This window comes from Embleya sp. NPDC005971 (assembly GCF_040629175.1).
Classification (GTDB): Bacteria; Actinomycetota; Actinomycetes; order Streptomycetales; family Streptomycetaceae; genus Embleya.
The window spans coordinates 1-56,710 of the sequence record NZ_JBEXUX010000001.1; the positions used below are offsets into that span (position 1 = coordinate 1).

General features: G+C 71.5%; 52 protein-coding genes, 1 tRNA gene and 2 riboswitches (1 of these 55 cut by a window edge). Of the genes, 29 read left to right on the plus strand and 24 right to left on the minus strand.

What is annotated here, in order from left to right:
- Positions 1–91: 91 nt before the first annotated feature.
- Positions 92–460, minus strand: coding sequence for a GntR family transcriptional regulator (locus tag ABZ374_RS00005; protein WP_360304360.1), 369 nt, complete (start codon positions 458–460; stop codon positions 92–94).
- Between the two features lie 135 nt (positions 461–595).
- On the opposite strand from ABZ374_RS00005, the gene ABZ374_RS00010 reads away from it, so the two are divergent.
- From ABZ374_RS00010 to ABZ374_RS00030, 5 genes are all read left to right on the plus strand, one after another.
- The gene (locus ABZ374_RS00010; RefSeq protein WP_360304362.1) at positions 596–1,255 is read left to right on the plus strand and encodes a Crp/Fnr family transcriptional regulator; all 660 of its coding nucleotides are present in this window, start codon (positions 596–598) and stop codon (positions 1,253–1,255) included.
- A 97-nt stretch (positions 1,256–1,352) separates the two neighbouring features.
- Positions 1,353–2,183 (plus strand): hypothetical protein, encoded by an 831-nt coding sequence (locus ABZ374_RS00015; protein WP_360304364.1) that lies wholly within the window; start codon positions 1,353–1,355, stop codon positions 2,181–2,183.
- Between the two features lies 1 nt (position 2,184).
- Complete coding sequence (locus ABZ374_RS00020; RefSeq protein WP_360304366.1) at positions 2,185–4,275, plus strand: hypothetical protein; 2,091 nt, start codon at positions 2,185–2,187, stop codon at positions 4,273–4,275.
- Positions 4,272–5,186, plus strand: coding sequence for a hypothetical protein (locus ABZ374_RS00025; protein ID WP_360304368.1), 915 nt, complete (start codon positions 4,272–4,274; stop codon positions 5,184–5,186). The genes ABZ374_RS00020 and ABZ374_RS00025 overlap by 4 nt, the downstream gene beginning before the upstream one ends.
- A gap of 199 nt (positions 5,187–5,385) precedes the next feature.
- Entirely contained in the window at positions 5,386–6,246 is an 861-nt protein-coding gene (locus ABZ374_RS00030) for a MerR family transcriptional regulator (RefSeq protein WP_360304370.1), read from the plus strand.
- 73 nt (positions 6,247–6,319) lie between these two features.
- Here ABZ374_RS00030 and rpmG read toward each other — a convergent pair whose 3' ends face one another.
- Entirely contained in the window at positions 6,320–6,484 is a 165-nt protein-coding gene (rpmG, locus tag ABZ374_RS00035) for a 50S ribosomal protein L33 (protein ID WP_360304372.1), read from the minus strand.
- Positions 6,485–6,624: 140 nt separating this feature from the next.
- Between rpmG and ABZ374_RS00040 the strand changes: the two genes are divergently transcribed.
- Positions 6,625–7,362 (plus strand): Mut7-C RNAse domain-containing protein, encoded by a 738-nt coding sequence (locus ABZ374_RS00040; RefSeq protein ID WP_360304374.1) that lies wholly within the window; start codon positions 6,625–6,627, stop codon positions 7,360–7,362.
- A gap of 189 nt (positions 7,363–7,551) precedes the next feature.
- On the opposite strand, the gene ABZ374_RS00045 is transcribed toward ABZ374_RS00040, so the two are convergent.
- Positions 7,552–8,517 (minus strand): pirin family protein, encoded by a 966-nt coding sequence (locus ABZ374_RS00045; RefSeq protein WP_360304376.1) that lies wholly within the window; start codon positions 8,515–8,517, stop codon positions 7,552–7,554.
- A gap of 163 nt (positions 8,518–8,680) precedes the next feature.
- On the opposite strand from ABZ374_RS00045, the gene ABZ374_RS00050 reads away from it, so the two are divergent.
- On the plus strand, positions 8,681–9,598 hold the full coding sequence (locus tag ABZ374_RS00050) for an LLM class flavin-dependent oxidoreductase (protein ID WP_360304378.1): 918 nt from the start codon (positions 8,681–8,683) through the stop codon (positions 9,596–9,598).
- Between the two features lie 6 nt (positions 9,599–9,604).
- Here ABZ374_RS00050 and ABZ374_RS00055 read toward each other — a convergent pair whose 3' ends face one another.
- The 3 genes from ABZ374_RS00055 to ABZ374_RS00065 all read right to left on the minus strand — a co-directional run bounded on the left by ABZ374_RS00055 (position 9,605) and on the right by ABZ374_RS00065 (position 11,873).
- The gene (locus ABZ374_RS00055; protein ID WP_360304379.1) at positions 9,605–10,165 is read right to left on the minus strand and encodes a hypothetical protein; all 561 of its coding nucleotides are present in this window, start codon (positions 10,163–10,165) and stop codon (positions 9,605–9,607) included.
- 209 nt (positions 10,166–10,374) lie between these two features.
- A complete protein-coding gene (locus ABZ374_RS00060) occupies positions 10,375–10,572 on the minus strand; it encodes a hypothetical protein (protein WP_360304381.1) in 198 nt (65 codons plus the stop codon).
- Between the two features lie 101 nt (positions 10,573–10,673).
- Positions 10,674–11,873: a helix-turn-helix transcriptional regulator gene (locus ABZ374_RS00065; protein ID WP_360304383.1), complete on the minus strand. Its 1,200-nt coding sequence runs from the start codon at positions 11,871–11,873 to the stop codon at positions 10,674–10,676.
- Positions 11,874–12,297: 424 nt separating this feature from the next.
- On the opposite strand from ABZ374_RS00065, the gene ABZ374_RS00070 reads away from it, so the two are divergent.
- The gene (locus ABZ374_RS00070; protein WP_360304385.1) at positions 12,298–12,942 is read left to right on the plus strand and encodes an RICIN domain-containing protein; all 645 of its coding nucleotides are present in this window, start codon (positions 12,298–12,300) and stop codon (positions 12,940–12,942) included.
- A gap of 10 nt (positions 12,943–12,952) precedes the next feature.
- Here ABZ374_RS00070 and ABZ374_RS00075 read toward each other — a convergent pair whose 3' ends face one another.
- The 5 genes from ABZ374_RS00075 to ABZ374_RS00095 all read right to left on the minus strand — a co-directional run bounded on the left by ABZ374_RS00075 (position 12,953) and on the right by ABZ374_RS00095 (position 17,588).
- Entirely contained in the window at positions 12,953–13,300 is a 348-nt protein-coding gene (locus ABZ374_RS00075) for a hypothetical protein (RefSeq protein WP_360304387.1), read from the minus strand.
- A 90-nt stretch (positions 13,301–13,390) separates the two neighbouring features.
- Positions 13,391–14,164 carry an ABC transporter ATP-binding protein gene (locus tag ABZ374_RS00080; protein WP_360304389.1) on the minus strand — a complete coding sequence of 258 codons (774 nt, stop codon included), beginning with the start codon at positions 14,162–14,164 and terminating at the stop codon, positions 13,391–13,393.
- Entirely contained in the window at positions 14,161–15,318 is a 1,158-nt protein-coding gene (locus tag ABZ374_RS00085) for an iron ABC transporter permease (protein WP_360304391.1), read from the minus strand. The genes ABZ374_RS00080 and ABZ374_RS00085 overlap by 4 nt, the downstream gene beginning before the upstream one ends.
- Positions 15,315–16,304, minus strand: a complete 990-nt coding sequence (locus tag ABZ374_RS00090; protein ID WP_360304393.1) for an ABC transporter substrate-binding protein — start codon at positions 16,302–16,304, stop codon at positions 15,315–15,317. The genes ABZ374_RS00085 and ABZ374_RS00090 overlap by 4 nt, the downstream gene beginning before the upstream one ends.
- A 155-nt stretch (positions 16,305–16,459) precedes the next feature.
- Positions 16,460–16,699: riboswitch (cobalamin riboswitch) on the minus strand.
- Between the two features lie 85 nt (positions 16,700–16,784).
- A complete protein-coding gene (locus ABZ374_RS00095) occupies positions 16,785–17,588 on the minus strand; it encodes a DeoR/GlpR family DNA-binding transcription regulator (protein ID WP_360304395.1) in 804 nt (267 codons plus the stop codon).
- A 172-nt stretch (positions 17,589–17,760) separates the two neighbouring features.
- Between ABZ374_RS00095 and galT the strand changes: the two genes are divergently transcribed.
- The 3 genes from galT to galK are packed head-to-tail and all read left to right on the plus strand — an operon-like array spanning position 17,761 to position 20,944.
- Complete coding sequence (gene galT, locus ABZ374_RS00100) at positions 17,761–18,867, plus strand: galactose-1-phosphate uridylyltransferase (protein ID WP_360304397.1); 1,107 nt, start codon at positions 17,761–17,763, stop codon at positions 18,865–18,867.
- 5 nt (positions 18,868–18,872) lie between these two features.
- Complete coding sequence (galE, locus tag ABZ374_RS00105; RefSeq protein WP_360305426.1) at positions 18,873–19,838, plus strand: UDP-glucose 4-epimerase GalE; 966 nt, start codon at positions 18,873–18,875, stop codon at positions 19,836–19,838.
- Positions 19,835–20,944, plus strand: a complete 1,110-nt coding sequence (gene galK / locus ABZ374_RS00110; RefSeq protein ID WP_360304399.1) for a galactokinase — start codon at positions 19,835–19,837, stop codon at positions 20,942–20,944. The genes galE and galK overlap by 4 nt, the downstream gene beginning before the upstream one ends.
- 336 nt (positions 20,945–21,280) lie before the next feature.
- Here galK and ABZ374_RS00115 read toward each other — a convergent pair.
- A tRNA-Arg gene (locus tag ABZ374_RS00115) sits at positions 21,281–21,353 on the minus strand.
- A gap of 161 nt (positions 21,354–21,514) precedes the next feature.
- On the opposite strand from ABZ374_RS00115, the gene ABZ374_RS00120 reads away from it, so the two are divergent.
- The 8 genes from ABZ374_RS00120 (at position 21,515) to ABZ374_RS00155 (ending at position 31,370) form a co-directional block, all read left to right on the plus strand.
- Positions 21,515–22,567, plus strand: a complete 1,053-nt coding sequence (locus ABZ374_RS00120; RefSeq protein ID WP_360304401.1) for a Gfo/Idh/MocA family oxidoreductase — start codon at positions 21,515–21,517, stop codon at positions 22,565–22,567.
- A gap of 56 nt (positions 22,568–22,623) precedes the next feature.
- Positions 22,624–24,009: a GTPase domain-containing protein gene (locus ABZ374_RS00125; protein WP_360304403.1), complete on the plus strand. Its 1,386-nt coding sequence runs from the start codon at positions 22,624–22,626 to the stop codon at positions 24,007–24,009.
- Positions 24,006–25,652, plus strand: coding sequence for a GTPase (locus ABZ374_RS00130; protein WP_360304405.1), 1,647 nt, complete (start codon positions 24,006–24,008; stop codon positions 25,650–25,652). Before ABZ374_RS00125 ends, ABZ374_RS00130 begins: the two co-directional genes overlap by 4 nt.
- 165 nt (positions 25,653–25,817) lie before the next feature.
- On the plus strand, positions 25,818–26,288 hold the full coding sequence (gene ssb / locus ABZ374_RS00135) for a single-stranded DNA-binding protein (protein ID WP_360304407.1): 471 nt from the start codon (positions 25,818–25,820) through the stop codon (positions 26,286–26,288).
- A 542-nt stretch (positions 26,289–26,830) separates the two neighbouring features.
- Positions 26,831–28,249, plus strand: coding sequence for a thioester domain-containing protein (locus tag ABZ374_RS00140; protein WP_360304409.1), 1,419 nt, complete (start codon positions 26,831–26,833; stop codon positions 28,247–28,249).
- Between the two features lie 243 nt (positions 28,250–28,492).
- Positions 28,493–30,157 (plus strand): energy-dependent translational throttle protein EttA, encoded by a 1,665-nt coding sequence (gene ettA / locus ABZ374_RS00145; protein ID WP_360304411.1) that lies wholly within the window; start codon positions 28,493–28,495, stop codon positions 30,155–30,157.
- Positions 30,158–30,288: 131 nt separating this feature from the next.
- Positions 30,289–30,729 carry a thioesterase family protein gene (locus tag ABZ374_RS00150; RefSeq protein ID WP_360304413.1) on the plus strand — a complete coding sequence of 147 codons (441 nt, stop codon included), beginning with the start codon at positions 30,289–30,291 and terminating at the stop codon, positions 30,727–30,729.
- The gene (locus ABZ374_RS00155) at positions 30,726–31,370 is read left to right on the plus strand and encodes a hypothetical protein (RefSeq protein ID WP_360304415.1); all 645 of its coding nucleotides are present in this window, start codon (positions 30,726–30,728) and stop codon (positions 31,368–31,370) included. The genes ABZ374_RS00150 and ABZ374_RS00155 overlap by 4 nt, the downstream gene beginning before the upstream one ends.
- Positions 31,371–31,486: 116 nt before the next feature.
- Here ABZ374_RS00155 and ABZ374_RS00160 read toward each other — a convergent pair whose 3' ends face one another.
- From ABZ374_RS00160 to ABZ374_RS00175, 4 genes are all read right to left on the minus strand, one after another.
- The gene (locus tag ABZ374_RS00160; protein ID WP_360305428.1) at positions 31,487–31,873 is read right to left on the minus strand and encodes a globin; all 387 of its coding nucleotides are present in this window, start codon (positions 31,871–31,873) and stop codon (positions 31,487–31,489) included.
- 89 nt (positions 31,874–31,962) lie between these two features.
- Entirely contained in the window at positions 31,963–33,441 is a 1,479-nt protein-coding gene (locus ABZ374_RS00165) for an SDR family oxidoreductase (RefSeq protein ID WP_360304417.1), read from the minus strand.
- An 86-nt stretch (positions 33,442–33,527) separates the two neighbouring features.
- On the minus strand, positions 33,528–34,562 hold the full coding sequence (locus ABZ374_RS00170) for a mechanosensitive ion channel family protein (protein ID WP_360304419.1): 1,035 nt from the start codon (positions 34,560–34,562) through the stop codon (positions 33,528–33,530).
- A 171-nt stretch (positions 34,563–34,733) separates the two neighbouring features.
- Positions 34,734–36,944 carry a prolyl oligopeptidase family serine peptidase gene (locus tag ABZ374_RS00175; RefSeq protein WP_360304421.1) on the minus strand — a complete coding sequence of 737 codons (2,211 nt, stop codon included), beginning with the start codon at positions 36,942–36,944 and terminating at the stop codon, positions 34,734–34,736.
- A gap of 190 nt (positions 36,945–37,134) precedes the next feature.
- Between ABZ374_RS00175 and ABZ374_RS00180 the strand changes: the two genes are divergently transcribed.
- Positions 37,135–37,677: an HNH endonuclease gene (locus ABZ374_RS00180; protein ID WP_126642612.1), complete on the plus strand. Its 543-nt coding sequence runs from the start codon at positions 37,135–37,137 to the stop codon at positions 37,675–37,677.
- Between the two features lie 146 nt (positions 37,678–37,823).
- A complete protein-coding gene (malQ, locus tag ABZ374_RS00185; protein WP_360304423.1) occupies positions 37,824–39,998 on the plus strand; it encodes a 4-alpha-glucanotransferase in 2,175 nt (724 codons plus the stop codon).
- Between the two features lie 79 nt (positions 39,999–40,077).
- On the opposite strand, the gene ABZ374_RS00190 is transcribed toward malQ, so the two are convergent.
- The 3 genes from ABZ374_RS00190 to pepN (ABZ374_RS00200) all read right to left on the minus strand — a co-directional run bounded on the left by ABZ374_RS00190 (position 40,078) and on the right by pepN (ABZ374_RS00200) (position 45,597).
- Positions 40,078–40,317 carry a hypothetical protein gene (locus ABZ374_RS00190; protein ID WP_360305430.1) on the minus strand — a complete coding sequence of 80 codons (240 nt, stop codon included), beginning with the start codon at positions 40,315–40,317 and terminating at the stop codon, positions 40,078–40,080.
- Positions 40,318–40,419: 102 nt separating this feature from the next.
- Positions 40,420–42,963, minus strand: a complete 2,544-nt coding sequence (pepN, locus tag ABZ374_RS00195) for an aminopeptidase N (RefSeq protein ID WP_360304425.1) — start codon at positions 42,961–42,963, stop codon at positions 40,420–40,422.
- A gap of 90 nt (positions 42,964–43,053) precedes the next feature.
- Positions 43,054–45,597: an aminopeptidase N gene (gene pepN, locus ABZ374_RS00200; RefSeq protein ID WP_360304427.1), complete on the minus strand. Its 2,544-nt coding sequence runs from the start codon at positions 45,595–45,597 to the stop codon at positions 43,054–43,056.
- 351 nt (positions 45,598–45,948) lie between these two features.
- Here pepN (ABZ374_RS00200) and ABZ374_RS00205 point away from each other — a divergent pair, with 351 nt between their 5' ends.
- The 8 genes from ABZ374_RS00205 to ABZ374_RS00240 all read left to right on the plus strand — a co-directional run bounded on the left by ABZ374_RS00205 (position 45,949) and on the right by ABZ374_RS00240 (position 53,093).
- A complete protein-coding gene (locus ABZ374_RS00205) occupies positions 45,949–46,503 on the plus strand; it encodes a disulfide bond formation protein DsbA (protein WP_360305432.1) in 555 nt (184 codons plus the stop codon).
- A gap of 84 nt (positions 46,504–46,587) precedes the next feature.
- Positions 46,588–47,283, plus strand: coding sequence for a hypothetical protein (locus ABZ374_RS00210; RefSeq protein WP_360304429.1), 696 nt, complete (start codon positions 46,588–46,590; stop codon positions 47,281–47,283).
- 189 nt (positions 47,284–47,472) lie between these two features.
- The gene (locus tag ABZ374_RS00215; protein ID WP_360304431.1) at positions 47,473–48,870 is read left to right on the plus strand and encodes an aldehyde dehydrogenase family protein; all 1,398 of its coding nucleotides are present in this window, start codon (positions 47,473–47,475) and stop codon (positions 48,868–48,870) included.
- A 130-nt stretch (positions 48,871–49,000) separates the two neighbouring features.
- A complete protein-coding gene (locus tag ABZ374_RS00220; RefSeq protein WP_360304433.1) occupies positions 49,001–49,597 on the plus strand; it encodes a biotin transporter BioY in 597 nt (198 codons plus the stop codon).
- A gap of 111 nt (positions 49,598–49,708) precedes the next feature.
- Positions 49,709–50,467, plus strand: a complete 759-nt coding sequence (locus ABZ374_RS00225) for a hypothetical protein (protein WP_360304435.1) — start codon at positions 49,709–49,711, stop codon at positions 50,465–50,467.
- Positions 50,468–50,504: 37 nt separating this feature from the next.
- Positions 50,505–50,972, plus strand: coding sequence for a ribose-5-phosphate isomerase (locus tag ABZ374_RS00230; protein ID WP_360304437.1), 468 nt, complete (start codon positions 50,505–50,507; stop codon positions 50,970–50,972).
- Between the two features lie 128 nt (positions 50,973–51,100).
- Positions 51,101–51,928: a DNA-formamidopyrimidine glycosylase family protein gene (locus ABZ374_RS00235; RefSeq protein WP_360304439.1), complete on the plus strand. Its 828-nt coding sequence runs from the start codon at positions 51,101–51,103 to the stop codon at positions 51,926–51,928.
- Between the two features lie 64 nt (positions 51,929–51,992).
- Complete coding sequence (locus ABZ374_RS00240) at positions 51,993–53,093, plus strand: PP2C family protein-serine/threonine phosphatase (protein ID WP_360304441.1); 1,101 nt, start codon at positions 51,993–51,995, stop codon at positions 53,091–53,093.
- Positions 53,094–53,112: 19 nt separating this feature from the next.
- On the opposite strand, the gene ABZ374_RS00245 is transcribed toward ABZ374_RS00240, so the two are convergent.
- From ABZ374_RS00245 to ABZ374_RS00265, 5 genes are all read right to left on the minus strand, one after another.
- Positions 53,113–53,961: an ATP-binding cassette domain-containing protein gene (locus ABZ374_RS00245; RefSeq protein WP_360304443.1), complete on the minus strand. Its 849-nt coding sequence runs from the start codon at positions 53,959–53,961 to the stop codon at positions 53,113–53,115.
- Positions 53,958–54,701 carry a cobalt ECF transporter T component CbiQ gene (gene cbiQ, locus ABZ374_RS00250; protein WP_360304445.1) on the minus strand — a complete coding sequence of 248 codons (744 nt, stop codon included), beginning with the start codon at positions 54,699–54,701 and terminating at the stop codon, positions 53,958–53,960. Before cbiQ ends, ABZ374_RS00245 begins: the two co-directional genes overlap by 4 nt.
- A 4-nt stretch (positions 54,702–54,705) precedes the next feature.
- A complete protein-coding gene (locus ABZ374_RS00255; protein WP_360304447.1) occupies positions 54,706–55,074 on the minus strand; it encodes an energy-coupling factor ABC transporter substrate-binding protein in 369 nt (122 codons plus the stop codon).
- Complete coding sequence (locus ABZ374_RS00260; RefSeq protein WP_360304449.1) at positions 55,071–55,784, minus strand: energy-coupling factor ABC transporter permease; 714 nt, start codon at positions 55,782–55,784, stop codon at positions 55,071–55,073. Before ABZ374_RS00260 ends, ABZ374_RS00255 begins: the two co-directional genes overlap by 4 nt.
- 27 nt (positions 55,785–55,811) lie before the next feature.
- Positions 55,812–56,022, minus strand: a riboswitch (cobalamin riboswitch).
- Positions 56,023–56,208: 186 nt separating this feature from the next.
- Positions 56,209–56,710: the 3' portion of an RDD family protein gene (locus ABZ374_RS00265; protein WP_360304451.1), read on the minus strand. The gene runs 44 nt beyond the window's last position; the window shows 502 of its 546 coding nt (coding positions 45–546); the start codon falls outside the window, past its right edge — the gene reads right to left on this strand; the stop codon is at positions 56,209–56,211.

Below are 56,710 nucleotides of genomic sequence, written 5' to 3' on the forward strand. Positions count from 1 at the left end.
CGCTCCCACTCCGCATCCGTCAGATCACCCCGCCCCATTCCCGGACCAACGACTCGACCGCGAGATAGTCACATGATCGACCGGACGTGTCCTAGTCGTCGTAGACCGCGTCGAACGCGGCGAGCACCGTGGCGATCGCCGCGTCGCGGGTCAGTCCGAGTCGGCGGGCGCGGTGCGCGTAGTCCAGGGCGGCCTCGCTCGCGGCCCGCTGCGCGGTGTCGCCGACGGCGGCCACGAAGCTGCCCGAGCGACCCCGGGTCTCGATCACGCCGTCCGCCTCCAACTCGCGATAGGCGCGGGCGACGGTGTTGGGCGCGAGGCCGAGTTCGCCCGCCAGACCGCGCACGGTGGGCAGCCGAGTGCCGACCGGCAGCGCCCCGCCCCGGGCCTGCTCGGCCACCTGGACCCGAATCTGCTCGAACGGCGCGACGGCGGAGGCCGGATCGATGCTGATCACCATGCCCGCGAGCCTAATGCCGAGGACGCTCTCGACACCGGATCCCGGGATCGCCGGACGGGCGGGACCTGCTCCGGCAGGGTGGGAGGTCGGCGGCGAACGGGGGCCAGGGTGGCAATGCGGACGTACGACGAGCGGTTGAGCGCTGAAGAGGTGGCCGAGTGGCGGCGGACCGGCCGGCCCCGACGGTACGCGGACGGCGATCGGCTGATGCGTGAGGGTGAGCCGGCTGCCGAGGCGCTGCTCCTGACGGCCGGGCGGGTGAAGGTGGTCAGTACGGCGGAGGACGGCCGGGAGGTGGTGCTCGCCTATCGCCACCCCGGCGAAGTGTTCGGCGAGATCGCCGCGCTGGACGGTGGCCCGCATTCGGCCACCGTGATTGCGATCGGTGACGTGCGTGCGTGGTCGTTGACCACGGATCAGTTCCTGCGCTTCCTCAATCGGCAGCCCAAAGTGGCGATCAGCCTGCTGATGGTGATGACCCGACGGCTGCGGCAGGCCGACGCACAGCGGCTGAACTACCGCGCCAGGAGTGTGCTGGAGCGGATGGCCGAGCGCCTGCTCACGCTTTCCGAGCAGTGTGGTGAGGAGGTCGGCGACGGCCGTCGACGGGTGGCGATCCGGGTCACCATGCCCGAACTCGGGGCCTCGGTCGCGGCCGGCCGCGAGTCGGCGGTCAAGTCCTTCGCCCGGCTACGTGAGATGGGCGCGGTCTCCGTCGATACCGCGCGCCGATTCGTCATCGAAGATGCCGAACTATTGGCCCGCCTCGCAGCGGGTCGGGCCGGCGAATCCTGAGCGGAGGGTAAAAGTACGCGGCGCCGCACCCCGGGGCTGCGGCACGGTGGACCCGTCGAACCCAGCGTGGTGACCACGCTCACCGAAGGGGGAATCCGTGTCCGATATGCCGTCGATCCGGGCGTTGTTCGCCGTGGACGCCGAGAAGTTCACGCACAACCAGGACGTGCTGTTGCCGAAGGTACGCGAGGCCATCGGCGCGGTGGTCCCGGAGGCGTTCGCGCAGGCCGGCCTGGACTGGGACAAGCAGGTGGCGCACGTCGACGATACGGGCGACGGTCTGATCCTGACGATGGCCGACGACCGTACACATCAACTGGTCGATGCCGTCTACTGGTTGGACCGTCGACTGCGTACCCGGGCACGCCTGCACGAAGGTCCGCCGCTCCGGATGCGAGCCGCCGTGCACGTGGGCCCGATTCATGTTTCCGACGGCTCGGGGGCGGCCAAGAACGAGCTGTGTCGGCTTCTCGACGACGCGTTCGTGCGCGCCGCGCTGCGGTCCACCAAGGGCCATGTCGCCGCGATCGTCTCGGACATCGTGTACCGCACCGCCGTGTTGGGCGGATATACGGAGGCGGTCGAACCGGGATGGTTTCGTCGGGTCGAGTCGCACGTCAAGGACACCCGGCAACTCGCCTGGGTGCACGCTCCCGCGAACGATCTGCCGCCGACTCTGGACCCGGCGCCGCCGGTCGAACCCGCACGTCCGGGCCCGGCGGGCGACCCCGCACGACGCGTCTCGACCTCGACGCACCCGGAATCCGCAGCAGGCGGGCAGCAGTTCCATATCGGTGGCAATCTGCATGGCAACAACATCGTGGGTGGGACCAACCACGGGGACATGAACTTCGGCACCGACGGCCGGGCCCACTACCCGGACCCGGAGGACGAGCCGCACTTCGGCGGCCCGGCGCGGGGCGTCTGAGGTGACCGTCTCCGACGAGCGGCCGCTCGACCCGGTCGCCTCGGCCGATGCCCATCCCACAGGTGAGGATGTCGAGGAAGTCCCGTCGAGCCGGCGGTCGCTTGATCCGGAACAGCTCGACCAGGCTTGGCAGGACGAGGAGTTCGCGTCGCTGGACGCGGCCACGACGGTGATCGTCAACTTCAATGGCACCACGGGGAACCACGTATTCGGCTCGCGGATGTTCGGGGACATGAACGCCGTGACCGGCCCCGGCACCGGGAACCGGCCTCGCCAGGCGCGGGAGGGCCCGATCTGGAAGGAGGAGAGCGATCTCGTCTGCCGCACGTTCGTGCCGCCGAAGGGATATCTGCGGGCCCGAAGCATGATGGCGCGCCATCTGATCCTGCTGACCGGCGAGGCGGAGTCGGGGAAGCGCACGCTGGCTCTGCATCTGATGCAGGATCAGTACGTCGAAAAGGTGATCGCGCTCGATCCCGAAGAGGACCTGATGACCCGCCGCATCCAGCGCGGCCGGGGCTATGTGATCGACTCGGCCGCTGCGGACCTGCTGGCCGGCTACTCCCGCAATGACCTTGAAATGTTGCGTCGACGCCTGGCCGAGCGTGACAGCGTGCTGGTGGTGACGGCAGTCGCCACCGCACCGCTGCTCGCGCTCTGGGGGCCGTGGCACGTGCCGTGCGAACGGCCGGATCCCCTCCAGGTGTTGCATAGTCATCTCGCCTACCACCTGGGACAGGATTGGGAGCGCCGGCACCTGGATCTGGTGGACGAGGACATCGCCGAACTGGTGCGCGCCGATGGCGGCCGGCCGGATCGGGCGGCCACCATCGCCGGCGACCTGGCCGATCTGGCCGATGGCAGGTTCACCAGGACCGAGGTGCTCAACGCGCTGCGCGACCGCGACCACGCTGCCGTGGACGATTGGTTGCGGGCCAACTCCGCACGCGCGGACTGGGCCCTGATGATTGCTGCGGCGGTCTACGAGGGGCAGGACTACGGCATCGTCACCGAGCGGGCGGCCGCGCTGCGTGAGACGTTGGCCGAGCATCTGCCGACCGCGGGCGGCGAACCGGCCGATGGCTGGCCGCCCCAGGCACGCGCAAGCCGGTTGAAGTCGATCCATGCGACGGCGGTCGCCGCCGATGCGACCCGAGGCGGTGCCCGCTACCGGCTTGACGTGGTCGGCTTCAACCGACCGCACTGGGCGGCATCGGTGCGGGCGCACGTCTGGGACGTGTATCCGGACCTGCGCGACCCGCTCGTGGACTGGCTGGCCACGACCCCGAGGTACCCGCCGGACGTATACCGGGTCGCGGCCCGGGCGGCCGGAGACTTCATTGCCACCGGTCGGGGGCACCGGCCGCTGGCGCCGGTGTTGCGCTGGGCCCGGGAGAACGACGCCAAGCGGGCGATGGTGGTGCCTGCGTTGCAGGCGGCGGCGCAGGATGCGGTCGTAGCCACCCAAGTGCGGCATTTGCTGGCGAGTTGGAGCCGGGACAGCACCCGCTCGGGGCTGCGGCTGATGGCGGCCCTGGCGTATCCGGGGCTGGCGTCGGTGTACCCCGGTCGCACCCTGACAGACCTGCTCCGCCTTGCTCGCACAGGGGACGGCTCGGTTGCGGCGGCGGCCCGGGAGGGGCTTGTGGCGCTGTGCCGGGACGGCATGCGCGCGGAGTCGGTGCTGGAACGAGTGGAGGACTGGGAGGAGAGCGCGGCCGCTGCGGAGGTGGCGGCAGCGCTGGTCGGTGCGGACGGCGACGGCGAACTGCTGACCGACGAGCGGTTCCTTGCCGTGATCCGGCTCGCGGTCCGCGATCGGCACGGATACGCCGTGGTGGCCCGGATGTTCGGCACACTGCTCGGCAACATCCGCGGTGACCGGGAACGCGCCACGACCCTACGGGAGACTTTCGCGCTGCTGTTTCGTCCCGGGCGCGGTTACGGACTGGAACGCCTCGCGTACGACCTGACTCGGTTGGCCTACGAGGGCCTGCCGAACGGCGAGGTGATCGATATCGGGGTCCTCGAACCCGCCATCAACGCGTTCGAGGAGCCGCCGGTACAAACGAGCGGGGGAGCAGCCACATGATCGACAACCGGTTTTCCCTGGTCCGGCCTGCCACCGGCGCGCGTGGCCTGACCTGGCTTCGCCATCGCCTCGGGCTGCGCGCCGATGAGGTACTGGTGGTCCCGTCGAGCGCGAACGCGGTGCCGACCCTTGCGGAGGTGCGCGGGGCAAGCGAGTTGTGGTGGGTGGCCACGCGCGAGTTTGCTGATATCCGCGACTTCGAACTGCGCGCCGGATCGGGCGGGGAGCGCGCGTGTCGCGTGCAGGTACAACTGCACTGGTGGGTGCACGACGCCAGGATGGTCGCGCTGCGCCGCCCGGTCGATGCGGTCTCCTTCGTCGTTCGCGATGTGGAGAATCGCATTCGCAAAGCACTGGCCATGGTGCAAGGCGCCGACGAGGGGCGACTCCAGGACGAACTCGACATTGCGCTGGCTCATCCGGCGGCGCTGGCGGAATACGGGCTCAGCTATCGACCGGTGGGTGCGTTTCTGCGGGCCGAGGAGATTCCGGACGGTGTCCGGGCCGCGCTGGAACAGGCTCGCTGGGCGGTGCCCCTGGAAAAGGAGCAACAGCGGCTCACCCGGGTGCGGCTGGATTTTCACCGCGGGCTGATTCGTGAGGGGCCGGAGGCGTTGGTCGCCTACTGGCTGACCAGATTTCCCGATCAGATCAAGGCGGTCGTGGATCATTTGGAGCACCATGGCGCGGGCGTGGCCGAAAGCACGGATCTCACGTTGAGTACGGAATTGTTGGCCCTGCTCGGCAGTGCCGACGACTTCGAGCGGAATCAGTTGCGGAAGTCGATCGCCGCCGGTCTCGCCGCCTCCGGGCCGCGCGGGGTGGGGGTGTTGCGCACCCTGGGCCTGTGGGACGACCTGGTCGAAGACGGGCCGGACGAGCCGCCGGGCGACGTGGGACCGCGCGGATAACGGCGCGGTCGGCATACGGCCACGGCGGTGAAACCGGTGGCGGTCACTCCGTGTTGCCGGATGTTTCGTCGTTCTTGGTCGGTCCCGGTCCCGGTGGCGGCCGGGGCCCGGCTCCGGTGGAACCCGGATGGTGTTGTTTGCACCTGCCGTAGCGGCATGTGGTGTGGTCGAGGCTCCACGGCACGAAAGGCTCTGTCCGATGTACCCCTCCATCACGCCTCCCCGCCGGGTCAGGATCGGTGACGCGGCCGCGTTCGCCGGGACCACCCCACGTGCCATCCGCCACTACCACGAGATCGGCCTGCTGCCGGAGCCGGAGCGAGGCGGGGACGGCCGCCGCCGCTACGGCTACGACGACATGATCCGCCTGCTGTGGATCCGCAGGATGGCAGCGGTCGGCATCAGCCTGGACGCCATGCGGACCGCGTTCGACGAAGCCCGGGACATCGAGGAGATCCTGAGCAGGCTGGAGGAGACCTTGGCGGCGGAGGAGAGCGAAATCAAACGTCGGCGCGCGGCCGTCCAGCGCCTGCAGGCGCTGGACGGCCCGCTGGGACTGCTCTCCGAACTGGTCACGGACCGGCTCGGCCACCTGCCCCCGGGCGCACTGCGCCCCTCCGACCTGGACACTCTGCTGGTCACGGAACGGGTCTTCGGCCCACTGGGCGCCGCCATCCAAGCCGGCGTGTTCATCGTGCTGGCCACCCACCCCGACCTGAGGACCGAGGACGACCGTCTCGACGCCGCCGAGGCCGCCCTCGACGACGGCGTCGATCCCCACGACCCACGCGTCGAAGAAATCGCCGTACAGCGATGCGCCCAACAAATGGCCCTGGAGCAGGCCATCGAGGCAGCCGGGCTGGATGCAGCCGAGGAGGAGCTCTTCGAGATCTACGACGCCGATCTGAAAGGGCAGGAGGACACAAGGATGAGCCCCCTCGAAGCGATCACCAAAATGCCCTACGACTTCTCTCCGGCCCGGATGCGCTGTATGGAACTCACGGCACGACTCCTCGCCGACGCCCAATCCGCGGAAGAGTTGCCACACCCCGGAATATGACGCAGAGCCGGCGGGCACGGCCGGGGCCGCGCACTTTTCGGTGCGCGGCCCCGGCTCGTCGTTGTCGTCGTGGTCAGCGTTCCTCGCGGAAGAGCACGTGCTTTCCGGCCGTCGGGTCGTACTTGCGCAGGGTCATCCGGTCCGGATCGTTGCGCCGGTTCTTTCTGGTCACATAGGTGAAACCGGTCCCGGCCGTGGACCGAAGCTTCACGATCGGACGAAGCTCGCTGCGAGCCATGCACGCCTCCCGAAGTTTCGAAGTCTGCCCCGATGGCTGCTTCAAGGCGCTCGGATGCCCGGATATTCCACGGCGCCCCCGGCCCGGTCGGGCAAGGAAACTCTCGGCGCCGGTGGGGGCGGCGGTGGGATGCTGGCCGGGTGAATCGATCGGATGTGCTGCTTCAGATCCCCGCCGAGTTGCAACAGTTCCTGCCGCCGAGGCTGCGGGGGATGCCGGTGAGCATTCCCGCCGACGGTGATTCGACGATCGGGCATCTGGTGGAATCGGCGGGACCGCCGCTGCCCGAGGTCGGCGCGCTGCTGGTGGACGGCCGGGAGGTCGGGCCGGGACACCGGCCGGTGGGCGGCGAGGTGGTGGACGTGTTGCCGATTCGGCGTCCGCAGGCCATCCCGGAGTTCGCCGACACGCCGCCGCGCTTCCTGCTCGACGTGCACCTGGGCGCGTTGGCCCGGCGGATGCGCCTGGTCGGGATCGACACCGCGTATCACAACGACTGCGACGACCCGACCCTGGTGATCCAGGCCAACGCCGAACGCCGGGTGTTGCTCACCCAGGACCGCGGCCTGCTTCGGCGCAAGAACCTGTGGTTCGGCGCATACGTCTACGGGATCCGTGCCGACGGCCAACTCGACGACCTGCTCCGCCGGTTCGCGCTGCCGCTCGCGCCTTGGACGCGCTGTACGGCGTGCAACGGCGAGCTGCGCGCGGCGACGCGCGAGGAGGTCGAGTCGGAGATCGAGGCGGGCACGTTGGACAAGGTGGACGCGTTCGCCCGGTGCCGTGCGTGCGACCGGGTCTACTGGCATGGCGCGCACGGCGGCCACCTGGACGAGATCGTGGAGGCGGCCCGACGTACGGTCGCGAGCATCGGCTGACGGCCGCGGTCGGGGCATCGACGCTCGCGCCGGCAGGCGCTGCCACGACGCACGGAACCCGCCGTTCGTCGGCGGGCCGCCGGGTCGGGCGCGGTACGGCGGCATCCGCCGCACCCGACCGCCCGCTCCGGCGGCACACCCGAGGCCGACGGGGTGTTCGCGACGCCGACGGCCCGACCCGGCCCGGGCTCAGCGCACCCGGCCCCGCGCCCGCAGCGGCACCGACGGCAACGCGGGCGCGTCCATGCGCGGAGCGTCGTAGCCGGTCACGGTGCCGAAGTCGGTCGCGTCCACCCACGCCGTGCGCGCGGCCGTGATCTCCTCGCCCGTGCGCGCCACGAAGTTCCACCACATCACGATCTCCTCGGCGAACGGCTCGCCGCCGAGCAACATCAGATCGGCCCCGTTCGCCGACCGGATCGACAACGAGGTCCGCCCACAGCCCAGATACAGCAGCCCGCCGGGAGCCAGTGGCACGCCGTCCACCTCGGCCTCGCCCGACATCGACAGCACCGCGTACTCGAAGTCCGGCTCCAGCGGCGGCCGGGCCTGCGCGCCCGGCGCCAGGGTCAGATCCGCGCCGACGAGCGGGCTGTAGGTGGTGCCCGGCGAGGTGGCCCCGTCCAGCGTGCCCATGATCACGGTCGCGGTCAGGCCGCCGCCGCTGACCACCGGCAGGTCGGCGTGGTGCTCGAAGTGCGGGTCAACGTGCCGATGCGCGTCCGGCAGCGCGACCCACAACTGGGCGCCGTGCAACAACCGGGCGTGCTCGCGCGGCGACTCCTCGGAGTGCGAGATGGCCCGACCCGAGGTCATCAGACCCAGCTCGCCGGGTCGTACGGTGGCGAGGCTGCCCAGGCTGTCGCGGTGCAGCACGCTGCCCTCGCGCAGCCAGCTCACCGTCTGGAGTCCCAGGTGCGGATGCGGCGGCACCTGCATGCCGGGCTCGTCCGCGATGTCGTCCGGCCCGTAGTGGTCCACGAAGCACCACGCGCCGATCATCCGTCGACCCAGGCTCGGCAACAACCGGCGGACCATGGTGCTCTCGCCGAGCCGCACATCGCGCGACTTCAGCAACTCGTGGACGGGTTCGCCGGGCACGTCGGCCCGGCCGCCGCACGTGGTCAGGGCCGGGTGGGTATCGAGGTTGCTCATGGCGCCAACGGTACGCGGGCCGGGAAGGCTCGTATTCGGCCCTGCGCGGCCCCCGGTTCGGGGGTGCGCTCTAGGATCGGCAGGGCTCCGGGGGCGGTGGGCACGGATGATCCCGCGCATGTCGTCGGGGCTTTCACTTTTCCGGCCCGGAGGGAAGACACGCGTGCGGCTCGGCTTCCTCACCCATGTGGCCGGCGCCGGCGACGCCCGTTCGGTCTATCGCCGGACCATCGAACTCGCGGTCGCCGCAGAGGAGTTCGGCTACGACTCGTTCTGGGTCGCGCAGCACCACCTGGGGGCGCAGGGGGCGTTGTCGCCCTCGCCGTTCGTACTGCTCGCCGCGATCGCCGAACGCACCTCCCGGATCCGGCTGGGCACCGGCGTCGTGGTGGGCCCCACGGAGCACCCGATCCGCCTCGCCGAGGACGCCGCCGTACTGGACACGCTCAGCGGCGGCCGGCTCGAACTGGGCCTCGGCGCGGGCGCCGACCCGGCCACCTCGGCCCGGTTCGGGATCGCGCACGAGAGCCGCCACGCGCGCCTGCGGGAGACCGTGGACACCGTGCTCGACCTGTTGGCCGGCGCCGAACTGGTTCCGTCGGCACCCACGCTGCGGGACCGGATCTGGCTCGGGACCGGTAGTTCGGAAGGCATCGCCTGGGCGGTCGAGCGTGGCCTCGGCGTGCTCTCGGGTCGCCGGTCCAGTGGTCCCGCCGGGCCGCTGCCGGGCGACCGCGAGGCGGCGGAACACCTGGCCCGGCACACCCCGGGGCGGGTCGCGCTGTCCCGTCCGGTGTATCCGGGGGAGGCGGGTGCGTTGGCCGAGCGGCTGAATCCGTGGATCACCCGGGGTCGGGCGGCCGGCCGGTTCCCGGTCGATTTCACGCCGGCCGACTACCTGGCAATCGGCAACATGTACACGGGTGACCCGGAATCCGTGGCCCGGTCGCTGCGGGCCGACCCCGGCTACCCGCACGCCACGGATCTGCTGTGCCACACCCAGCCCGCTCGGCTGTCGCCGGCCGAACTGCTGCCCGCGATGCGCCGGACCGCGCACGAGGTTCGACCGTTGTTGGCGTAGTCGGCGTCATGGTTTCGGGTCCCGGAGCGGGCACGCGACCCTGCGGTCGTCCAGGGTCGCGCGGATGCCCTCGCTGTCGAGCCACCGGCCGAGTCGGGTGTGCAGTTCGGCGACCTGGTCGATGGTCAGGCCGACGACCGGTGTCGGGTCCAGGCACAACCTCGGCTCGGGTGGTGCGGTGGTGGGGATCAGGTCGGGGCGGTGACGGGCGAGGTCGGCCAGGAGCACTCGGCGGTGGTGTTCCTCGACGTGGGCGACGAGGGCGGGTTCGCCGCCGATCGGGTCGACCAGGATGCGCAGGAGCAGGCCGGGACCGTCGCGGACGAGGCGGGCTCGGCCCGGTCGCGGCTCGTGGGTGGGTCGCGGGCGGAGCAGGGTCTCGGCGAGTGCGGCCACCTCGGCGTCGGTCAGGTGCACGTCGGCGCGGTCGGGTTGGCCGGCCGGCGGGTACGGCCCGGGGGCGGCGCCGACGGCGAGCCGCCAGGGGCGCGGGTGGTCGACGGGCGCGAGGTGGGCGGTCCACGCGGGCAGGGTGACGGTCGCGCCGACCGCCTCGGCTTCGGTCACGAGGGGCTCCATGGCTGGTACGGGTGATGGACGTCGACGGTGGGCGGATGGTGGCGGGGCGGGTCGGTGCCGCCGTCGGGACGGCGCGGGGGAGAGCTCCTCCGATCCCTGCCGACCCGCCCCGCGTATGGCCCGGCCCGACCGCGATCAACGACCACCGGACCGGGACGATGGCCACCCGACACACACGCCGGGCGGCGGTCGAGGGATCAGGCGTTGCGACGCGTGATCGGGCTGTTGCCGCGCCGGATCAGGTAGGCGCCGAGTTGGCGATACAGGGCGGCGGCCTCGGCCTCGGTGATGTCGGGCAGTTTTTCGCGGCCCGGGATCCGTATCCGCACCGGCTCGCGGCCGTTCCCGCCGGGTCCGACGCGCACGATGTCGTCGAGGGTCGTCTCGTCGCTCATCTCGCTCCCTGTGTCGTGGTCCCACCAGGGTGCCGTGAGCGCGGCTACGGACCGGGTACCCTCCGTACCCGGCCCGTCAATACCGGGCAAATCCGTTGCGGTCAGATCCCGATGCGGCGCGCCATCCGCAACACCGGCTCGCGGGAGGCGAGGAGGTTCCGTCGCTTCGCGGTGGTGACCATGTCGCGGACGAGCGGATGCGCATGGACGTACTCGGGCGCGATTCGATCGGCCTCCAGCAGGGCGCGCATGCTTGCCTCGTCGTCCGAGTCCTGGGCGTGGGCGCGGCCGATGTCGATGTATCGGCGCGCCTTTCGTTCCTTCGGGAGGCGCGCCAGGTCGACGCCTCGGGTCGCCTCCAACGAGGCGCGACCGTCGCCGAGTTCGAGCCGGGCCGAGACACCGAGCAGCGCGACGTTCGCCGGGCCGAAGGCAGTCTCGAAGTCGTTGCGTTCGCCGGTTCGCTCCGCCGCGCGGCGTGCCTCGGCCAAGTGCTGCTCGGCGTCCCGTCGTTCGCACCACTGCGCCGCACCCACGGCCGCGACCAGGTGCAGGGTGCCCCACAGCGACCAGACGGCCATGTCGTCGCCGAGCATGCCGTCGAGTCGATCGAGAGCTGTGCGAATGAGGGCGTCGGCCTCGGACGTGGCACCCGCCGACATGCACACCTCGGCCTGGGTCCACGTTGCGGCGAGCGACAACAACGGGCTTTCGGCATCGATCGCGGCATCGGCCGCCTGCCGGGCCGCGATCGTGGCCAGGTCGATCGCGCCGAGCTTTTTGGCCATCATCGCCGCGTCGGCGAGGCCCGAGGAGAGAAAGCCCGCAGCGGCGAGTCGCTCGTCTCCCGCCAAGCCCGCGACCGCCGTCGAGGCGTCGTCGATCAAGGCCGGGAGGAGCAGGCCCAGTTCGCCGAATCGGGCGTTCGCCCGATAGCGATGTGCGGTCAGGGTGTCCAGGTGGATATCCGCGAGATCCCGGGGTGCGCCGGTCGGTTGCCCGAGTTGATGCCGCAGGAGGGCCCGCCGCAGGGTGGGCACCGCGTCCAGCCCCCGAGGCGCGTCGTCGCGGCGTGCCTCGCGGTGGGGCGTGCCGACGAGGTCCGGCAGGGAGACGCCGAGCAGGTCGGCGATCGTCAGGATCGTGCTGAACCGGTCGAGTTGACGGCGCCCGTCCTCGACGCTGCGCATCCAGTCGGGCGATCTGTCCAGGGCCGTCGCCATCGCGCGACGGTCGATGCCGCGTTCTTTCCGGAGCGCCTTCACGCGCTGCCCGATGCTCAGATCGTGGTCGTCAACCACGGTTCCTCACCTGCCTGCCGGTCGAGCAGGAGCCTTCAAAGGCATGGCCTGCCAGTGGGAAGGTTGCCCTCGTCACGGTACGCCGAGCAGGGACGCGGCAGTGCCGGCAGCGGCGCATCCCGGTGGTCGGCACCGATGTTTTGCCGGCGGTTGGGGCAACGGGTACACCCGGTACCGAGGAGCGGCCACCGACGGCCCGCCGGAGCCGCCCTTTATGCGGATAAACGTGCAGATTTAAGCAGTCAAGGCCAATGCGCCATTCAGAGCACATGTCATTCGTGCCGGCCGGCGGACGCAAAATCATATCCACGGATGTTTTGCGCCATCACAAGATCATCCATTGACCGCACAGTGTACGAACGCTAAGTTGGCGCTGCGTGTCAATAAATAGACGAGCTTTCCCCGAAAGAAAGTGAATTCCGATATGCGAATACGCGTACTCGCCCTCGCTCTGGCGTCCGTCGCCACCAGCCTGGTGTTCGCGGCCGGCTCGTCGTCGGCGGCCACCACCGCCGAGGTGACCAGGCCCGGGCCGATTCCCGGCACGGTCACGGTCGCGGTTTCGGACCCCAACGTTCCGGCGAGGTTCCGCCAGGTCAAGCCGAGCAACGAACTTCGGGTCAACGCGGACAAATGGGTGGTGATGGAGAACCGGAACGCGCCGGGCAAATGCCTGGAGATCCGAGGCGACAGCCTGGAAAATGGCGCCGGAGCCAACCTGTGGGAATGCAACGGGTCCGACACGCAAACATGGGGCTCGAGGCATGTCTTCAACGGGCTGTACGAATTCGGTAATCTGAATTCCAGAAAATGTCTGGAAATTCGAGGCGACAGCACGGCCAACGGCGCCGAAGCCAATCAGTGGACGTGCAACGAGTCCCCCACCCAGTTGTGGATCTGGTACTGGGACAGCGTGACCAACCAAAGCATCTTCGGCAATTCGAACTCGTCCGCCCCGAACTCCAGGTGCCTCGAAGCCCTTTCCTGGGGAACCTCGAACGGCACCCCCGTCGGGCAATGGGCGTGCCACTACGGTGACAACCAGGCCTGGTACGTCTACGACGTCTGATCCACCGCCCTCAGGCCGCCGGACCGTTCTGGCTCAAGGCGAATGCGGTGGCCTGGAGGGCGACGGCGGCCAGGATCAGCGGAAGCGTGACCGCCGCGCGGCGACCACCCGGTCGCACCAGCGCGATCAGGGCCGTCACGAAGCTGACCGCGAACAGGCCGAAGACCCAGGGGAGTCGGTCCTCGTACCAGTCACGGCACGCCTGGTTGGCGCAGGATTCGGTGGCGCCGCCGAATCCGATCAGCACGAACAGGTCGGTCATCGCAAGCACGACGAACGCGAACAGGCCGACGACGAACACCGCCGCACGGGCGAAGCCGTCGCCGTTGCCGGCCGGGCCGGGAGGCGTGTAGGTCATGCGGGTCACGCTAGGCGGCGGGTCCGACGCGGGCATCCGTACAAGTACTCACTTGCGCATCCCACCGGCCGCCGCCCGGCGTTCGCACCGCTACAACACCACCACCAACGGCGTCCCGGTCCGCGGATGCGTCCGGATCTCCGTCTCGATGCGATAGACCCGCTCGATCGTCGGCGCCGTCAACACCTCCGCCGGCGTGCCGCTCGCCACCGGTCGGCCGTCGGCCAGCAGGCAGACCCGATCGCAGAACATCGCCGCCAGGTTGAGGTCGTGCAGCGCCACCAGCACGCTCACGCCCAGTCGACGGACCAACCGCAACAACCCGAGCTGGTGGTGGATGTCGAGATGGTTGGTCGGCTCGTCCATCACCAACAACCTCGGCTTCTGCACCAACGCCCTTGCCACCAAAGCCCGTTGCCGTTCGCCACCGGAGAGCGACGCGAACGCCCGCTCGGTCAGGCCGTCGAGTTCGAGCAATTCGACCGCCGCCGTCACGATCGCCCGGTCGCCCGCGTCGTCGGGGTCGAGCAGGCCCTTGTGCGCGGAGCGGCCCATCGCGACCACGTCCCGCACGGTCAGCGGGAAGTCGGTCGGCATGTCCTGGAGCACGGTGCCGATCCGCCGCGCGGCCCAGCGCGCCGAATGTGTCCACACGTCCTCGTCGTCCAGGAGCACCCGACCCGAGGTCGGTCGGTTCACCCGGTAGACGCTGCGCAGCAGGGTCGACTTGCCGCTGCCGTTGGGGCCGAGCAGGCCGACCACCTCGCCCGGTGCCACGGTCAACGACACCGCGTCCACCAGCTTTCGGCCGCCGACCGCGAAGCCGACCTCGTCCAGGACCAACCGCGCGGCGGAGCCGCTCATCGTGCCCCCGCTTCCCGGCGCGCGTCCCGGCGCAACAACCAGACGAAGAACGGCCCGCCGACCAGCGAAGTCACGATGCCCACCGGCAACTCCTGGGGAGCGAGCACCGTACGCGCCACCAGATCCGCGCAGATCGCGAACACCGCACCCAACAGCGCGGCGACCGGCAACGCCCGCCGGTGATCGGCCCCGACCAGCAGCCGCACCACGTGCGGCAACATCAGGCCGACGAAGCCGATCACCCCGCTGACCGCCACCACGACCCCGGTGAGCACCGCCGCGAGCAGGAACATCCCCTGCCGGAACCGCTGGACGTCCAGGCCCAGTGCGGCGGCGCTCTCCTCGCCGGCCAGCAGCAGGTTGAGGTTGCGCGCCTGGAGCAGCAGTACGACCAGGCCGATCGCGAGCGCGAGGGCCGGTACCAGCAGCAGCGTCCAGCGGGCCGAGCCGAACCCGCCCAGCGTCCAGAACAGCACCTGGGCGGCGAGTTGCGGATCCGGCGAGGTCAGGACGAGCAGGCTGGTCAGCGAGGACAACACGGCGCTGACCGCGACCCCGGCCAGGACCAGCCGCACGGCGGTGACCCGGCCCCCGGAGCGGGCCACCGAGAACACCACGAGCAGGGTGATCAGCCCGCCGGCGAACGCGGCCGCGTTGAGGGTGAGCGCGCCGAGCGACAGGCCGCCGACCGAGGCCACGCCCCAGCGCATCACCAGCACCGCGCCGGTGGCCGCGCCGGAGGAGACACCGAGCACGTCCGGCCCGGCCAGCGGGTTGCGCACGATCGCCTGGATCACCATGCCCACCACCGCCAGCGTCGCGCCGACGACGGCCGCGAGCAGCACCCTGGGCAGCCGGGTGTCGGCGATGATCAGGTCGTGGGCGCGGCTCCAGGACGGTTGCACCCACGCGTCCCCGCCGATGCGATGCGCGAGGATGCGCCAGGTCTCCGACCACGGCACCGGCACCGAGCCCACCAGCAACCCGGCCGTCGCCGCCGCGAACAGCGCCACGAGCAGCACGCCGACCACCAGCGACAGCCGTACCCGGCCGCCCGGCACGTCGGCCGGCGGGCCCCGGTCCGGCGGCGGCGCCGCGCCCTCCCCACGGAGCACCGCGATCCGGGCCGCCGTCGGGTCCCGATCGATCGTCATGACCGGTCGGGGTGGAGCTGCTTCGCGAGTTCCTCGACCGCGTCCACCGAGCGCGGCCCCGGCTGGGCGACGGACAGCGAGATCACCGGGAAGGCGTTCGCCAGCAGCGCGGGTACGTCGGCGAGCACCGGAGTGGCCCTGAGCGTGGTGATCTTGGCCTCCGCCGACGGCGTCACGTAGTCGTAGATCAGCACCACGTCCGGTTTGCGTTCGGCGACCTGCTCCCAGGAGACCTTGGTCCAGCGCTCGTTCAGGTCGGCGAACACGTTGCGGCCGCCGGCGCGGGTGATGATCTCGTTGAGCATCGAGTTGCCGCCGGTGGTCTGCGCCGCGTCGGCGCCGGAGTTGTACACGAAGACCTTGACCGGTGCGGCGCCCGCGAGCCGCGCGGTGACCGCGTCCAGCCGCCCGCGCAGTGCGGCGACGGAGCCTTCGGCGCGCTCGGACACGCCGAAGATGCCGCCGATGGAGCGCAGTTCGCCGTAGAGCTGTTCGAAGGTGACCGGTGCCTTGGCGCAGCCCTCGGGATTGAGGTGGGTCTTGATGTTCAGTTCGCCGAGTCGGGCGCGGGTGTGGCCGGACGACTCGGAGAAGCCGTCGGGGTAGCCCGAGTAGACGAAGTCGGGCGTGGCTTCGAGCAGTTTCTCCAGCGAGGGTTGCGCGTCGGCGAGCACCGGGATGCGCCCGTACGCCTCCCGGTATCTGTCGCCGATGGTGCGGCCCTTGAGGTACGCGGTGCCCACCATCTTGTCGGCCAGGCCCAGTTCGAGCATCAGCTCGGTGGCGTTGGAGGTGAGCGTGGCGGCGCGCTGCGGCGGCCGGTCGTAGGTCGTGCTCACACCGCAGTTGTCGGTGTCGGTGTACGGCTTGTACGCGGTGGGTGCGGGGGCGCTCGCCTTCTTGTCCTGCACCGCCCCGCCGCACGCGGTTGCGAACAGTGCGAGCGCGGCGACCGCCGCGGCCCACGAGTGTCGGCTGCGGCCCATCGGTGTCCGCGTTCGTATCGGCGTCGGCATCGTCGAAGCTCTCCCTTGCGAGTCCTCGTCGGGGGAACTCGGGAGGGAGGGAGCGCGGCGGCGGACACCGCTCGGCGCCGTCGTCCGACGGACCCGCCCGCGAGGTCCCGGAAGTCCGCGTGCGCGAGGCGAACGCGGGCGACGGCAGGTCTTCGGACTCGTGGGCGGGTTCCGCGGGCCACGGGTGCGTGGCCGGGTCGTCCTACCGGTCGCCGCTTCCCGGATCCCGTTTCACCGGGCCCAGTGCTGATGGCGACTTTCGTTCCCACTTACCGCTGCGGGGCAGTTCCGGATTCGCACCGGATTCCCTCTTGCGACACCCGGAATCGGTCGAAGCCGGGTGAACCGTTCGCAAGGGCAGCCTAACCATGGGCGCCGCGGCGGCCGAGCGAGGGTGCTTTTTCGGCTGCCGCTCGGGCGACTTCGGCTGCCGCCCGGCGACTTCGGCCGCTACTGGGCGACCAGGATCTCCAACCCGGCGTCGCGCAGCGCGTCGAGCGTGTCCCGGTCGGCCGGGCCGCTGGTGATCAGCAGGTCGATGTCCGCCAGCGGGCACACCTCGGCGAGTTCGATCCGGCCCAGCTTCGAGCCGTCGGCGACCACGACCCGACGCCCGGCGGCCCGCAACATCGCCCGCTTGGCCTCGGCCTCGGGCAGGTTCACGTTGGTGATGCCACCCGTGGGGTGCACGCCGTTGCAGCCGAGGAAGACCGTGTCCGCGTGGATGCGCTCCAGGATGTGGTCACCGAGCGGATTGATCAGCGAGTGCTGCAACGGACGCAGCGTGCCGCCGGTGACCACGACGGAGAACCGGGGGATGGCCCGCTCCAGCTCCAGCGCGATGGTCAGTCCGTTGGTGAACACCACGAGGTCGCGCAGGTCGCCGCGGTCCACCAGGGCGCGGGCCACGAACGTGGTGGTGGTGCCCACGTCCAGGACCACGCTCTCGGACGGCGACACCAGCGCCGCGGCGGCCCGCCCGATCAGCGTCTTCGCGGGCGACGCCGAGGTCAGCGCCTCCTCGAAGGACGGCTCGACCCGGGGATCGCGGCCGGTGAACATCGCACCGCCGCGGACCCGGCGCAACCGGCCCTGGCGCTCCAACACCTCCAGGTCGGCCCGGACCGTCACCCGCGAGATGCCGAACGCCTCGGCCAGGTCGGTGACCTTGGCGAAGCCGCGGTCCGCGATCGTCGCGGCCATCCGGGCGCGGCGGCCCTCGGCGGGCAGACCGTCGGTGTCGTCGTCAGGCATGGGCAGCATCTTGCGGACACCTTCCGAAACTTGTCAAACCGCAGCCGGGGCCGCCGATATGACGACGCGATTCGACGGGATTGGCAGGCATCTCGGGGTCTCAGGACTTTCCCAGAGTCTTCTCATCGCTTTCTCATTGACAAGTTTTGGAAAGCTTCGCAAAATTGGAGACATGAAGAAGACTCAGGCCGTCATGGCCGACGGTCGCGAGATCGTCTACTACGACACGCGGGACGACGCGGTCCGCACCGCCGTCGACCCGCGAGATCTCGCGCCCGTGGTGAGCGGGTCCGAGATGCGCTACGACCGACTGCTCGACGAATGGGTCGTGGTCGCCTCGCATCGGCAGACCCGGACCCACCTGCCCGCTGCCGACGCGTGCCCGCTGTGCCCGTCCACGCCCGAGCGGGCCACCGAGGTCGCCGAGGCCGACTACGAGGTGGTCGTCTTCGAGAACCGCTTCCCGTCGATGTCCGGCTCGTCGGTGTCCGGGCCCGGCGCGGTCGACCGGCCCGAACCCGGCTGGGACCGCGACCCGTTCCCGCGCCGGCCGTCCGGCGGACGGTGCGAGGTGGTGTGCTTCACCCCCGAACACGACGCGTCCTTCAAGGACCTCACCCCCGAGCGCGCGCGCCTGGTGCTGGACGCCTGGACCGATCGCACCGCCGAGTTGTCCGCGCTGCCCGGCGTCGAGCAGGTGTACTGCTTCGAGAACCGCGGTCGGGAGATCGGCGTCACACTGCCGCACTCGCACGGGCAGATCTACGCCTACCCGTTCGTCACGCCGCGCACGGCCACCATGGTCGCGAGCACGGCCGCACACCGGCACCGCACCGGCCGCAACCTGTTCGAGGACGTGCTCGCCGCGGAGCGGGCGGACGGGTCGCGGATCGTGGCCGAGGGCGAGCACTGGACCGCGTTCGTGCCCGCCGCCGCGCGGTGGCCGTACGAGGTGCACCTGTATCCGAACCGCCGGGTGCCGGACCTGCTCGCGCTGGAGGAGGCCGCGCGCGCCGAGTTCGGGCCGATGTACCTGGATCTGCTCGGCCGCTTCGATCGGCTCTTCGACGGCGAGCCCGCGCCGTACATCGCCGCCTGGCAGCAGGCGCCGGTGCGCTCGGGCCGGATCGACTTCGCGCTCCACCTGGAGCTTTTCTCGATTCGCCGGGCACCGGGCAAGCTGAAGTACCTTGCCGGGAGCGAATCCGGGATGGGTGTGTTCATCAGCGACGTACCGCCGGAGACCGCGGCGGCACGACTGCGGGAGGTCGGCGAATGAAGCTCATGGTCACCGGCGGCGCGGGCTACGTGGGCAGCGTGGTCGCCGCCCATCTGGTCGCGGCCGGACACGACGTGGTGGTGCTCGACGACCTGTCCACCGGGCATCGGGACGCGGTCCCGGACAAGGCCGCCTTCGTCGAGGGCCGGGTCCAGGACGCCGCGCGGTATCTGGACGCGTCGTTCGACGCGGTCCTGCACTTCGCCGCGTCCTCCCTGGTCGGCGAGTCGGTCACGGAGCCGGCCAAGTACTGGCACAACAACGTCGGCGGCTCGCTCGCGCTGCTGGACGCGCTGCGCACGCACGGCGTCGGCCGCTTCGTGTTCTCCTCCACCGCGGCCGTCTACGGCGCCCCCGAGGTCTCGCCGATCACCGAGGACGCGCCGTGCGCGCCGACGAACCCGTACGGCGCCTCGAAGCTGACCGTCGACCGGCTGATCACCTCGTACTGCGACGCGTACGGCCTGCGGGCGGTGAGCCTGCGCTACTTCAACGTCGCGGGCGCGTACGGCCGGTACGGCGAGCGGCACGCGACCGAGACCCACCTGATCCCGCTGGCCCTCCAGGTGCCCAACGGCACCCGCGGCTCGGTCGCGCTCTACGGCACCGACTACCCGACGCCCGACGGGACGTGTGTGCGCGACTACATCCACGTCGCCGACCTGGCCGACGCGCACCTGCTCGCGCTCGCCGCGACCGGTGCGGGCGGCGCGGCCACCGGGCACCTGATCTGCAACCTCGGCAACGGGACCGGCTTCTCGGTCCGCGACGTGGTGGACGCGGTCCGCACGGTGACCGGCTGCGCGGTGCCCGCGCACGAGGCGCCGCGCCGGGCGGGCGATCCGCCGGTGCTGGTGGCCGCCGCCGACCGGGCGCGCGACCTGCTCGGCTGGCGTCCCACCCGGACGTCGCTGGAGGACATCGTGGCGGACGCGTGGACGTTCCTGCGGGACGGCGAGGCGGGAGGATGAGCGAGTTTCGCGTCGAGGGCGTCTGGGCGGCGCCGGGCCGGGTCAACGTGATCGGTGAACACACCGACTACAACAACGGGTTCGTGCTGCCGATCGCGATCCCGCAGACCGCGCGGGCGGCCGTCGGGCGGCGTACGGACGGCCGGCTGCGGCTGGCCTCCGGGCACGCCGGGAGCGAATCGGTCGACCTGGCCGTCGCCGACCTGGCGCCCGGCGCGCTGACCGGGTGGTCCGCGTACCCGGCGGGCGTGTTGTGGGCGCTGCGCGCGGCGGGGCACGAGATCGGCGGTGCCGACATCAGGATCGACAGCGACGTGCCGGTGGGCGCGGGGCTGTCCTCGTCGGCGGCGCTGTCCTGCGCGGTTGCGCTGGCGCTCGACGATCTGTACGAACTGGGCTTGGATCGCCTTGAGTTGGCCCGGATCGCGCAGCGCGTCGAGACCGACTTCGTGGGTGTTCCGGTGGGCATGCTGGACCAGATGGCCTCGCTCGGCTGCGTCGCGGGCCACGCGTTCTTCCTGGACTGCCGCGATCTGACCGGCCGTCAGGTCCCGTTCGACTGCGCGAGCGTGGGGCTGCGGCTGCTGGTGATCGACACCCGGGCCAAGCACGCGCTCGTGGACGGCGGGTACGCGGAGCGCCGGGCCTCGTGCGAGGAGGCGGCGCGACTGCTCGGGGTGCCGTCGCTGCGCGAGCCGGCCGACCCGGACGCGGCCCTGGCGGCGCTGCCGGACGGGCCGTTGCGCCGGCGGGCGCGGCACGTGTTCACCGAGAACGCGCGGGTGTTGCGGGTGGTCGAGGCGCTGGCGGCCGGCGACGTCCGGGCGATCGGGCCCGAGCTGACCGCGTCGCACGTGTCGATGCGGGACGACTACACGATCTCCTGCCCCGAACTGGACGCCGCCGTGGACACCGCGCTGGCCGCAGGTGCCCTGGGCGCCCGGCTGGTCGGCGGCGGGTTCGGCGGCTCGGCCATCGCACTGGTCGACGCGGACCGCTGCACGGCGGTCGAGGAGGCGGTCGCGAAGACCTTCGCGGCCCGCGGCTTCACCGCCCCGCGGTTCTTCCAGGCGGTGCCGTCGGCGGGCGCGCGCCGGGACTCCTGACCGACTCCGAACCGGCTTCTCCCTCGGGCGATCACGCGACCGGCGTGGTCGCCCGAGCCGTTCCACCGGCATCGGGCGAGCCCGCTCGTTCACGTCCCGGGAGCCGTCTGTTTCCGGCCAGAACCCCGTGCGCCGCAAACACTGCGAAAGGGTGCATTGCCGACCCGTGTCGACCCCCTGTGTGGGGCCTCGGTCACCGCTCGCGCAAGCCCGGTGACGGTCCGGCACGAACGTCTGGCCGGCGTCGTGCACCGGGTCGGGCCGGACGGCCGAGCACCGGGGCCGACCTGCGCGGACGCCGCCCGGGGGTGCGGGCGGCGGACGGCGGCGTGGCGGTGCCCCCGGCAGGACTCGAACCTGCGACCAAGCGCTTAGAAGGCGCCTGCTCTGTCCACTGAGCTACGAGGGCGTGGGCGAATCAGGATCTTGCACCGGATCCGGTCGCGGCACAACAGAATAGGGCCGTGTGCATGCCTCACCGGCGTTCCGATGGTCACCGTTACCTGATCAGACGCAGTTGGCGGCCAGAATGTGATCAGAGAAGGGCCGAAACGGACAGAGGGAGGCGCAGTGGGTCCCACCAGGACTGTACTTGTCGGCTACGGCGTGGGGGGCTCGGCCTTCCACGCGCCGGTCGTCGAGGCCGTGGAGGGCCTGGAGCTGGTTGCCGTGGTGACCGGGAATCCGGAGCGCGCGGCGCAGGTGCGCGAGCGGCATCCGCAGGCCGAGGTGATCGGGACGACCGAGGAGATGTTCGCTCGCGCGGGTGACTTCGACCTCGTGGTGATCACCGTGCCGAACCGCTTCCACGTCCCGCTGGCCACCCGGGCGTTGGCGGCCGGGCTGCACGTGGTGGTGGACAAGCCGTTCGCCGGGACCGCGGCCGAGGGGCGGGAGCTGGCCGCGACGGCGACGCGCCACGGACGATTGTTGGGCGTCTACCAGAACCGGCGCTTCGACGGTGACTTCCGGACCGTGCGGCGGCTGGTCGAGGAGGGGCGACTGGGCGAGGTGCACCGGTTCGAGTCGCGGTTCGAGCGTTGGCGTCCACAGGTGCGCACCTCGGTGTGGAAGGAGCAGGCCGATCCGGCGGAGCTGGGCGGGATCCTGTACGACCTCGGGACCCACCTGATCGATCAGGCGGTCACGCTGTTCGGGCGCCCCACGCACGTGTACGCCGAGTCGGCCGCCCGGCGGCCCGGGGCGCTGGTGGACGACGACACCTTCGTCGCCCTGACCCACCCGGGGGGCGTGCGGTCGCATCTGTGGATGAGTGCGACGGCGGCCGACCTCGGGCCGCGTTTTCGGGTGCTGGGGTCGACGGCGTCGTATGTGAAGTTCGGGATGGACCCGCAGGAGGAACTGCTGCGCGCCGGCGCCGAGGTCGGTGTGCCCGGTTGGGGGACCGAGCCGCCAGCGGCGTGGGGAGTGCTGGGTACGCCCGGTGAGACCGCCCCGGTGCGGACCGAACCGGGCGCCTACCAGGACTACTACGCCGCGTTCGCGCGGGCGGTGCGTGGCGAGGGTGCGCCGCCCGTGGCGATCGAGGAGGCGGTGACCGTACTGGAGACGATCGAGGCGGCGCAGCGCTCCTCCGCCGACGGAGTGACCGTCGTGCTGTAACGGTCGTCGCGCGTTGGGAATGCGGACAATTCGGGCACTGGTCGCCCGTGGTGATCATGGGAAGCGACACCCTGTCCGCAGCCCTCGCCGGCCTGCGGGACCAGGTCGTGGCGACGTGCTTCCCGCTGGACCTGCCCGGCGCCGTGCAGGCGCGGCTGGCCCGCCGCGAGTTGATCGACCAACTCGGCGACTACCTGCTGCCGCGCCTGGCGGTGCCGCGCGCGCCGCTGCTGGCGGTGGTCGGCGGGTCCACCGGCGCGGGGCGGTCCACCCTGGTGAACGCGTTGGTCGGGCGCGAGGTCACGCCGGCCGGGCCGCTGCGGCCGACCACGCGCGTACCGGTCCTGGTGTGCCGCTCGCGGGATCGGCACTGGTTCGCCGACGAGGCGGGCATCGAACTGCGGTTGGACGAGCGGGTGCCGCCCGGGATGGCGTTGCTCGACGTACCGGACATCGACTCGGTCTCGGCGGACAACCGGCGGGTGGCGGTGCGCCTGCTCGGCGCCGCCGACCTGTGGATCTTCGTCACCACCGCGTCGCGGTACGCGGACGCCGCGCCGTGGCATCTGCTCCGGCTGGCCCGGGAGCGCGACACGCGGCTGGCGATCGTGCTGGACCGGGTGCCGGCGGAGGAACTCGACGAGGTCCGGTCCGACCTGGTGCGGTTGTTGCGGCAGGCGGGGTTGGGCGACGTGCCGCTGTATCCGATCGTGGAGACCCGGCCCGGGGCCGGGCTGCCCGAGCGCAACGTGGTGCCCATTCGCACCTGGCTCGCCGAGCGTGGCGCCGATCCGGACGCGCGGGCCGCGGTGGTCCGGCGCACCGTCGGCGGGTTGTTGCACAGCCTGGACCGGCGGGTGCCGCCGCTCGCGCAGGCGGCGGCCCGACAGTACGAGGCGGTCGATCGGGTGCGGGACTGCGTGGACCGGGCCTACGCGGCGACGTCGCGGTGGGCGCTCGGGGCGATCGACGACGGGTCGTTGTTGCGCGGGGCGGCGACGGGACGTTGGTACGACGGGGACGCCTCGGGGGCCGCGCGGGCGGTCCGGGAGAACCTGGACGCGCTGGTGGCGGACGCCTTCGCGCGCGGTGCCGAGCGGGCGGCGGGCTGCCTGCCCCGGTCGGCGGGCGGGGCGGGCCGACCGGCACCGGCGCCGCCCGCCTGGCCGGGCCCGGCCGAGCCGCTCGCGCTGATCGCGGCGGTGGGCGGCATCGCGCTGGGGCCCGGCATCGGTCGGGAGGCGGCCGGTCGGCTCGGTACCCGGATCGGCTCCGAGCCGGCCGCGCGGCTGATCCTGGACGTGCACCGGGGACTGCGCGGCGTGGTCGCGGCGGCGCTCGAGGGCGAGCGGGCGCTCCTGGCGGCGACGACGAGCGCGCCGTCCGCGCGGGCCGAGGCCGCCTTGATCGAGGCACTCGACCTGGTGCGGAGGAGCGGGTGAGCGCCGGGGAGCAGGAGGTCGATCGGTTCGCCGTGCGTCGGGCCCGGTACGCCGATGGGACCGAGGAGGCCGGGCGGCTGATGGCGCGGTTGACCGCGCTCGATCGCGTCGCGGTGTTGGGCCGGGATCGGCTGCCGGGCGCCGATCTCGCCCTGATCGAGGACCTGCTCGGCCACGCCGAGACCCGGATGGGCACCGCCGGCCGGCACACCGTGGTCGCGCTCGCGGGGGCCACCGGCGGCGGCAAGTCGTCGTTGTTCAACGTGCTCACCGGACTGCGGTTGGCGGACACCGGTGTCCGGCGGCCGACCACGCGGACCACCCTGGCGTGCGCGTGGGACCCCGAGGGCGCCGCGCCGCTGCTGGACCTGCTCGGGATCGAACCGGTGCGCCGGGTGGCCCGGCACGGATCGTTGGACGCGCGCCGGGGCGGCGGGATGCCCGCCGGTCTGGTCCTGCTCGATCTGCCCGACCACGACTCGCTCGACCTCGCGCACCGGTCGGAGGTGGACGCGGTGGTGGCGGTCGCGGACCACATCGTGTGGGTGTTGGATCCGCAGAAGTACGCGGACGCGATCGTGCACGACCGCTATCTGTGGCCGTTGCGGCATCACGGCCACACCATGACGGTCGTGCTCAACCACGCGGACCGGTTGCCGCCCGGCGACCTGGCGGCGTGCCTGACCGATGTGCGGATGTTGCTGGCGGCGGACGGCCTCGCCGAGGTGCGGGTGCTCGCGACGTCGTCGGAGACCGGGCTCGGGATCGCCGAGTTGCGCCGTGTGGTGCTGGCCGCGGCCGGATCCGGCGAGGCGTCGGTGACCCGGCTGGGCGCGGACCTGGACGCGCTGACCGAACGCCTGGAGCCGTGGTTCGCCGGCGAGGGGCCCGGGGCGGACGCGTTCACCGCCGAGGACCGTGACGCGCTGGTGGACGGGCTGTGCGACGCGGCCGGGGTGGCGGTGGTCGCGACGGCGGCGGGAGCGGGGCTGCGGACGCCGCGCGGGCCGCTGTCCGGACGCCGGGTGCGCCGGCCCGCGGTGCGGCCCGAGCCGGTGCAGGTGCATCGGGCCGAGCAGGCGATCCGGCGGGCGGGGACGCGGCTGACGCGGGGATTGCCGGCGCCGTGGGCGGGCGGGATGCATCGGGTGTTGGCCCAGGGGCTGCGGGGGTTGCCGGCCGAGGTGGACGCGGTGCCGGCGGAGGCCGTGCCGAAGGCCGCCGCGCCGACGGCGGGCGCCCGGGCGGCGGTGGGCGTGCAGTGGGTCGGGGTGGTCGCGGTGCCGGTCGGGTTGGCGGGGGCCGGGTCGGCCTGGACGGGGGTGCCGGTGGGGCGTTGGTTCGGGCTGTCCGTGCCGTGGTGGGTGGTGATCGCGGGGCTGGTCGTGCTGACGGTGGGGGTGTGGCTCGGGCGGCGGGCGGCGCGGGTGGCCGCGGCGCGGCGGACGGCGGAGGTGGTGGCGGTGCTGCGGTCGCGGGTGGCGGCGACGGCGGATCGGTTGCTGGTGGGGCCGGCCGAGGCGGAGGCGGCGCGGTATCGGGAGGCGCACGGGTGTTTCCTGGCGGCTCGGGATCCGATGCGGCCGGAGGGTGCGGGTGAGGGGGCGCGGTCGGGGGATGTGGCCGGGGCATCACCCACGTGAGTGACGGGCCGCCGGGATGTCACCCACGTCGGTGACCGCGCGTGATGCACAGGGGCCGAGTTGTCCACAGCCTGCGGACGCCCGTCCCGGTCGATCACCGGATGTCGGATCGTCGAAGGCGTACGGCGATGTTGCGGGGCACGCCGGTGACACACGGAGGCAAGCGTGGACACGTACGTGACGGTGATCGGCAACGCCGCGAGCGATGTCCGGATCCAGGTGACCCAGTCCGGCGTCCCGCTGGCGCGATTTCGGATGGCGGTGTCGCCCAGGCGCTTCGACCGCGAGAGCGGCACGTGGGTCTCGGGAGATGCCTCCTTCTACTCGGTCGTGTGCTTCCGGGGGCTCGCGGAGAACGTGACGAGCTCGATCGACAAGGGTGACCCGCTCGTGGTGACCGGCCGGTTGCGGGTGCGCGAGTGGGAGCGGGAGGGGAAGTGGTGGACCGTCACCGAGATCGACGCGTCCTCGGTGGGACACGACCTGGCGCGGGGGATCGCGGAGTTTCGTCGGGTGGGTCGATCGGCGCGGCTGTCGGTGGTCGCGGACGCCGGCGCGGTGGCATCGATGGCCGAACAGAGCACCCTCGCGATCGACTCCGACCTCGGATCCATCGGTGAAGAGGAGGCCGCGTGAATTGCCGCGACGGCTGATCGCATGTTCGGGAAAGCCATTCATTGGCGATACCGGAGGTAATTCAAGTCGGTTTCCGGGACGAATCTGAAACAGAATTGTGACGACATCGAAGACGGAGCGATGCGGCACTATCGGACCAATCCACGCATGTCGCTCAGCCGAGGGGGCAGGAGGTCGGAAAGGGTCGGATCGTGGAGGCGAATAGCGCCCGAGCCGAGGCATTGCTCATGGAAGGACCGATTCGAGCTGTTTTGCACCTCGAAAAATCAATAGTGAGCAGGATCGACCCGATCGGCACCTATGCGGCTTGACATACCCTATAAGCGGTTATATCCGTCGAAGACTTGTCGACTTCGCGATATCCGAATTGATGTCCTCGGCGTGGATGTTCTCCCGAGGTAAAGAACGTGAAACAAATGCGTACCCCGGGTCGCGAGAGATGGCCCGGCTGCTCATACCATTCAACGGTTCTTTACTCGCGCCCCGCTCGGGGGACCATGCGCCGCGCGCGAGTCGGCTTACATTTTTGAGGGGACCACCACATGTTCCGTACACCGGGACGGACGGCCACCCGCTTGTCGGCCATGGTCATCGCCGGCGGTTTGGCGGCGGCCGGCGTGATCGGTTTCGCGGGTGCGGCCAGCGCGGAAGGCGCCAAGGGCGTCTACAAGGGCGGCGATGTCGGTGCGAACATCTTCCTGCAGGGCAAGAAGGACTCGCAGCGCGCCTCGATCCTGAAGCTCGAGGTCGACGGCAAGATCCTGCGCACCTACTGCATCGACTTCCACACCCTCGTGCGCAGCGAGGCGACGTACGACGAGTCGGGCTGGAAGGAGACCTCCTTCGGCAAGCAGGCCGACAAGGCCAAGGTCAAGTGGGTGCTGCTGAACTCCTTCCCGACGGTGAACCTGGAGGGCGTCCGCAAGGCGGTCGCCGCCCCGGAGCTGACCGAGGGTGAGGCCGCCGCCGCCACGCAGGCCGCCATCTGGCACTTCACCGACGGCCAGAACCTGGACGAGAGCAACAAGAACGACGGCGATGTCGTCAAGCTCTACAAGTACCTGGTCGGCGACGCCAACAAGGGCGACGTCACCGAGCCCCCCGTCTCGCTCTCGGTGACCCCGGGCGAGAAGGCCGGCAAGATCAGCGACAAGCCCGGCATCGGCCCGTTCGAGGTCAAGACCAACGCCGAGGGCAAGTCGATCAACGCCAAGCTGCTCGCCGGTGACGCCGACGCCAAGGCCACCCTGGTGGACGCGAACGGCAAGGCGGTCGACAAGGTCGGCAACGGCGACAAGCTCTACGTCAACGCCGCCAACGCCACCAAGGAAGGCAGCCAGGCCTTCGAGGTCTCCGGCGAGTCGACCGTGCAGGCGGGTCGGGTCTTCCAGGGCGTCAACAAGGACGGGTCGACCAGCCAGCTGCTGATCGTCGCGGACAAGCAGAAGGTGCAGACCTCCGACAAGGCGATCGCCAAGTGGGGCAACCCCGGCAAGGGCCCGCTCCCGGAGATCAACGCCACCAAGGACTGCGTCGACGGCGGCGTCAAGGTCACCGTCAAGAACAACGGCGACGAGTCGTACAAGTTCAAGCTCGACGGCAAGGAAACCACCGTCGCGGCCGGCAAGTCGGTCGACCAGGTGGTCAAGGTCGCCGAGGACCAGGCGTACAAGATCACCATCGTGGGCCCCGACGGCAAGACCGCCAAGGAGTTCACCGGCACGCTCGACTGCAAGACCGCCGGTGCCACCGAAGGCGTGACCGGCGGCACCTCGGGTGGGAGCACCGGCGAGACCGTGGCCCCGGTGAACCCGAAGGGCCCCGAGCTGGCCAAGACCGGCAGCGAGAGCAACAACACCCCCGCGATCCTGGGCGGCGCCGGTGCGCTCCTGCTCGCGGGTGGCGGCCTGGTGTTCTACATGCGCCGCCGCAACAACGGCTCGAACGGCGCCGCTGCCTGATCCAGGCACCACCGCTCGAACCACGATGACAGCCGGGCCCCGGCGCGCACCGAGCGCGCCGGGGCCCGACGTCACCGTCCGCCGAGCCCGTCCGGCGTTCGAGGACGAGCGGGCCGCCGGCCGGCCGAGACGACCCGGGCCCACACACCCGGTACGGCCCGCCGGGTACACGCAGCCGGACAATCCCGCGCCCTCCGGGCACCCATGCACGGGCACTGGTCGCCAGACCATAGGCTTGGACGCATGGCTGAGTACATCTACACCATGCGCAAGGCGCGTAAAGCGCACGGCGACAAGGTGATCCTCGACGACGTGACGCTCAGCTTCCTGCCGGGAGCCAAGATCGGCGTCGTCGGCCCGAACGGCGCGGGTAAGTCGACCGTTCTGAAGATCATGGCCGGGCTGGAGCAGCCGTCCAACGGCGACGCGTTTCTGTCCCCCGGCTACACCGTCGGCATCCTGCTCCAGGAGCCTCCGCTGGACGAGTCCAAGACCGTCCTGGAAAACGTCGAGGACGGCGTCAAGGAGATCAAGGGCAAGCTGGACCGGTTCAACGCCATCGCCGAGGAGATGGCGACCAACTACACCGACGAGCTGATGGCCGAGATGGGCGAGCTGCAGGACCAGCTCGACCACGCCAACGCCTGGGAGCTCGACTCGCAGCTCGAACAGGCGATGGACGCACTGGGCTGCCCGCCCGGCGACTGGCCCATCGTGAACCTCTCCGGTGGCGAGAAGCGCCGCGTGGCGCTGTGCAAGCTGCTCCTGGAGGCGCCCGACCTGCTCCTCCTGGACGAGCCGACCAACCACCTCGACGCGGAGAGCGTGCAGTGGCTGGAGCAGCACCTGGAGAAGTACGCCGGCACCGTCGTCGCGGTCACCCACGACCGGTACTTCCTGAACAACGTCGCCCAGTGGATCTGTGAGGTCGACCGAGGTCGACTGCACCCCTACGAGGGCAACTACTCCACCTACCTCGACACCAAGGCCACCCGCCTCAAGGTCGAAGGGCAAAAGGACGCCAAGCGGCAGAAGCGCCTCAAGGACGAACTCGAATGGGTCCGCTCCAACGCGAAGGGCCGCCAGGTCAAGAGCAAGGCGCGACTGGCCCGCTACGAGGAGATGGCCGCCGAGGCGGACAAGATGCGGAAGCTGGACTTCGAGGAGATCCAGATTCCGCCGGGTCCGCGCCTGGGCAACGTCGTGGTGGAGGTGGACCACCTCAGCAAGGGCTTCGACGAGAAGCTGCTGATCGACAACCTGTCCTTCACGCTGCCGCGCAACGGCATCGTCGGCATCATCGGTCCCAACGGCGCGGGCAAGACCACGCTGTTCAAGATGCTGATCGACGCCGAGACGCCGGACGCGGGCAACATCAAGGTCGGCGAGACGGTCAAGGTCTCCTACGTCGACCAGTCGCGTGGCGGCCTGGACCCGAAGAAGAACCTGTGGGAGGTCGTCTCCGACGGCCTGGACTACATCAAGGTCGGCAACGTCGAGGTGCCCTCGCGGGCCTACGTCAGCGCGTTCGGGTTCAAGGGTCCGGACCAGCAGAAGCCGACCGGCGTGTTGTCCGGCGGTGAGCGCAACCGCCTCAACCTGGCGCTGACGCTCAAGCAGGGCGGCAACCTGCTGCTGCTCGACGAACCGACCAACGACCTCGACGTCGAGACCCTGTCCAGCCTGGAGAACGCGCTCCTGGAGTTCCCGGGCTGCGCCGTGGTCGTCTCGCACGACCGCTGGTTCCTGGACCGGGTGACCACGCACATCCTCGCCTACGAGGGCGAGTCGAAGTGGTTCTGGTTCGAGGGCAACTTCGAGTCGTACGAGAAGAACAAGGTCGAGCGCCTGGGCGCGGACGCGGCCCGGCCGCACCGCGCGACGTACAAGAAGCTCAAGCGCAACTGACCCGAGCGGTCGGTACGGCGCGACCGGTGGCCTGTCGTATGTCCGCATACGGCAGGCCACCGGCATCACCCGGCGGCACCCGGGTCGCCTCGGCGGGGAACGACCGGAAAACAGAGAAGAGGACTGGGCACGTGGCCAGGCACATCTACCAGGCGACGCTTCGGTGGTCCGACATGGACGCCTACCGGCACATCAACAATGTGCAGTACCTCCGCTACCTGGAGGAGGCGCGCGTGGACATGATGTTCACCCTCGGGCAGCGCGAGGGGGCCAAGACGCTCTCCGAGGGCGTGGTGATCGCCCGGCACGAGATCGACTACAAGCGCCCGATGGTGTGGCGCGCCGAGCCGGTGCGGGTGGAGACCTGGGTGACCCACATCGGTGCCGCCCGGTTCACGCTGGCCTACGAGATCAAGGACGACGAGCAGGTGTACGCGACGGCGTTGTCCGTACTGGTGCCGTATTCGCTCGACGAGCAGCGCCCCCGGCGGCTGACCGGGGACGAACGGGCCTATCTGGAGCGCTTCGTCGAACCCCGGGACGAGCCGGCGGGGCGGCCGGTCCGGCCATGAGCGTGTTGCGACTCGATGCGGCCGCCGGCACGGACCTGGGCGGCTACCTGACCCGACTGCTGCGCTACGACCGCCGTGCGGTGGTACGCGTGCGCGCCGATGGATCGGTGCTCGGTACGTTCGGCCACCCGCCGTTCGGGGAGGCCGCGTCGGGTGTGATCACGCTGCGGACCAGCGAGTTGGCGGAGCCCGCGACCGTGGACGCGACGGTGTCCGCCGGGCAGCTCCTGGACGCGATCGCGGACGACGCGAGCGTGCGGCTGCCGGCGTCGGTGACCGGTCCGGGGTGGGCCGGCATGTTGCCGCCGCGCACCGGCTGGGAACGGGTCGCCGAGCTGGCCGTGCTCGACCTGGGCCGCGAAGTGGCGGCCGGCGTGGCCGAGTTCCGGTCCCGCACCGAACCCGGGATGCCACGCGCGGAGTTCGACCGGATCGCGGCCGACATCTGGACCCGACCGCTGCCCGGCCGGCTCCCGCTGCGCGCCGCACACGCCGCCCAGTCCTTCGGCTTCCTGGGTCCACCGGACCCCGAGGCCCGGGTCGAGGTGCTGACCGTCGGGCCCTGGCTACGCCTGGAAGCCCGCTACGGCTCGGTCTCGGTCCGTCGCCCCGACGCCCCCGGCCTGCTCTTCACACGCTGACCCGGTCGGTGTGCTCGACCACCACCCGGTCGGGTCCGTCGACACTCGGTGCGGCCCGGGTGCCACCGACCGGGCCCGGCCGCCCCCGTCGGAGCGCGGAGGCGGCTGTTGCCGGGTCAGTCGAGTCGGTTCACCATCGACTGCGCCGCGTAGACCAGGTAGTCCCACAGGGTTTTCTCCTGCTCGGCGGGCAACGCGATGTCGTCGACCGCCGCGCGCATGTGCCGCAGCCACGCGTCCCGAGCCTCCTCGGTCACCGCGAACGGCGCGTGCCGCATCCGCAGCCGAGGGTGTCCACGCTGCTCGCTGTAGGTGCGCGGGCCGCCCCAGTACTGCACCAGGAACATCCGCAGGCGATCCTCGGCGCCGGCGAAGTCCTCCTCCGGATACATCGGGCGCAGCAGGGGATCCTCGCGCACGCCCTGGTAGAAGCGGTGCACGAGCTTGACGAACGTCTCCTCGCCGCCCACGGCTTCGTAGAGACTCGGTTCCGGCTCTCGCATCTCGGTCACCGTCCCATCCTCCCAGACGGCCCGCCGACCCGGGGATGCTCGGTCCGATCGGTCCGGGCGGCCCAACGGATCGGGACCGATCAGCCCGATTCCTCGGCGGCTCGGGTGATGCCCCGGCGCATGCCGCCGAAGACGATGCCGTGGAAGGGGAACACCGCCCACCAGTACGCGTGCCCGAGCAGCCCCCGGGGATGGAACAGCGCACGCTGGCGGTAGCACGTGTGCCCGTCGGCGGCGGAGACGGTGAACTCCAGCCAGGCCAGGCCCGGCAGCCGCATCTCCGCGCGCAGCCGGAGCAGCTCGCCGGGCACCACCTCCTCGACCCGCCAGAAGTCGAGCGAGTCGCCGACCCGCAGGCGGTGCGGGTCCCGGCGCCCGCGACGCAGCCCGACCCCGCCCACGATCCGGTCCAGGGCACCGCGCACCGCCCAGGCCAGCGACCACGAGTGCCAGCCGCTGTCGCCGCCGATGCCCTCGATCACCCGCCACACCGCCGCCGGGCTCGCGGCCGGCTCCGCCTCGCGCACGTCCTCGTACAACGAGCCGCCGGACCAGTCCGGGTCGGTGGGCAGCGGATCGCTCGGGGCGCCGGGCAGGGCCGCCGAGGACCAGCGGGTGGCCACGTCCGCGTCGCGGATGCGCTTGAGGGCCAGTTCGAGTGCACGATCGAATCCGGTCAGGCCGTCCGGCGGGTCCGGGATCCAGCGCGCGATGTCGTGCTCGTGGCAGATCACCTCGCTGCGCAGCGACTCCACCAACGGTCGAGCCAGGCCGCCGGGCACGGGAGTGATCAGGCCCACCCAGTGGCTGGACAACGACGGGGTGAGCATCGGCACGGGCAACACCCGGCGCCGGCGCAGGCCCGCGACCGCCGCGTAGCGCTGCATCATCCGCTCGTAGGTGAGCACGTCCGGGCCGCCGATGTCGAAGGCGCGGTCCACCTCCGGGGGCAGCGCGGCACAACCCACCAGGTAGTGCAGCACGTCCCGGACCGCGATCGGCTGGATGCGCGAGGTGACCCAGCGCGGCGTGACCATCACCGGCAGCCGCTCGGTCAGGTAGCGCAACATCTCGAAGGAGGCGGACCCCGAGCCGATGATCACCGCGGCGCGCAACACCGCGGTGGGCACCGCGCAGCCGAGCAGGATCTCGCCGACCTCGGCGCGCGAACGCAGGTGCGGCGAGGAGTCCCGGGCGGCGGAACCGGCGGCCGGGCCCAGACCGCCGAGGTAGACCAGCCGGCCGACGCCCGCCTCCTCGGCCGCGGCGGCGAAGGTGCGCGCGGTCTCGCGATCGGTGTCGGCGAAGCGCGGGCCGCTGCCGAGCGCGTGGATCAGGTAGTAGGCGATCTGCACGCCGTCGAGGGCGCGGCGGACCTCGGCGGGGTCGAGGGCGTCGGCCCGGACGATCTCCACCCGGTCCGCCCACGGGTGGTCGCGCAGCTTGTCCGGGGTGCGGGCCATACAGCGCACCCGATAACCGGCCGCGAGCAGTTCGGGCACGAGCCGGCCGCCGAGATAGCCGGTGGCGCCGGTGACCAGACACAGGGGAGAGTCCACCCGACCCAGTCTCGGCGACGGCCGGCCCGAATCCGCCGGGGGCGCGCCCGACGGTGACCCGTTCGGTCTCCGCCCCGGGGCGGGGCTCAGGCTCCCGGCGCCCCGGGCGCCTGCGGTGTCGGTGGGGCCGGCGGCGGGGACACCGGGACCGGCGCGGGCTCGGCCGGGGCGGGCGCGGGGCCGTCGTCGCTCGCCGGCCCAGCCGCGCTCGCGACCGGCTCGCTGATCCGGATGCCCGCGTCGTCGAACGCCCGCTTGAGCCGGCCGCGCAGCTCGCGCGCCACCGGCAGCTCCTGACCGGGCATGGTCTTGATCTGCACCTGGAGCACGACCGCGTCCGGGGTCACCGATTCCATCCCGACCACGGTCGCCGAACCCCACATGCGCTCGTTCCACGGCTCGACCTCGGCCAGCGCCTCGGCGGTCGAGGAGATCACCGCGCGCACCTTGTCCACGTCCTCGTGGTAGCCGACCTGGACGTCCACCTTGGCGGTGCCCCAGCCCTGGCTCTTGTTGCCGATTCGCTTGATCTCCCCGTTGCGGATGTACCAGACGGTGCCGTCCACATCGCGCAGCTTGGTGATCCGCAGGCCCACCTCGACCACCGTGCCGGTCGCGGCGCCCGCGTCGACCAGGTCGCCCACGCCGTACTGGTCCTCCAGGATCATGAACATCCCGGACAGGAAGTCGGTGACCAGGTTGCGCGCGCCGAAGCCCAGCGCGATGCCGGCGATACCCGCGCTGGCCAGCAGCGGCGCGAGGTTGACCTTGAACTCGCCGAGCACCATCAGTCCGGCGATGCCCAGGATCACGAACGACGCGGTGCTGCGCAGCACCGAACCGACCGTCTCGGCGCGCTGCCGGCGCCGTTCGGCGTTGAGCAGGAAGCCGGTCACCGGCCGCCCGCTGCTGTCCGTACCGCTGTTGGCCATCCGGCCGACCAATTGGGTGATCAGTTTCCGGGTGACCGCGCGCAGGATGAGCGCGACCAGGATGATCACCAGGATCCGGATCGGCGTCACCACCAGGGACTCGCCGTGTCGGTCGAACCAGGACGACACCTTGCCGTCGCTCTTGGCGACGTCGAACGACAGCAGGATTCCGGGGACGGGCGCGGACACGTACTGGACCTTTCGGACGGCGAGCGGAGGAACCTCCCCCGGCGACGGGGGATCGGCTTCCCACAGTAGTCACGCCGGTGGAAAGCCTCGTGCGATACCTCTTGTTCATTCCTTTTGTCGCTGATTGCCGCTATGTCACTGGTTGCTGCTGTGTCGCTGATCACCGCTAGGTCACCGATCCCCACCTTCGCCGTCCCGGCCGGTCGCCGCGCCGAGCGCGCCGGGGGTGCCGGGCGTGCCGTCGAGTGTGCCGAGCGTGTCGAGGTCCAGGCCGGTCCGATCGGCCAGGAAGGACAGCGTGTCCACGGTGAGTTCGACGGTGCGCGAGACCGAGCGGGCCGCGTGGCCGACCTCGGCCTCGGCGCGCAACAACACCGGGCGGCCGCTCGTGGTCGCGTCCTGGAGGGCCGCGCACATCTTGCGCGCGTGCAGCGGGTCCACCCGGCTGTCGCCGTCGAACACGGTGAACAGCACCGCCGGGTAGGCCACGCCCGCCCGTACGCGGTGATAGGGCGAGTAGCCCAGCAGCCAGTCCAGTTCCTCGGCCGTCTCCGCGCTGCCGTACTCGTCGGACCACAACCGGCCCAGCCCGAACCGCTCGTAGCGGACCATGTCCAGGAGCGGCATCGAGCAGGCCACCGCCGCGTACAACTGCGGCCGCTGGGTGAGCGCGGCGCCCACGAGCAGCCCACCGTTGGAACCGCCGGACGCGGCCAGCCGCTCGGACGTGCTCCAACCCCGGGCGATCAGATGCTCCGCGGCGGCGTGGAAATCCTCGAACACGCGTTGCTTGTGCCCACGCATGCCCGCGCGATGCCACTCCTCGCCTTCTTCCGAGCCGCCGCGCAGATTGGCGATCGCGTACACGCCGCCCGCCTCCACCCACGCGAGTACACCTGCGGAGTAGGCGGGGCCGAGCGCGATGCCGAAGCCGCCGTAGCCGTACAACACGGCGGGCCGGGGTCGGTCCGGCTCGGCGGTCGGCGCGATCACGAACATCCGGACGGTGGTGCCGTCCGCCGAGCGGTAGGACTCCTGGTGTACGTGCACCCGCGGCAGTCGTGCGTTGCCGGGCGCGCCGGCCCAGGTCTCGATCGCGCCGGTGCGCGCGTCGTAGCGCAGTACGGCCGACGGCGCGGTGTAGTCCGACCAGCCGAACCACGCCTCGTGGCCGCCCTCGGGGTGCTCGGCCAGTCCGCCGATCGAACCGGGCGAGCCGCCGGGCGTCTTCGGCCGGGCCAACACCTCGCCGGTGGCCAGGTCGCACGCCGTCAGCTCGCCCACCGCGTGCCGGGTCCGGGCGAGCAGCAGCGTCGGCCGCGGCGCGTGCGGGCCGTCCAGGATCGCGTATCCGGTGAGCACCGCGTCCGGCTCCTCGGGCACCAGGTCCCGCCAGCCCTCGGGGCCCGGCGCCGCCGGGTCGGCCACGCACAGCCGACCGCGCGGCGCGTCCAGGTCGGTGAACACGTACAGCCGCCCGTCCCGGCCCACCCGCAGGCCGGTGAGCGCGTCGCGGCCCACCACCACCGGGCGCAACCGCGGCCGTTCCGGCGCACCCGTGCGCAGGTCGGCCAGCCACAGGTCGTTGCGCGGCGCGGTGCCCGCGGACGCGGACACGGTGAGCCAGTTGCCGTCCCGGCTGACGCCGACGCCGAAGTAGGTGGCCGGTTCGCTGCCCGCGCCGAACACCTCGACGTCCGTGGCGGGATCGGCGCCGATCCGGTGCAGGTAGACCCGGCGGTGATGTTGTTCCTCGCCCGCGGGCACCGCCTCCGGCGGGAGTCGGCGCACCAGGTAGCACGCGTCGCCGCCGGGAAGCCAGGCGATCGAGGTGTCGCGCATGCGATCGATCGGGCCCTCGACGTGCTCGCCGGTACGCACGTCGAGCACGTACAGGCGGGACTCCTCGTCGCCGCCGGTGGAGAGCAGGTAGGCGAGCCGATCACCCTCGTCCGAGGGCGTCCACTGGTCCAGCGTGGTGGTGCCGGTCGGGTCGATCGCGATCGGATCCACCAGCGCGCGCTCGGTCCCGTCCGACTCGACCACGAACAACACCGCGTGCTCGTGCTCGGGGTCGCGGCGGATCAGGAAGTGTCGGTCGCCGCGCCAACAGGGCAGCCCGATCAGGCCGGTGGCGAGCAACTCGGACAGCCGCGCCCGCAGCCGATCGCGTCCGGCCAGATGGTCCACATGGGCGTGGAACCACTCGTCCTGCGCCGCGGCCCAGGCGCGGGTGTCCGGCGCGTCGGGGTCCTCCAGCGCCCGATAGGGGTCCGGGACGGAGCGGCCGAACAGCACGTCGACCGTGTCGCCGCGGGCGGCGGCGGGGGCGTGCGGGGTCTCGTGGGGGGCGTGTTCCGCGGGCTGCACAGAGCGCGTCATGGGCGCACCCTAGACGCCCGGGCGGATCGGTGCGCACCGTCACCACCCGGCCACGTGGTGCCACCCATGCAGGTGAACGCTCTGTGACCTTGTCGATTCCTGGTAGCGCGGGGGGTATCCCGCCATGGACACTGGAGGCCGATCGTCCCCGGCGCGAGCCACGCGCTGTCGGCGTCACAGGGAGGCATACGTGCCGCATTCGCTGGTCCTCAACGCGTCGTACGAGCCCCTGTGCGTGGTGCCCGTTCGCCGCGCACTGATTCTCGTGCTGAACGACAAGGCAATGTGCCTGGAAGAAACAGGCACCATCCTGCACAGCGCCACCACCGAGATTCCCGTACCCAGTGTGATCAGACTGACCCGTTTCGTCCGTATCCCCTTTCGGGGCCAAGTCCCGCTCACCCGGCGCGCGCTGTTCGCTCGCGACGGAGGGCGTTGCGTCTACTGCGGAAGCGCCGCCACCAGTGTCGACCACGTCGTCCCCCGCAGCCGCGGTGGACAACACACGTGGGACAACGTGGTCTCGGCGTGTCGTCGCTGCAATCACGTCAAGAGCGATCGGTACATCGCCGAGCTGGGCTGGCGAATGCCGCGTCCCCCATCCCAACCCACCGGCCTGGCGTGGCGGATCCTGGGCACCGGGTTTCGTGATCCACGTTGGGAGCCATACCTGGCGCCGTACGGTGCGCAGGAGGCGGGCTTCGACCATTTCGACCAGGTCGCGAGCGCCTAGAAGGCGGCGGATTTCCTCCGGGGAGCCCGTCGCCGTTTTTGTTTCGACGGGTTCCACCGGAGCCGCGGTCCGGAACCCGACACATCTGCTCGCGTGTCGGTCGGACACGCCGACACCGGGGCCGTTCGGGTGCGATGCTCGCGGGCATGGAGGAACCACGCGTATCGCAGTTGTCTCCCGAATTGGTCCGGCTCGCCTCCGCGTTCGGGGTGGCCACGGAGTATCAGGGGTGGCGCGGCGAGGCCGTGCACACCGACCCGGCGACGGTGATAGCGGTGCTCGGTGCGCTCGGCGTGGACGCGTCGACCCCCGAGAGTGCCCGGGCCGCGCTCGCCGAGCACGAGGAACTGCGGCGGACCCGGCTGCTGCCCCCGGTGCTGGTGCTGCGTTCGGGCCGGCCGGCCGGCTTCACCGTCAACGTGCCGGCCGGGCATCGGGTCGAGCTGTGGATCGAGCTGGAGGACGGCGGGGTCCGCCGCGACCTCGGTGCGGGACCCGGCCTCGGACCGCTCGGTGACCCGGTCGGCGCCCACCGGGTGCCCGCCGATCTGCCGCTGGGCTGGCACACCCTGCACGCCCGCTGCTCGCCCGAGCCCGAGGAGTCGCTCGGCTCGGGCGGGGTGCCGAGCACCGCCGGTGCGGGCAGTCGCGCCTCGTGCCCGATCGCGATCACCCCGGCCGTGCTGCCCACGCCCGCGGAGCGCTCGTGGGGCTACATGGCGCAGCTCTATTCGCTGCCCTCGCGCCGGTCGTGGGGGATCGGCGACCTGGCCGATCTGGCCGACCTGGCGGTGTGGTCGGCGCGTACCCAGGGCGCCGGCTTCGTGTTGGTCAACCCGCTGCACGCGGCCTCGCCGGTGCCGCCGGTGGAGGCGTCGCCGTACCTGCCGGTGAGCCGCCGGTTTCCCGACCCGATGTACGTCCGGGTCGAGGCCGTCCCGGAGTTCGCCTACCTGACCCCGGTCGAGCGGGCGGTGGCCGAGGAGCTTCGGGCCGAGGCGGGGGACGGGCAGGACGGCGCCGAGCACCTGGATCGGGACGCGGTGCGGGTGGCCAAGCGGGAAGCGCTCGCGCTGGTGCACAAGGTGCCGCGCAGCCTGGGCCGGGACGCCGACTACCGCGCGTTCGTCGCGCGCGAGGGCCGATGGCTGACCGACTTCGCCACGTGGTGCGCGCTGGTCGAGGAGTACGGTCCGTCCTGGCGGAACTGGCCCGCGCACCTGCACGACCCGGACTCGGCCGAGGTCGCCGCCGAGCGCGAACGGCTCGCCGGCGCGATCGACTTCCACCGCTGGACCCAGTGGGTGCTGGCCGACCAGTTGCAGGCCGCGCAGGACGCGGCGACGCACGCGGGCATGCCGGTGGGCATCGTGCACGACCTCGCGGTCGGCGTGCATCCCGACGGCGCGGACGCGTGGGTGCTCGGGTCCGAGCGCGGCGGCCGGGTACTCGCGCTGGGCGCCACCGGCGGCGCGCCGCCGGACGCGATGAACCAGATCGGGCAGGACTGGAACCAGCCGCCGTGGCATCCGCTGCGGTTGGCCGAGACCGGCTACGCGCCCTACCGGGAGCTGTTGCGCGCGGCCTTTCGGCACGCCGGCGCGGTACGGGTGGACCACGTGCTCGGGCTGTTCCGGTTCTGGTGGGTGCCCAAGGGCAACAGCCCCGCCGAAGGCGCGTACGTGCGCTACGACCACGAGGCGATGGTCGGCATCCTGGCCCTGGAGGCGCACCGCGCCGGTGCCGTGGTGATCGGCGAGGACCTGGGCACGGTGGAGCCGTGGGTGCGGACCTATCTGGCCGAGCGCGGCATCCTGGGCACCTCGGTGTTGTGGTTCGAACGCGACGACAAGGGTCGGCCGCTGCCGCCCGAGCAGTGGCGCGCCGGCTCGCTGGCCACGGTGACCACGCACGACCTGCCGCCCACCGCGGCCCGGCTCGCGGGCGAGCACATCGACCTGTGGGAGCGCCTGCACCTGCTGGTCCGGGACGTGGACATCGAACGGGCCGAGGATCTCGCCGACCGCGAGCAGTGGCTCGAACTGCTGCGCCGGCGCGGCTACCTGCGGCCCGGCGCGGGCGAGCGGGAGACGGTCGAGGCGCTGCACCGCCTGCTCGCCGCGACGCCGTGCCGGCTGCTCGGCGTCTGGCTGCCGGACGGGGTGGGCGATCGTCGCCCGCAGAACCTGCCGGGCACCTGGAACCAGTATCCGAACTGGCTGCTGCCGGTGGCCGACGACGAGGGCCGACACGTCTACCTGGAGGACCTGCCGGTCAACCCGCGCGCGGTGTCGCTGGCCCGGGTGCTCCGGGGGCGTTAGGCCGGCCCCGTCCGGCCCGGCCCCGGACGTGCCGAAGCCGCCGAGCGGGTGTGCACCCGCTCGGCGGCTTCGGGGAAAGTCAGTTCTTCTTCTTGTTGATGATGTCCGGAAGCATCACGAGACCCGCGATGATCACGAAGGCCAGGATCGGGATGCCGACGAAGACCCCGAGGGTCTCGCCGATACCGATGCCGGCGCCCGGTTCGTCGCCGTCGTCGCGGATGTTCGCGAAGGCCGGTGTCGAAATCAGCGACATGAGCGTGACAACGGCCGACACGGCCCCGGCGCGAAGTGCATTCCTGTTCACCACGAAACCCACGCTACCGGGCCGGTGCACGAACACACGCACCGGGTTGACCCTTCCGTGCGAACCGCCGGCCGGCCGGACCGTCGATCGGCCCGGCCGGCCCCACGTCGGGTGCTACTTGTCGCGTGCCTGCGCCCGCAGGGCCCGGGCCACCCCGTCGCGGCTCTCCACCACCAGGCGCCGCAGGCCCGCCGGGTGCTCGGCGCTCGCGAGCCACGCGTCGGTGCGGTCCAGGGTGTCCTGGGTGACCTGGAGGGTCGGGTACAGGCCGATCACGATCTGCTGGGCGATCTCGTTGGTGCGGGTCGTCCACACGTTCGCGATCGTGGCGAAGTACCGCTCGGTGTAGGCCGCGAGCAGGTCGCGCTGGGCCGGCTGGACGAAGCCGCCGATCACCGCCGCCTGGATCGCGTTGGGCAGCGCGTCGGACTCGACGACCGAGGCCCACGCCTCGTCCTTGGCCGCGGCCGTCGGCCGGGCCGCCCGCGCGGCCGCCGCGTGCCGGCGACCGGCCGCGGTGGAGTCGCGCTCCAACTCGGCGTCGACGTCCGCGTCGGTGGCCACCCCGGTCGCGGACAGGCGCAGCAGCAGCGCCCAGCGCAGATCCGCGTCCACCGCCAGGCCCTCGATCTGCTCCTTGCCGTCGAGCAGAGCACGCAGGATCGCCAGGTGGTCCGGCCGCGCCGCCACCGACGCCAGGCAGCGCGTCCAGGCCAACTGGTGGTCGCTGCCCGGCTCCGCCGCGCGCAGGAAACGCTCGGCCGCCACCGCGAGTTCGGCCAGCGAACGCTCGCGGTGCGCCGGGTCGAGGTAGAGCTCCAGCGCGCTGGTGACCTGGCGCTGCAACGTCTGGACGATGTTGATGTCCCGCTCGCCGCCCGCGCCGGCCAGTACCAGCTTGAGGTAGTCGCGCGCCGCCATCTCCGCGTCGCGCGTCATGTCCCACGCCGCCGCCCAGCACAGCGCGCGCGGCAGCGGGTCGACGAACTCGCCGATCGCGTCGGTGACGAAGGCCAGCGAGTGCTCGTCGAGCCGGATCTTGGTGTAGGTCAGGTCGTCGTCGTTGAGCAGCACCACGTCCGGACGGGCCCGGCCGACCAGGTCGGCGACCTCGGTTCGGGCGCCGGTGACGTCCAGCTCCAGCCGGTGCGTGCGCACCAGACCGGCGTCGGTGCGGTCGTAGAAGCCGATCGCGATCCGGTGCGAACGCAGCGTCGGCCACGCCTGCGGAGCCTCCTGGAGCACCGCGAACGAGGTGATCACGCCGTCCGAGGAGGTCTCGATCGCGGGCCGCAGCGTGTTCACGCCCGCGGTCTCCAGCCACTCGCGCGACCACGACTTCAGGTCCCGACCGGAGGTCTCCTCCAGCGCGCCCAGCAGGTCGGCCAGCCTGCTGTTGCCCCACGCGTGCTTCTTGAAGTACGCCCGTACGCCCGCGAAGAAGTTCTCGCTGCCCACGTAGGCGACGAGCTGCTTGAGCACCGAGGCGCCCTTGGCGTAGGTGATGCCGTCGAAGTTGACCTCGACGTCCTCCAGGTCCCGGATGTCGGCGAAGATCGGGTGCGTGGAGGGCAGTTGGTCCTGCCGGTAGGCCCAGGTCTTCATCCGGTTGCCGAACGTGGCCCACGCGTGCGACCAGCGGGTCACCTCGGCCTGGCAGCGCACCGACGCGTAGGTGGCGAACGACTCGTTCAGCCACAGGTCGTCCCACCACTGCATGGTGACCAGGTCGCCGAACCACATGTGCGCGAGCTCGTGCAGGATGGTCTCCGCACGCGTCTCGTACGACGTGTCGGTGACCTTGGAGCGGAAGACGTAGTCCTCCAGGATCGTCACACAGCCCGCGTTCTCCATCGCGCCCGCGTTGTACTCCGGCACGAAGAGCTGGTCGTACTTGGCGAACGGGTAGGCGAAGTCGAACTGCTTCAGGAAGTAGTCGAAGCCCTGCTTGGTGACGTCGAAGATGGCGTCCGCGTCCAGGAACGGCGCGAGCGAGGACCGGCAGTACACGCCGAGCGGGACGACCGTGCCGTCCGCGGCGGTGTAGCTGTCCTGTACCGCGTGGTAGTGGCCGGCCACCAGGGCGGTGATGTACGTGGAGATCCTGGGCGTCGGTTCGAACGCCCACACCGAGGCGCCGTCGGCACCGGCCGAGGGCTCGGGGGTGGGCGAGCAGGAGACCACCCGCCACTCGCTCGGCGCGGTGATCGTGAAGGCGAAGGTGGCCTTGAGGTCCGGCTGTTCGAAGTTGGCGAAGACCCGGCGCGCGTCGGCCACCTCGAACTGGGTGTAGAGGTAGGTCTTGCCGTCCACCGGGTCGACGAAGCGGTGCAGGCCCTCGCCGGTGTTCATGTACGCGCAGGACGCGACCACCCGCAGCTCGTTGTGCTCGGCGAGGTCGCTCAACGCGATCCGGCTGTCCGCGAAGACCGACGCGACGTCGAGCGCCTTGCCGTTGAGGGTGATCTCCTGCACGTCGGGGGCGATCAGATCGACGAACGTGCTCGCCCCCGGTTCGCTACAGCCGAACCTCAGCACCGTCGTGGACGGGAACGTCGCACCGGTGCCGGTCAGGTCGAGGGCGATGTCGTACGAGTCGACGGACAGGATCCGGGCCCGCTCGCGGGCTTCGTCACGCGTCAGGTTGGTTCCGGGCACGCTGCGCTCCTTGTGGGATGGGCGCCGCCGGGGAGGGGCGGCCGGGGAATCGGACCCCGTCGGGATGGTGGCGGGATCCGAACGGACGAGTCAGCCGCGTCGGTCGCGCTCGCGGGCCGCGAGCGCACGGGTCACGTCGTCGCGGCACTCCAGGACCAGCCGGCGCAGCGCCGGCACCGGCTCGGTCGCGGCCAGCCAGTCGTCGGTGCGCCGCAGCGTGTCGACGTCGATCCGACCCGAGGGGTAGAGGCCGACCACGACCCGGCGGGCGATCTCGATCGAGCGGTCCCGCCACACCGGCGCGATCGCGGCGAAGTAGCGGTCGGTGTACGGGTCGGTCAGGTCTTCCTGACCGGACGTGGCGAAGCCCGCGATGACCGCGGCGAGCGTCGCGTTGGGCAGTTCGTCGGTCTCCACCACGAGCCGCCACGCCTCGGCCTTGGCCTCGGGCGTGGGACGTGCGGCGCGGCACTCGATCGCGTGTCGGCGACCGGCCGCGGTGCCGTCGCGCTCCAGTTCGGCGGCGATGTCCGGCTCGTCGGCGGCACCGCCCGCACACAGCGCGCGCAACATCGCCCAGCGCAGCTCGGTGTCCACGCTCAGCCCGGCGATCCGCTGCTCACCGGTCAGCAGGTCGCGCAGCAACGCGAGTTCCTCGGGCGTGCCGGCGGCCGAGGCCAGGCAGCGGGCCCAGGCGAGCTGATGGCCCCCGCCCGCCTCCGCGGCCCGCAGTTCGGTCAGCGAGCCGGCCGCGAGCAGCCGCAGGGCCTCGTCCCGGAAGGCCGGGTCGGTGTAGCGGTCCAGGCCGGTCTTGACCTGCACCTGGAGCTTTTGCACCACGCCCACGTCGCTTTCCCGACCGGCGTGCCGCAGCACCAGGTCCAGGTAGTCGCGCGCGGGCAGTTCGCCGTCCCGGGTCATGTCCCACGCCGCGCCCCAGCACAGCGCGCGGGCGAGCGAGGAGTCGAGCTCGCCCAGCGAGTCGAGCACCGCCTGCCACGACCGCGGGTCGAAGCGCACCTTCGCGTAGGTGAGGTCGTCGTCGTTGAGCAGGATCAGCGGCGTACGGGCGCGGCCGACCAACTCGGGCACCTCGGTGCGGGCGCCGACCACGTCCACCTCGACCCGGGCGACCCGCTCGGCGCCGTCGTACAGGCCGATCGCGATCCGGTGCGGGCGCAACGTCGGGAACGCCGGCGTGGCCTCCTGGAGCACCGCGAACGAGGTGATCACGCCGTCCGCGTCGGTCTCGATCGCCGGGCGCAGCGTGTTCACGCCGGAGGTCTCCAGCCAATCCGCCGACCAGGACTTGAGGTCGCGGCCGGAGGTCTCCTCCAGGGCGGAGAGGAAGTCGGCGAGGGTGGTGTTGCCCCACGCGTGCTTGCGGAAGTACGACCGGGCACCCGCGAAGAACTCGTCCTCGCCCACGTAGGCGACCAGTTGCTTGAGGACCGAGGCGCCCTTGGCGTAGGTGATCCCGTCGAAGTTGAGCTTGGCGTCCTCCAGGTCGTTGATCACCGCCACGATCGGGTGGGTGGTGGGCAACTGGTCCTGGCGGTACGCCCAGTCCTTGCGGCGTGCGGCGAAGCTGGTCCAGGCGTCGGTCCAGCGGGTCGCCGCCCCCTGCGAGTAGGCGCCCATGAAGTCGGCGAAGGACTCCTTCAGCCACAGGTCGTCCCACCAGCGCGGGGTGACCAGGTCGCCGAACCACATGTGCGCCATCTCGTGCAGGATCACGTTGGCGCGGTTCTCGTACGCCGAGTCGGTGACCTTGGAGCGGAAGACGTAGTCCTCGGTGAAGGTGACCGCGCCCGGGTTCTCCATCGCGCCGAGGTTGTACTCCGGCACGAAGAGCTGGTCGTACTTGCCGAACGGATACGGGAAGTCGAACCGGTCGTGGAACAGGTCCAAGCCCTGCCGGGTGACCTCGAAGATGTCCTCGTGGTCGAACGACTCGGCCAGCGACGCGCGGCAGAACCCGCCGAGCGGGACGACCAGGCCGTCCGGGCCGGTGTAGGTGTCGAAGACCGCGTGGTAGGGGCCGGCCACGACCGCGGTCAGGTAGGTGGAGATCCGCGGCGTCGGGGCGAAGTCCCAGCGTGCGACCCCCTCGCGCACCGGTGCCGGCTTCGGCGTGGTCGAGTTCGACACCACGTGCCAGTCGGCCGGCGCGGTCACCGAGAACCGGAACGACGCCTTGAGGTCCGGCTGTTCGAAGTTCGCGAAGACCCGGCGCGAGTCGGCCGGCTCGTACTGGGTGTAGAGGTAGACCCGATCGTCGACCGGGTCGACGAAGCGGTGCAGGCCCTCGCCGGTGCGGCTGTAGGCGCACGACGCGAGTACGCGCAGTTCGTTGGTTCCCTCGACCAGGTCGTCCAGCAGTACTCGGGCGCCGTCGAAGACCTGTGCGGGGTCGAGCGCGCGGCCGTTGAGCACGACCTCGTGGACGGCCGGGGCGAGCAGATCCACGAACGTGGCCGCACCCGCCTCACGGCAACCGAAACGGAGCACCGTCTCGGAGCGGAACGTCTCCGTGCTGTCGGTGGTGACATCGAGCCTGACGTCGTAGTCCTCGACGCTCAGGATCCGGGCCCGCGTGCGGGCCTCCTCGCGGGTCAGATTCCTGCCGGGCACTGGATCACTCCCTGGTTGGCTGCGGTCCGGGCGATCCTTTCACGGCCGGGGCGGCTGTGTCGGCCCGGTTCTCGACCGGATTCCCGGCCCGGCGCGGGTGCGGCCCCGGCCGGCCCGGGAGCGTGGGATTGTCGCGATCGGCAGGAATGGCGGGGTGCGGTCGGAGGTTGCACAGTCATCGACGGCCCGTCCGCCGTCCGTCGAGGCGACCCGGGTGCAGCGCGGCCGGGCGCACGGCGTCGCGAACCAGGCAGCAGGATCGAGAGGAACCCCGCAGTGACCACCAAGGACAACGGATCCGCCCGCGACATAGCGCACTTCTGGTTCGACCCGCTGTGTCCGTGGGCGTGGATGACGTCGCGCTGGATGCTCGAGGTGGAGAAGATTCGCCCCGTGGACGTGCAGTGGCACGTGATGAGCCTGTCCGTGCTCAACAGCGGCCGGGACGACATCCCGGAGGCGTACAAGGAGATGCTGGAGCGCGGCTGGGGCCCGGTGCGGGTGTGCATCGCCGCCGAGCAGCGGTTCGGCAACGAGGTGCTCCTGCCGCTCTACACCGCGCTGGGCAACCGCCGGCACCCGGGCGGCGAGGAGTTCTCGCGCGAGATGATCGAGGCCGCGCTGACCGAGGCGGGCCTGCCCACCGAGCTCGCCGACGCCGCCGACTCGACCGAGTACGACGAGGCGCTGGTCAAGTCGCACCACGACGGCATGGACCGGGTGGGCATGGACGTCGGCACCCCGGTGATCAGCGTCAACGGTGTGTCCTTCTTCGGTCCGGTGGTGACCCCGGCGCCCAAGGGCGAGGACGCGGGCAGGCTCTGGGACGGCGTGGTGCTGGTCGCGGGCACGCCGGGCTTCTTCGAGATCAAGCGCACCCGTGACCAGGGGCCGATTTTCGACTGACCGGTTTCGACTGACCGGATGAAACCTGTCGGTCCCGACTCGGAATCGACTACAAAGCAAAGCAAAGCTAATTAATCTGGATAAATGACGGCTCCGGAGCGCCAGAGCAGCGTGATCCACACCTCCCGTACCGGGCGGCCGGATCCACGCACGCCCAACGGCAACGCCCCCTACGGCTCCCGCATGCCGCGGCTGCGCGACCGAGCGCTCGCCTTCGGGCTGCGCGCGGTCGTGCCGCTGTGGCGCTGGGTGGGACTGCGCACCGGGGCCGCCTCGTTGCGGCACTACCTGGTCGGGCGCGGCGCGCCGTTCGTGATCGACCCGGCCCAGCCGCTGCGGGCCAAGCCGTTTCGCCGCGCGGCGCTCACCCACTTCGAGGAGTGGTGGGCGCTCGCGGCGATCCGCTGGCACGACAGCGGCGGCATCGAGAGCGTCTTCGAGACCACCACGCACTGGCACGGGGTGCTGATCCGGCGCGCGGACGACACCGACTGGTGGTTGGCCATGCGCGGTCTGCAATATCGGATCACCGGCCGGATCGAGGTACTTCCCGGCGGCACCGCCACCCCCGGCTCTCCGGTGTTGCCGGACGTGCGGCTGGTGTACCGGGTCGAGGTGTACAAGGACTGGGGCTTCGACAAGGGGCAGGGCGAGTACGGGGTGTCCTTCACGCCGCTCGCGCGCCTGCACGAGGTCGGTCTGGCCCGCGAATTCCCGGTCACCGGCCGGAGCGGCGAACTGGTGTGGACCTCGAACGGGCCGCACGGCTTCGCGGGGTAGCGCCCGCCCGCGGCCGGCTCCGCGCCCCTGACCTGTGCGGTCGTGGTGTCGGTGGGCGAAGATCGGGGTCGGCCGGCCCTGGGGATTGCACACGTGTCGACGTACTCTCGGCGGGTGTCGCGACCGGGCCCGGTGGCCGTTCCCGGCCGCGGCGCCATGTCCCAGTGGCAAGCGGAGGAGTTCGGCGGCATGACCAAGGCTTACGACACGATCTACATCGACGGCGCGTGGACGGCGCCCTCGTCGACCGAGACCATCGACGTCGTCGACCCCAATACCGAGCAGGTCGTGGCGACCGTGCCGCAGTGCACGCCCGCCGATGTGGACTTGGCCGTGGCCGCCGCCAGGCGCGCCTTCCCGGGCTGGGCGGCCACCCCGCCGGCCGAGCGGGCCGCGCTGCTGGCCAAGGCACGGGACCTGCTGGCCGAGCGTTCGGCCGAGATGACCGAGGTGATCATCGCGGACATGGGCGCCCCGGCGGCCCTGGTCGAGCGGGTGCACCTGGGCCTGCCACTGGTCGTGCTGGGCAGCTTCGTCAAGCTCGCCGCCGAGTTCGAGTGGGAGCAGACCATCGGCTCCTCGCTGGTGGTGCGCGAGCCGGTCGGTGTGGTCGGGGCGATCACCCCGTGGAACTTCCCGCTGCACCAGATCACCAACAAGCTCGGCCCGGCCCTGGTCGCCGGCTGCACCGTGGTGCTCAAGGCCAGCGAGGTCGCGCCGCAGGCCGCGCACGTGTTCTTCGAGATCCTGCACGACGCGGGCTTCCCGGCGGGCGTGGTCAACCTGGTCTCCGGCACCGGCCCGGTGGTCGGCGAGGCGATCGCCGCGCACCCGGACGTCGACATGGTCTCCTTCACCGGCTCGACCCGGGCCGGCACCCGGGTGTCCGAGCTGGCCGCCGCGACGGTCAAGCGGGTCGCGCTCGAACTCGGCGGCAAGTCCGCCAACGTGATCCTGCCCGGCGCCGACCTGGAGAAGGCGGTGCGCGCGGGCATCGGCGGCGCGTACCGCAACAGCGGGCAGACGTGCAGCGCGCTGACCCGGATGCTGGTGCACCGCGACGACCTGCCGCGCGCGGTCGAGCTGGCGGCGGAGGGCGCGAGGGCGATGACCGGCAAGCTCGGCCCGCTGGTGAACGCGACCCAGTTCGAGCGGGTGCGCGGCTACATCGCCAAGGGCATCGAGGAGGGCGCCACCCTGGTGACCGGTGGCGCGGAACCGCCCGAGGGCGTGGAAACCGGCTACCACGTGCGGCCCACCGTCTTCTCCGACGTGACCAACGACATGACGATCGCGCGCGAGGAGATCTTCGGGCCGGTGTTGTCGATCCTGCCCTACGACACCGAGGAGGAGGCCGAGCGGATCGCCAACGACACCCCGTACGGCCTGTCCGGCGCGGTGTGGGGTCCCAGTCGGGAGGCGGCGGTGGCGTTCGCGCGCAGGCTGCGCACCGGCCAGGTGGAGATCAACGGCGGCGCGTTCAACCCGCTCGCCCCGTTCGGCGGTTACAAGCAATCGGGCAACGGGCGCGAGCTGGGTCGGTTCGGCCTGGAGGAATACCTGGAGGTCAAGTCGCTGCAACTGTGACCCGGGACGGGCGCTTTCGGTGGTGTTCGACAAAGTACGGATCGGTACCTTGTCGGACACCCCCGTGAGCGTTCGATGTCCGATTGGTTAAGTTCATCGGGTCCCGCAACCCAAGAGTGTGGAGTCCGCTGTGAGTACTGCCCTTCTCGATGCGCGCCGCCCCGTCCTGGCCGACCTGGTTCCCGCCCGGGTCTTCCGAGGCGCCGCCGTGCGCGACGCCGCGCTGGTGGTCGGCGCGTCCGCGTTCGTCGGCCTCGCCGCCCAGCTCACCGTCCCGGTGCCCGGCTCGCCGGTCCCGGTGACCGGCCAGACCTTCGCCGTGCTGCTCGCCGGCAGTGCGCTCGGCGCGTGGCGCGGACTCGCCGCGATGGTGCTCTACCTGGGTCTGGGCGCGGCGGGCATGCCGTGGTTCGCCGAGGGCACCTCCGGCACCGGCTTCCCGACCCTGGGCTACGTGCTCGGCATGGTGCTCGCGGCGACCGTCGCCGGTTTCCTGGCCCAGCGCGGCACCGACCGCAGCCCGCTGCGCACCGCCGGCACGATGGTGCTGGGCAACGCGGTGATCTACGCGGCCGGCCTCACCTACCTCGCGCACGACCTGGGCATCTCGATGTCCAAGGCGTACGAGATCGGCATGCAGAACTACCTCTTCGGCGACGCGGTCAAGATCGTCCTGGCGATGGCGCTGCTGCCCGCCGCCTGGAAGCTGGTCGGCCGGCGCGGCTGACGCCCCGTCACCGGTCGGGCCCCGCTTCCCTCTTCGGGAGCGGGGCCCGATTTTTTGCCCGGTCGCGACACCTCTTGGCACGCGACACCCGAACGCGCCTAACCTCGTGTCATGAGACCGGGGGCTGCCAAGCGCATCGTCGTCAGTGGGATCGTCGTCGCCTTTCTGATCGTGGCCGGACTGGGCAATCAGTGGGTGTTCGACGAGTCGTGGGGCCGGAGCAGCGACACCGGCAAGTGGTACATGGAACTGCTGCGGATCGTCGGCTACCCGCTGTGGATCGCGGACCGGGACGACCTGGGCGACGAGTTCCGGCACAGCTTCACCACCAAGGACGTCACCGCCGGCTATGTCGGCGCCGTACTGCTGTTCGTGGTGGTCGCGGCCGTGCTCGCGCTCGGCGCGCGCGGTCTGAGCGAGCGGGCCGGCTTCACGGCCTTCCTGCTCGGCTGGTTCGCCCCGGTGCTCGGCGGCGCGATCCACGGGCTGACCGTGTTCACGATCGTGCAGGACGAGGGGGCGGGCCGGCCGCGCGGCCTCTCCGACTTCCACCACGCGATGACCCAGATCCAGAGCGGCGCCTACTTCGGGCTGCTCACCGGCTGGCTCGTGGGCCTGGCGGTGCTGGCCTCCTACGCGTCGACGCGCCGGGCGTCCGCCTACCCGGCGTCGCACCCCTACGGCGCACCCGGTGTGTACAGCCCGGCATACGGCGCGCCCGGCGTACTCGGCAACCTCGGCTACGCCGGGCCGCCGCCGCAGTCGCCGCACGACCTCCCCACCACCATCCGACCGGCCGGCCCGCCGCCCTCCGCGCCGCCCCGGCCGACCGGTGCGCCGGACACGCCACCCGGTGGATACCGGCCCTGATGGGACGTTCGGGACCGCGCCTGAGAGACTGCGGCCCATGCGCGTTTACCTCGGCTCCGACCATGCCGGCTACGACCTCAAGCAGCACCTCATCGCGTGGCTCGACGCCAACGGCCACGAGGCCGTCGACTGCGGCCCGGCCGTCCAGGCCGACTCCTACGACTACCCCGTGTACTGCCTGCGGGCCGGCGAGCGGGTGGCCGCCGACCCGGGCAGCCTCGGCGTCGTGCTCGGTGGCTCCGGCAACGGCGAGGCGATCGCGGCGAACAAGGTCAAGGGTGTGCGCTGCGCGCTGGTGTGGAGCCGGGAGACCGCGTCGCTGGCCCGCGAGCACAACAACGCGAACGTGATCTCCATGGGCGCGCGCATGCACTCGCTCGAAGACGCCGCCAAGTTCCTGGAGGTCTTCGTGAACACCCCGTACAGCGAGGCCGAGCGGCACACCCGCCGGATCAACATGCTCACCAAGTACGAGAACACCGGCGAACTGCCGACCCTGCCGTAGCCCGCACCGTACCCAGCCGCCCCCGACCGGTCCGTCCGGTCGGGGGCGTCGGCGTGTCGGTGCGGGTCGGTAGCGTGGAGGCGTCACCACACCCCGCATCCCACCGTCATCGCTGCGCTGGAGGCCGCGTGCCCGAGGGCCACACCATTCACCGTCTCGCCAGCACCCATCAGGAGCGCTTCGGCGGCCTGCCACTGCGGTTGAGCAGCCCGCAGGGGCGATTCGCGGAGAGCGCGGCGCTGCTCGACGGCGAGCCCCTGGTCGACACCGACGCACACGGCAAACACCTGTTCCTGGAGTTCTCCGGCGAGCGCTTCATCCACGTGCACCTGGGTCTCTACGGACAGTTCTCCTTCGGCGAGGGCGCCGAGTTGCCCGAACCGGTCGGCCAGGTGCGACTGCGGCTGGCCGCGAAGGTGCCGGGCGGGGCGACCTGGGCGGATCTGCGCGGGCCGACCGCGTGCCGACTGCTGGACCGGGCCGAGAAGGACGCGGTGCACGCTCGACTGGGCCCCGACCCGCTGCGGGCGGACGCCGACCCGGCGGCGGCCTGGCGGCGGATCCAGCGCAGCGCCAAGCCGATCGGCGCGCTGTTGATGGAACAGGACGTGCTCGCCGGCGTGGGCAACGTCTACCGCGCCGAGGTGCTCTTCCGGTTCGGGGTGGACCCCAAGCTGGCCGGCAACAAGCTGGCGCGGGCGACCTGGGACGCGATGTGGGCCGACCTGGTGCTGCTGATGCGCGAGGGCGTGCGGCTGGGCCGGATCGACACGGTGCGGCCCGAGCACACCCCCGAGGCGATGGGTCGCGAGCCGCGCAAGGACGATCACGGCGGCGAGGTCTACGTCTATCGGCGCACCGAGATGCCCTGTCTGGTGTGTGAAACCCCGGTCAAGACCGCCGAGTTGGTCGGGCGGAATCTGTTCTGGTGTCCCACCTGTCAGCCGTCGGCGTAACCTCCGGTTGATGACCGTTCGGTAGTGTCGCGGGGTGGCCGCGCCGACGAGCAGTGGAAACCGGGTGGGCAGGACCGGGAGGCGCGCGGCATTGGCGCGCTCCGGGCGCCGGGTCGTGTCCTGGCTGCGGCATCACGTGCTGCCCTCGGACGGGTTCGCCCTGGCCGGACTGCTGGCCTCGGTCACCGCGTGCGGCCTGTTGTCGGACGTGAACGCGTCGTGGTTTCCCGCGACGATGGCGGTGGTGCCCATCCTGATCGGCGGGCTGGTGCTGCGGATGCCCAGCCTGTTGCTCCTGTACGCGGCCACCGCGGGTGTGCTGATCGCCCAGCACCAGGTGCACGACCCCGCGGAGGTCACCGGCGGCACCGTCCTGGTGGTCGGCGCGATCGCGGGCATCGTGCTGCTGATGGCGCGGATGCGGACCCGCCTGGGGGTGCAGTGGACGCGCGGCGAGTCGATGTTGTTCGACCTGCGCGACCGGTTGCGGGCCCAGGGCGAGATGCCGGTGTTGCCGCCGCAGTGGCATACCGAGGTGGTGTTGCGGCCGGCCGGTGGGCAATCGTTCTCCGGTGACTTCCTGGTCGCCTCCCGGGGGGCCGGCGGCGGGCGGGTGCTGGAGGTGGTGCTTGTCGACGTCTCCGGCAAGGGGCTGGCCGCGGGCTCGCGCGCGCTGATGCTCTCCGGCGCGTTCGGCGGGCTGCTCGGCTCGTTGCCCCCACGCGACTTCCTGCCGGCGGCGAACGACTACCTGCTGCGCCAGGAGTGGGCGGAGGGCTTCGCGACGGCGGTGCACGTCGTGCTCGACCTGGAGTCGGGCGACTACGAGTTGATCTCGGCGGGCCACCCGCCGGGCGTGCACTGGATCGCCGGTTCCGGCCGGTGGCAGGTGATCGAGGCGGTCGGCCCGCTCCTGGGGGTGATCGAGGACGCCGGCTTCGAGGGCGTCAAGGGCCGGCTGGGCCGAGGGGACGCGCTCCTGTTGTTCACCGACGGCATGGTGGAGCTGCCGGGCGAGGACATCGCCACCGGCATCGACCGCTTCCTCGGTGAGGCCGAGCGCATGGTCCGGGACGACTTCCGCGACGCGGCGCGGCGGATCGTGGCGGCGGCCGGCCGCAATGTGAGCGACGACCGCGCGGTGGTGTTGTTGCGCCGGCGCTGAGCGGCCCCGGCGGGCCGGCTCAACCGGAGCGGGGTTCGAGGGTCGTCGGTCGTACCGCCAGGGCGGCCAACTCGGTCGGCGTCCGGGGCAGCACGCCCGCCGGCGCCAGGCCGTGTGCGGCCAGCACGGCGGCGGCCGCGTGTGCCCAGGTCGGCCGCAGACTCGCCGCGGCCAGCAACGCGGTGTCCGCGAGCAGCACCGGGGCCGGCCCGGTGTGCAGCCGCCCGTCGGCGAGCACGGCCGCGTCGTCGGCCCAGCGCAGCGCGAGGTCCACATCGTGGGTGGCCATCACCACCGTCGTCCCGGCCGCGCGCAACTCGGCGAGGGTGTCCAGGAGCGCCTCCTGCCCGGCCGGGTCCAGGCCCGCGGTCGGCTCGTCCAACACCAGCACCTCGGGCCGCATCGCGATCGCCCCGGCGATGGCGGCCCGCTTGCGCTGGCCGAAGGACAGCAGGTGCACCGGCCGTTCGGCCAGCGCGGTGATCCCGAGCGCGGCCAGCGCCTCGGCCACCCGCGAGCGCACCTCGGCCGGGTCCAGCCCCAGGTTGAGCGGCCCGAACGAGACGTCCTGGGCCACCGACGCGGAGAACAACTGGTCGTCGGGATCCTGGACGACCAACTGCACGACGCGGCGCAGCGCGGTGAGCCCCTTGCGGTCGTGCCGAATCGGCACCCCGTGCAGCTCGACCCGCCCCGAGTCCGGCACCAGACCGCCGGTCAACAGCCGCAGCAGCGTGGTCTTCCCGCTGCCGTTCGGCCCGAGCAGGGCCAGCGCCCGCCCGGCCGAAACGGTCAGGGACAGGTCGCTCAACACCGGCGGCCCGTCCTGGTAGGCATAGCCGATCTCTCGTACACGCAACGGAATCACGGCACCACCGATACCAGGAGAAGGGTGGCGGCGACGACCGCCGCCACCAGGGTCAGGGAGCCCGCCACGAAGGCGCGCGAGATCGGTACCTCGTCCACCAGCACCCGCAGCCGCCCGTCGTAGCCGCGCCCGGCCAGGCCCGCCTCCAGCCGCTGGGCGCGGGCGAACGCGTGCACGAACACCGCCGAGCCGAGCCCGGCCACCGACCGCCAGCGGGCCCGCCGGGTGCGGTGGCCCAGCCGGCCGGCCTGCGCCTGGTTGATCCGCGCGGTCGTGTCGTAGAGCAGGAACAACATCCGGTACATCACCGCCGCGACGTCCACCACGGCGGCCGGGACACCCACCCGGGTCAGTCTGGGCAACACGTCCGACAGCGGCGTGGTGAACGCGAACAGCAACATCGCCAGACCGGCGGCACCGGAGCGGACCAGCAACTCGGCCGCGCGCCGCGGCCCGTCCTCGGCCCAGCCGACGCCGTCCGCGCCGATGGTCACGAGCAGCGTCAGGGCGCCGGTCGCGGCGAAGCCCAGCGGTGCCCGGGCGGCCCGCCACAGTCGCCGGGCGGGCACCTTCGCGAACCCGAACGCGATCACCAGCACGGTCGCGGCGACCAGCACCGCGCCGGGCCACGGCGGCAGCGCCACCGCGCATCCGAGCAGCCCGAAGGAGAGCACGGCCTTGTCGGCCGGATGGCGGCGGCGCCACGAACTCGCGTGCGCCGCCGCGTCGATCGGCAACACGGAATCAGCGACCCGGGACCGATACCGGTGCCTCGCCGGTGGTGTCCGCCGGCTCGTCGGGCGTATCCGCCGCCTCCGGCGCGAGTCGGCGCCGGGTGCGCTTGACGCCGAACATGTAACCGACCACGCCCGCGCCGAGGGCGGCCTGCAACGCGAACAGACCGGACTCGATCTCGCCGGACGGCGGTTCGTACAGCGGGCTGAACCACGGTTTGTAGTCCGGGTCGTTCTCGGTGATCGCGGTCTCCGCCTGGGAGTCGGCGCCGGTGAACGGCTCGTCCTTGTGGTCGCCCATCCCGAACACCACGGGCAGCGCCGCGAGCAGCACCACGGCCAGCACGATCAGCAGGTTGATCTTCGTCGAGCGCTTCACTTGCTCTTCTCCTCCTCGCGGGCGACCCGCGCGTCCGTGAGCACGCCGAGGCGGATGAGGTCGCCGCGACTGGACTGCCGCAGCAGGCGTACGACCAGCACGGTCAGCAGACCCTCGCTGATCGCCAGCGGGATCTGGGTGAGCGAGAAGATGCCGCCGAACTTGGCCAGGGCACCGGCGAATCCGCTGTCGGGGTCGGGGAAGGCCAGCGCGAGCTGCACGCTGGTGACGCAGTAGGTGCTCAGGTCGGCGACGAACGCGCCCAGGAACACCGCGACATCCAGCGGCATGGTGCCGCCGCGTCGATCGAGCAGCGAGCGGGCCAGCCGATAGGCGCCGTAGCCGGCCCACGGGCCGACGATGGCCATCGAGAACACGTTCGCGCCGAGCGTGGTCAGCCCGCCGTGCGCCAGCAACAGCGCCTGGAAGAGCAGGGTGATCGTGCCCAGCACGGCCACGATCGGTGGTCGAAACAGGATGGCGCCCAGCCCGGTGCCGGTGGGATGCGAGCAACTCCCGGTGACCGAAGGGATCTTCAGCGCGGACAGGACGAACGAGAAGGCGCCCGAAGCGCCCAGCAGCAGGGTGTTCTCGGGGCGGTCGCGCACCTCGCGGGTGAGCGCGCGGGCGCCGTGTACGACGAACGGGGTCGACGCGACGCCCCAGGCGACGGCGTGTTCCCAGGGTAGATAGCCCTCGGCGATATGCATGAGGAAGGGTCCCTCTCCAACACCTCGTGGACGGACGATCGCCGTGGCCGGTCTCCTGGCTGACGGGTCGTACGTTCACGTCTCCGCCTTCCCGGGGCCGCGCAAGCGGTCCCAGTGGCTTCCCCGAGGCGACGACTCAACGTTTCCGCGGGGATGGAGGAGAACTTCCCGATCACAGTGGCGAGGGCCGCGCCGGCATCGAACCGGCTTCCCGAACACCACGGCGAGCCGACACTAGTGGTCGGATGGACATGGCGACAAGGTGGCATTTGCAAACCGTGCGCAAGGCCACAAGAGGGGCGGAGCGGTCGAGCAATAGCCGCATTCCGGCACGCCGTCGAGGTGCGGGGACGGGCCGTTCGCGGGCGCGACGGGGGAGGGCGGCGGGTGGCACCGACCCGCGGCCCGACACCGCGCGGGCCGCTCAGTCCAGGCCGGGTCCGCGACCGCGGACCACCAGGGTGCCCGCCACCCGGTCGCCGACCCGCTGGCGCCGCTCGCTGGTGAGCACCGCGGTCAGCCCGATCGCCCCGAGCGCGAAGGCGTCGACGAGCAACAGCAGCCAACGGGTCCCGAGTTGGCGTCGGCCGGCGCGTCCCCCGGAGACGTCCACGACGCGGATGCCGAACACCTGCATGCCCCAGGTGCGCCCGTCGTGCTCGGCGGGTCGCAGCACCCAGTACCAGAACAGGATCGCGACCGCGACCACGACCACGCCGGCGGTGATCGTCGCGGTCAGCGGACCGCTGCGGATCGAACCGTCGGGGTGCGTGGGCAGCAGGACGAACAGGAACATCGCGGCTCCGGGCAACAGCGCCGACGCCACCACGTCCACCAGGAACTGGCCGAATCGACGCCACAACACCAACGGATCGAGCCGGCTCTCGACCTCGGGCAGCCACACTCGGGCACCCGACCGGGCGGGG

Excerpts from the sequence above, each read along its gene's own strand:
- ABZ374_RS00125 (WP_360304403.1), top strand. The coding sequence starts at position 22,624 with ATGGGAAGCGACACCCTGTCCGCAGCCCTCGCCGGCCTGCGGGACCAG.
- galK (WP_360304399.1), top strand. The coding sequence starts at position 19,835 with ATGAGCGAGTTTCGCGTCGAGGGCGTCTGGGCGGCGCCGGGCCGGGTC.
- ABZ374_RS00080 (WP_360304389.1), bottom strand. The coding sequence starts at position 14,164 with ATGAGCGGCTCCGCCGCGCGGTTGGTCCTGGACGAGGTCGGCTTCGCG.
- ABZ374_RS00005 (WP_360304360.1), bottom strand. The coding sequence starts at position 460 with ATGGTGATCAGCATCGATCCGGCCTCCGCCGTCGCGCCGTTCGAGCAG.
- ABZ374_RS00070 (WP_360304385.1), top strand. The coding sequence starts at position 12,298 with ATGCGAATACGCGTACTCGCCCTCGCTCTGGCGTCCGTCGCCACCAGC.
- ABZ374_RS00030 (WP_360304370.1), top strand. The coding sequence starts at position 5,386 with ATGTACCCCTCCATCACGCCTCCCCGCCGGGTCAGGATCGGTGACGCG.
- ABZ374_RS00160 (WP_360305428.1), bottom strand. The coding sequence starts at position 31,873 with ATGCGAGAGCCGGAACCGAGTCTCTACGAAGCCGTGGGCGGCGAGGAG.
- ABZ374_RS00225 (WP_360304435.1), top strand. The coding sequence starts at position 49,709 with ATGAGACCGGGGGCTGCCAAGCGCATCGTCGTCAGTGGGATCGTCGTC.
- ABZ374_RS00140 (WP_360304409.1), top strand. The coding sequence starts at position 26,831 with ATGTTCCGTACACCGGGACGGACGGCCACCCGCTTGTCGGCCATGGTC.
- rpmG (WP_360304372.1), bottom strand. The coding sequence starts at position 6,484 with ATGGCTCGCAGCGAGCTTCGTCCGATCGTGAAGCTTCGGTCCACGGCC.
- ABZ374_RS00210 (WP_360304429.1), top strand. The coding sequence starts at position 46,588 with ATGACGGCTCCGGAGCGCCAGAGCAGCGTGATCCACACCTCCCGTACC.
- galE (WP_360305426.1), top strand. The coding sequence starts at position 18,873 with ATGGTCACCGGCGGCGCGGGCTACGTGGGCAGCGTGGTCGCCGCCCAT.
- ABZ374_RS00215 (WP_360304431.1), top strand. The coding sequence starts at position 47,473 with ATGACCAAGGCTTACGACACGATCTACATCGACGGCGCGTGGACGGCG.
- ABZ374_RS00025 (WP_360304368.1), top strand. The coding sequence starts at position 4,272 with ATGATCGACAACCGGTTTTCCCTGGTCCGGCCTGCCACCGGCGCGCGT.
- ABZ374_RS00095 (WP_360304395.1), bottom strand. The coding sequence starts at position 17,588 with ATGCCTGACGACGACACCGACGGTCTGCCCGCCGAGGGCCGCCGCGCC.
- galT (WP_360304397.1), top strand. The coding sequence starts at position 17,761 with ATGAAGAAGACTCAGGCCGTCATGGCCGACGGTCGCGAGATCGTCTAC.
- ettA (WP_360304411.1), top strand. The coding sequence starts at position 28,493 with ATGGCTGAGTACATCTACACCATGCGCAAGGCGCGTAAAGCGCACGGC.
- ABZ374_RS00260 (WP_360304449.1), bottom strand. The coding sequence starts at position 55,784 with ATGCATATCGCCGAGGGCTATCTACCCTGGGAACACGCCGTCGCCTGG.
- ABZ374_RS00175 (WP_360304421.1), bottom strand. The coding sequence starts at position 36,944 with ATGACGCGCTCTGTGCAGCCCGCGGAACACGCCCCCCACGAGACCCCG.
- ABZ374_RS00075 (WP_360304387.1), bottom strand. The coding sequence starts at position 13,300 with ATGACCTACACGCCTCCCGGCCCGGCCGGCAACGGCGACGGCTTCGCC.
- ABZ374_RS00060 (WP_360304381.1), bottom strand. The coding sequence starts at position 10,572 with ATGAGCGACGAGACGACCCTCGACGACATCGTGCGCGTCGGACCCGGC.
- malQ (WP_360304423.1), top strand. The coding sequence starts at position 37,824 with ATGGAGGAACCACGCGTATCGCAGTTGTCTCCCGAATTGGTCCGGCTC.
- ABZ374_RS00045 (WP_360304376.1), bottom strand. The coding sequence starts at position 8,517 with ATGAGCAACCTCGATACCCACCCGGCCCTGACCACGTGCGGCGGCCGG.
- ABZ374_RS00090 (WP_360304393.1), bottom strand. The coding sequence starts at position 16,304 with ATGGGCCGCAGCCGACACTCGTGGGCCGCGGCGGTCGCCGCGCTCGCA.
- ABZ374_RS00085 (WP_360304391.1), bottom strand. The coding sequence starts at position 15,318 with ATGACGATCGATCGGGACCCGACGGCGGCCCGGATCGCGGTGCTCCGT.
- ABZ374_RS00155 (WP_360304415.1), top strand. The coding sequence starts at position 30,726 with ATGAGCGTGTTGCGACTCGATGCGGCCGCCGGCACGGACCTGGGCGGC.
- ABZ374_RS00230 (WP_360304437.1), top strand. The coding sequence starts at position 50,505 with ATGCGCGTTTACCTCGGCTCCGACCATGCCGGCTACGACCTCAAGCAG.
- ABZ374_RS00205 (WP_360305432.1), top strand. The coding sequence starts at position 45,949 with ATGACGTCGCGCTGGATGCTCGAGGTGGAGAAGATTCGCCCCGTGGAC.